This window comes from Mangrovicoccus ximenensis, from assembly GCF_003056725.1.
In the GTDB taxonomy this organism is placed as follows: Bacteria; Pseudomonadota; Alphaproteobacteria; order Rhodobacterales; family Rhodobacteraceae; genus Mangrovicoccus; species Mangrovicoccus ximenensis.
In genome coordinates this window covers 55,992-113,662 of record NZ_QBKZ01000003.1, presented here as the reverse complement: position 1 = coordinate 113,662, position 57,671 = coordinate 55,992, and the positions used below count along the sequence as shown (strand labels likewise).

The window sequence follows — 57,671 nt, the reverse complement described above, 5'->3', positions numbered from 1 at the left end:
CAAAGTATTCGGCCCCCGCGCATACAGGCTCCAATCGGCAAAAATGTGTTACTGCCAAGAATCTGAAAATATCAGAAGAAGAAAACCAAATTTTAGTTTTAAAGAAACAAAATTCTTAATATAAGTTACAAAGAGGAATAATAAGACTTACAGTTCTTAGCTTCTGTTGATCTCTAACAAGAAGTTGAAGAAAATGTTTACATTGAGGGTGTTTCGACCAACATTAAAACTTTGAAAGAGAAGCCAACAATCAAATCTATGCCATCGATTGACGTGGAATTTAATCTGTCGCACGACATTGTAAAACGTCTGAACACGATCGTATCAACGCTGAAACTTCCTTATGTATTTGTTTTAGAAAAGTGAAAATTTACGTTATTGAAAAAATAAAATTCGTAGTTGAATGTTTATAGTCGTTTATTTGTAATAGTTTAAATTAAAAATAATTGAAATGTTTTTTAGTAGGTAAATGTTTAAGTAAGTTTGGATATTTATGTAGCTGTTTTCCTGGGCAAGGTGTAATTGCTGTGGCATTTTCAGGGATCATGTGTGCTCATCGAGTTGCAGCTGATATTGGTAAGTTCAGGTTCCACTAACATCCCCCCTAAAATGAACTGAGTTTGAAGGATTGGAAGCTTTATTTATGTCGTCGCGCCCGCGGATACGCTGGTCGCCGCCCGAGCAGAACGCCCATCCGCCGTCCTTCGGGCTCGGCCCGTTGCCGGTCAGGAGCACCACACCGATCCGCGAATTCGTGCGGGCGTCTTCGAGCGCCGCGTACAGCTCGTCGACCGTGTCTCCGTCGTCCGCGTCGAGATCGAGCACATAATCGCGCGTGACCGCGGACGCGTTCGCCGCCTTGTCGTCGTAGAGTGGGCGGATGCCCGCGTAGCTCCACGTCACATCATCGGCCGAAACCCGCTGCGCGAAATAGCGATTCACGGTGTGATGGAAAGATTTAGGAAATATGACGAGGTTCTTGAACCTGGATGGCCCTGTGCCATGGGATAATTGGAACCTGTGCAGCTGGGCTACTGGTGAGCGCAAGATAAGGCATATGCAGCTATACATACATTGCGAGACAAAGACAAAGGTGTGGTCTAGTGGCGCACGGGTGCGTAACGCGTGGGAATCTGCCCTTTGGTTCGGAATAACAGTTGGAAACGACTGCTAATACCGGATGATGACGTTAAGTCCAAAGATTTATCGCCAGAGGATGAGCCCGCGTAGGATTAGCTAGTTGGTGTGGGATATAATTGAATTGTATGTTTAAAATAGGTGTATTTTATTGTATGATAATAATTTTTATTGATAAAGAGTTTTTGTATAGTAAAATAAATTATTAATAGGGTAAAGAGATAATTTATAGAATGGGAGAAAATTTTTGTAAATTGTGTGTGAAAAGCTATAATGTGCTTTGAAGGAGATTGATCTATTAACCACCCTATCGCTAGATTAAACCAAAATACCCATCCAAACATGCAAAAAAGAAAAATCAAACTTTGTCTTTTCCTACGCTCAAAGAATCTAATCACTGATAACCTTGTTCGAGACCAGCATCATGATATCCTCAACCTGAGCATGGCTTTGCATATTCAGCGCATTCTGTGAATCTGACGCGGCGATCAGTTGCAGACCCCATGCCCGGTAATCGGTATGAACACGGTAAACACGATCGGCGTTGGGATGTTGCTTGTCTGATGCTGGAGTTGTCGTTGTTGAAGAAGGAACTCGGTTTTCCGGGGGGATCTCAGTAAACTCGGAAAGAATTGCCCTGAATTCGTCACCGCCAATAGTTTCTTTCTCGAGAAGCACTTCAACGAGCTTATCCATGGCTTCACGATTGTAGAGAGTAACTCACATTCCTTAATCCTTCTTCTTGTTCAGAGCTCCTCTTGGAATCTTGCTTATGACCTTACGCAATACCTTCTCATCAAGTACTGCATATTGCTTTTTGATCTCCCTCATCGCCTTCTCCCCATAGGCATCTACTTTGTCCTCCTGAAGCTCGTCGACCAGCTCGGACGATAGCGACGCGAAATTGTTCACGAAGTTCAGCGGGTTCTTGATCTCGTGCGCGATGCCCGCCGTGAGCTGTCCCAGGGAGGCGAGCTTCTCGGACTGGATCAGCCGGTTCTGCGCTTTGTTAATGAGATAATGTGTTAGTTTATGAATGGAGTAGGAAGGGCGATTTTTGTTGGGGAAGTTAGGGAAGATTTGTGTAAGGATTTGAAGGATGTAAAGGAGTAAGTTATAAGGGGATAAGGGATTAGGGTGTTTTATTTAGAATAGTTTGTTTTTTTTAGAAGGTGGTTTTAGGTGGATGATTTTTAGTTTGAATTTAGTGTTATTAGGTATGTGTGTGTTTATATATTGTTATTTTAAGTTGTGGATAAATAGAACGGATATTTTTTTATTAAAATAAATATATAAGTAAAATATTTTGTTCATCGCCGGTGTGGAAGAGTGGAGCAACAAGAAGCCTCCCATGCCTATGTTGGTTTATTTTAACGCAGATGATCTAAGGAAACAAGCTGAAGCTTCCACAAAGAGATTTCAGCAAGGTTTTCCCTTCTCTAAAATCATGATATTTTTGTCGATTTTCGTTCGGGATTAAAAAATTATTAAATAATGCATTTCTAGAAATTATATTAAAAGTTAAAGCAATTTAATCAAGTGAATCTATGAGGGAATTAAAAATTTACTTTAAAAATCATGGCTAGAAATATTTTTGTAATATTTTTTGTAGCCATTCTCATTCCTCCTTCTTCCTGCGGCTGAAAGCCGGTTGCCGCAGCAACCGGGTCTGCCTCTCCGGCGAGGAGCGGGATGGGGAGGGAGGAGGAAAATCGATGGCCTGGTGCGGGCAGGCCGCGCTAGCGCGGCCGACGCCCCTTCTGCTACTCTCAGTCAACAGTCAAGATCCAATATCCGGAGATTAATTAGTAAGACTAACCAATCAACACGTGCAATCTTGAGCTGTAAAGTAAAGCCTAGCTAGCTGATTAGGTGCTAATCTCCTGTCCAGATGCCCAGCTATGACCCTTCCGCGCATAATCCTGGCGCTGCGGCGCGCCGACATTGTCGTGCCAGCTGGTCCACATCTCCTTCAGCTTCGCGGGATCGCGCGTCGTGCCCATCGCGGCCTCTATGTCGGAGCCGTTGATCGGCTGGCCGGCGAGCATGCCCTTGCCCTTCAGCGACTCCATGCCGTAGTCGGCCTGCGACACCTGGGTAGCGTTGAAGGTGTTGGTTTCCAGGATGTCGGCGCCGGCATCCAGGTAGGCCTTCTCGATCTCGGCGATGACCTTCGGCTGGGTCAGCAGCAGCAGGTCGTTGTTGCCCTTCACCGTCGCGCCCGCCTTCGTGAACGCGGGGATCGCCTCGGCAAAGGCATGCGCCTCGGCGTTGCAGCCGCCGGTGAACGCCGCCGGGAAGAAATAGAGCACGACCGGCCCCTTCTTCAGCGCCTCGGCGAGGTGGACGGGGATCACCTTTCCGGCATCCATCGCGCCGCAAGTCGAAACGCGCTGCTCTCTGCGGCACGGTGGATGGCGGAACAAGCCCGGCATGACGTTGATAGGTGACGCGTGCGTAACCCCGGCGTATCACATTTCCATGACCCTGCGCCCGTTCCATCTCGCCTTCAAGGGCGAGTACACCGGCCTGCTGTCCAAGGCGATGACGGCCCCGGACGGCAAAATCCGGATTCCGCTCAATGAGGAAGCCAAGGGTGGCGGCCAGATTGAGGAGTTCCTCATGGCCTATAACGGTGAGGGCATCCAGCACATCGCCTTCTTCTCTTGAAAAATGAGAAGCCAGTTGCCTTAAGAGATCATGCATCTTGCATGATTTGTTGTCAACATAAGAACCATCTGGTTGCAGCAAGTTCCGATGGATCAGCTCATAATAATATCTCTCTGCTGTGTCTTCTAGTAATTGGCCTTCAACCCAATCAAATTAACATTCCGTATTAACCATCACAAATCCACCCCTTATCAACTTAATCCCACACACATCTCCTCAAATCATACATAATCTTCAAATAAACACAATAATAAAATCATAATTACACCTAACATAACACAACTATCCTTATGCAACCAAGTGAGCATACCTCAATTGGTTGGATTTATTGTGGTGGAATCTGTTCGCCTGGGTTTAAATTCTTGGTACAGATGCTCGCATTTACAACTAATTATTTTTTCAGTGGTAAGCGATATAACTATCAATAGTGAAATGTCCTTGCTCGCGTCAACGGTGACAAGCGAAACTGGCACCCGATGACCAATTGGGGCGTCTGGCCGATGGATGCCAAGCAGCTGGTTTGGTATCGCGCGGCGATACGACCGGCCACCGATGGCGAGATCATCGCGCAGAAGGCGAGCGTCGAACTTCATTAAATTTGACCAAGTTTTTAGAAAAATATACCAACATACAAAAGTTACATATTGCAAAATATATTTAATGTCAAATTTAATGAAACTAATTTCATATTATAGATTTTACTAATTTTTTCAATAAACTTGATCAAACATAAATAACTTCATCCTGCTCGACTACCGCGCGCGCCGGCCGATCATCTACTTCGACCAGGACCACCTGGCCGACTACCAGCCGGCGACGCTCAAGCTGTACCTCGCCTACGACGAGCTGCGCCAGCCGTTCCTGCTGCTGTCGGGATTCGAGCCCGACTTCCTTATATATTTTGAGACAAAGGGAGCATACATTTCACGCTAACAGCCAGTAGGCCTGCTTGGTTTAGAGATGCGGCTTATACTTTTAATTTTACAAATTAATTTAAAAAATAAATTTATATATCGTTATTCATCACTCAGTCTTGACTTCACTGAACCCCAGGCGCCATTAAATGCTGACAAATACTGACCATCGAATTCTCAGCGTTAAATTGGCTTTCCAATGAGGTGATTTTTTTACTTAGTTGCTCCACAGCTTGCTCATTCGCTGTTTTATTCGAATAGACAAGATAGCTACTTCAGGCGGAGATGGCCCGCTTCGTGGCGACCGTCAGGGCCGCTTAGGGGCCGATGCGGTGATTGGTGCGGACGGCGGGACTCGAACCCGCACGGCCTTTCGGCCGCAAGATTTTAAGTCTCGTGCGTCTACCGGTTCCGCCACGTCCGCTTATACTTCCTTTCTTCTTGAAGCTCATCTCTCTGCTTCCTCAAGTCATTGTAGTCATTGTGTTTCTTTGCTAGTGCAGACTCTAATTTGCTTGATTCACTTTTCCGGGACTCAATGTAGCTATTCAAGTTATTGATTTCATCTTTAAGCTTGACGCCCGGCTTCATCACCGTCTCGTCCTTCAGCGCCCAGGGTAGATTGGTCGGCGCGGCCGGATCCTGCATGAAAGCGTTGGCGTAGGGATCGATCAGGATCGAGCGCGCCTGCCGCGCGATCAGACCGCGAAACAGATCGGCGAGCTTTTATAGGCAGTGGTGGCCTTTTCGTTTCACACCCTGACTAAGGAAACAATTTACGAAACGCTCCTTGGATTTTACTACTACTCTACCTGGAAATGAAATGCAGAAATGGCAGCTCAGTTCGTCCTCACGCGCTATTTTCAATGCTAGCTTTTAACTGATTCATCAGGCACATTATATAATGCTGAAAGAACCCCATTCCTTGCCCGACAATGATAACACCGAAAACTATATTTATGCAATACATCTTAGTCATGGCTGACAGTGTGGCATCCTTCAACAAAGCAATTTGCTTAAATGCTTCAAGAGTTGCTTGACCTTAGTGATATAGTCATTCATGGCTTCTTCCGATGATTTCCCTTCAACAGCCTTCCAAGCATCCCACTTGGCTCTCTCCTTCATGCTGAACATTCCAGGACGACTGGTGTCCACAGGCCCAAACTTGGCTTGCTTTGAAATGGACAAATTCCTTCTCTTAGGAACACATACAAGAAAAAGGATAATGGTAGCCCTCCCATTAACTACTTCATTTTCATTTATGAATTTCATAGTAATAGAAATCCATGTCCTACCGAGACAGAATTTCGAACTTGCTATCCTCTTGGAGCGAGATATTTTAGCGAGGATAGGAGAGCGCCTTATCATATCCTCATCTCTCTCTCTCGCACATCTCTTTCTCCCTCTCCTATCTCTCGCACATGTGCCTGCCTCCTTCTCCCTCTCTGTCTTCCACTCCTCCTCCCCCTTCCTCTTCGCGGCCTTGGCCTCGGCGGCGCGGACGCGTTCGATCTCGGCGAGATAGCGCTTCGAATAGACCTCGTTCTGGTAGTTGGTCAGAAATTCGGCTCGGAAGGCGATGCTCTCCTCGAGCGTCCGCCGGACCGGCGCCGCGCCCGAACTCTTAGGCAATGAGCACAACACCGTTCCAAACCGTGGTTGAGAACTTTTACATGACAAACTCGATCACAAGAGCATCAAAGATCATGGCGCAGTGCAGTGCCGTGCTCTTGAAAAAGTGAGAGCTTTAACTTGGGTTTTCACATTTTCTCTCTTATTGATGAGGCTGGCGCAAGCACCCGTGCCCGCGAGCCTTGATGGCATGGAAGATCGCGTGCTGGCGCGGGTCGCCGCACGTCCAGCGGCGCGCGCCGGCTTAGGCGTTGGGGCAATGACGATCGCTGCGGCGCTCGTCATGGGCATCTTCGGCTAGACGGGTACGGGCATAGTCAAGGGAGTACACAAACAGAAGGGAAGAGGCACCAGCTGCTCCTCCAGATGCCAAGTTACCAGCAAACCACTTCCAGTAACCATCTCTGTCCTTCTTAAAGTTGAAAAGTCTTTTGAAGTAATCTTGGTTGAATGCACACACATGAACATATTGAAGATGACAGTCAACCCCACGACGTCGTCGATCATCGTTGCATGTGCTTCGATCATTCATCCAACATAACTACGTCCTCTACTCTCCTATGTGTGGTCATGCAAGATTCTCTGCAAGATCTTTATATGTGGAGAGAAGCTTTTATTCCATACAAACTTCAATACAACGGCAGTAAAAGAACTTGTCGTATTTGCTCTCCAGAGGAGGAACATCAAGTATTGTGATATTTATGTAACATGGTACAGAAAAGTTCTGAAAGGAGATGAGATCTTACCTCGGCAGCCGCCTCCTCGGCGCGACCACCCAGCGGAGCTGACCGACGTGAACGACCTCATGCAGCTGGCGGCGGACCCGTCCGCCTGGGCGGCGCTCGCCACCCTCGTCGTGATGGAGGTGGTGCTCGGCGTCGACAACCTGATCTTTTTTTTGTTCTACACATTTTTTTCTTGAGCGATTTCTGCTGATGAGTTTGTTTTCAGTTACTTCTGCTAGCGAGTCTGACTGTGACTTTCATTTGTTCTCTCTCGATTTAGGCTGCCAACAGAGGACCAAAGATCAAGCCATCAATTCTTACTCACAGTTTTAGTGGCTAATATGAAGAACTCTGAATATTTCGGATGATAAACAGTTAACTGAAAGCAGAATGCAGAGCAACAAACAGAGTGCCAAAAACAGAGTTTTTTTTTTGGCTGCGAACTAATTGCAGCATTTTCTGTGTTCTTAGGAGGTGGATTATATTGTCTGTCAGCTCTATGGGCAGTATCACCGAACGTTTTCTTACGATTCAAGTGAACAGAAAATGGAAGATCATTCTTCTTTTACTTCCTTTTACCATTGGAGTTCAGTCTACTGTTGCCATCAACATCTTTCTTATCTTATATTTTATAGAAATTCTACTACTACGAAACAAAAAAGAACCTTCAAATTCTTTTTTGAAATTAAACTAAGCGTGCTATTCTCAATCGAACTAAAGTCAAACTTTCTAGTGCTTATAAATTATTATATTTTGGTTTTATCCCATTTGCTTCTAAGATGTATAACAACTCTTGGATATTGTGTGAAATCAATAATATGGGTGTTTCTGTTGCTTCTGACATTTTCAATGATTTTGAATATGAAAACATTTTCAAAGTCGGCAAGAACAACAACACCGGTTCTCAAGAAATAGCATTCCAATATGGTACAGAAGAAGAACCCTCATGCATCCCACAACAACAAGAAAGTCAAGCCTGATGTCAAACCCAAGGCTGCAACCAATTTTAAGAAGAAAGGCAAGGGAAAGGCAAAGGGAGACTGCTTTGTGTGTGGCAAGTCTGGGCATTAGAGTTCGTGAAGACAAAACTGAAGCAGATTCGTATGACAAAATTGTCGAATCTCTGAATGCTGTTGATGACATCATTAAGAATATTTTTGAGAAATAAGATGGTTTGCAGGTGGTGTAATTTTGGTGTATAATACACAATTACATCATTAAGACACGCTGATATTCCCGAACTTAAAGGCGTAACCATAATTCCGGCTTTTAATCCGTCCGGCAATCCGATTTTCACTAAACTAACCGAAAGGAGCACGCTGGGCGAGGGGGATTACGTACTGCTTTGGAAGTCATACATCTTATCATTAGAAGAGTCATCTACAGGTAAAGCAAATACAAGACATGTACTCCTTGATGCCAAAATCCCAGAACCAGGTGCCTGATCTATAAATAAGTTGTTGTGATGAATTTCGGAAGTGGCAGGGCCTCAGAGGTAAAACAATGCTACTATAAAATTGATTTTTGGTTGAGAAAAATAATTGGTATTGTTAATATAATTGATATAGTTATTATATTTTTTATGGATTTATAAAAAAAAATTTAAAAAAGTAAGTAAGATATAATAGAAGTAAAAATAGGAGGTGAATAATTTTTTGTTTTTGGAATTCAATTTAACAACTCCTCAAAATATTAAACATAAAATTACCGCGTTATCAAAAATATATAAACCAAAACAACCCCATCTTAAATAAAAACTAAATAAAATAAACCTAAAACCTACTAAACTACATTCCCAAACAATTAAAACACTCTAATTTAAATTGTGTATTTGATAAAGGTTTAATATTTAGTATTTATAAAAAATTTATATAAATTTATAAGAAAAAAGTAAATTATTTTATTAAAAAGTGGGTAAAGGATATGAACAGATATTTTTTGAGAGACGATATATATGTTATTAATAATTATTTTTTTTTTAAGTTTATATTATTTAGAGGGTAGAATTATGTTATTATTTTTGGTTTTTTATGATAAAATATTTTGGGAGAAGTTATTATATAATATTTTTTTTGTTTTTAAGAAGTATTTTATAAATTAGTTTGATAAGTTAATAATTATTCAGATGAAGAGTTCTTGTTGCATCCAGCAACAGTCAGAAGGAATGACCGATCTGCTCAAAGTGTGGTGGGTATACCTTTTCACCGTTTAATGTGTATTATTCTAACACTGGCATCGACTTCAAATGGCGTGTACAGTGCTTATAATTCTTCGCTAGTGCTGTGGAAGTACTCACTGTCGATTTTGCTGGTTTGGCAACTTTGTCTTTCTCAAGGGATATATCAGATGCAGGATCAACATGCAGCGCCTCAAGAATACGGCCTGGCGATGGTCTGCAGGGAAATAAAATATTATAATTGCAGTATCCAAGCTAAGTCAGGCCTCAGAAATCAGAGCATAGAAAGAGGCTGGGTTGGCTACTAAAATGAAAGGATTTTGCTTCAAAATCCTTGCTAATTTGACAAGGATTGTATTCCTTAATTATTTCTCTATTTTTTATTACTTAATTAGATTGCGACTAATTTGCGAGACAAATCTTTTAAGCATAATTGCTCCGTGATTTGACAATGCGGTGCTACAGTAAATATTTGCTAATGACGGATTAATTAGGCTTAATAAATTCGTCTCGTGGTTAACTGACGGATTCTATAATCAGATTATTTTTTTTTTTTGGTTATAATTTATTTTTTTTTAATATTTAATTATTGTTTTATTATTATAATAGGTATTTTGTTTAAGTCGTGGGTATAGGTAAAATTCAGTAGATAAAAAATAATTATATTGGAATTTATTAAATGTAATGGAGATTAGGAATTCATCATGCTTCAGGAGGTTTTTTTTTTTGTTCTTCCTCAGAATGCAGCAGATACATACATATAGTATTGTTAATTATACAGTTTAATTCTATATGCTTTCGAAACAATGATCGATTTGCGTGTGCGCACTCAGAGAGATGATTGAAGGCAGTGGCGGGAACACCGTTTCTGCAAACATCAAAGCCGCGATACCGAGGTATCCGAGCTGCGCGATCAGGTCTTGGATCCAGCTGTCCATCGTTCACCAATTTAGACCGATGGCGCGGCCAGGGAATGGCCGCAGGATTGTGATTTTCATGCTATCTTGAATCCTCAATGTTATCAGCCAAGCACACTTACTGTTATACAGTAGTACAGAAACCCTAGTCGGTACTGGTTCTGCAACTGGCACCATAATTGCGGCTCTGATGAGTACACTTATTTGTGCCAAATCAGCACATATTTCATCAAGCACAGATCCAGAACGGGCTCCTTTCGCCTAGCAACGCTGGAAGGCGAAGAGTTCGACCACTCCTGGAACGCTGCTTCCCTCAAGCATTTCTATGTCTAAACGGGTGGCACCCAAATCGCCAACTTATAAAAATGTACATATTACAAGAAAGGACGTTTTCATGTCAAATAGACTCATGAACTTGGCTAGATAATTTATTGTGATGTAAAAAGATGTTTTTATAATTTCTTGCGATGTAAAAAATTATGTTTTTATGGAGTGCAATGTAATTTACTTTCATATGTGCAATATTCGGCAACCGAAGACGCGATGGTTTGGGAACCATCGCATCTGTTGCTAGAATCGCCGTGAGGCGAGAAGAGGTGTGGGGCACAACCAACCGTCATGTCCCTGAATTGGTTGCTGCTCTATCCAAATATATGGATGAGATCACCCAAATATTTTTTCATTAAAAAAAAGATCTACTTGTTTGCTAGTACTAGTTGCTACCGAAACATGTTAGGGAGCATTGCTCGACTAGAAAAAGCAGAGAATCCTGTGGAGGTTGATAGAAATACAGTATGTACTGTAGGAAAATTATTGTGAATATATTTAGGTTGATAGTACTTATTCTAAACATTCTACTATCTAGATGTTTATAGACTACTGGTACGAGATACGACACATTCTAACTATAAATCAGGATAGGGAATGTTCCACATCCTATATTAGATTTGTTTTTATGGGACAAAGGAGTAGTATTCTTTGTGTTGATGAGTGACGATTGGTGTGCGAGATTTTATCTGATGCCGACAGATCGAGTAGCTGGAGATGAGTAACCACTTGTAGAGAAGACAATGTTCCCTTGATGATTGTTCTCTGTGTTCTTCTGAATGTTTAGGAGCTCTGTATTGTATTATTTGTATTTTATAAAATAATGGTTTTTTTTTGATGTTTATTTTTTTTATGGGTGGTTTTTAATTAGTTTTAAATAGAATTTAACGTGGTTATGATATTTTATTTGTTAAAATAAGGGTAGTCGAGTGTTCGATTTGTTATTATTTTTTTTTTTTTTTTTTTTTTTTTTTTTTTGTAGAGATGAGGTTTTATTATATTGTTTAGTTTGGTTTTAAATTTTTGGGTTTAAGTAATTTTTTTATTTTAGTTTTTTAAGTGTTGGAATTATAGGTATGAGTTATTGTATTTGGTTATTGGAGGTTGTAGTGAGTCGAGATCGCGTTATTGAATTTTAATATGGGTAAAAGAGCGAGATTTTGTTTTAAATAAAATAAAATATATAATTATTTGAAATTTTTTTTTGATATATGATATTTAATTATTTTTATTTTGTAATATATTTATTAAGAAAAAATGTTTGGTTTTAGTAATTAGGGGATAGGAGAAAGGTATTTATTGAGATGAAGAAAGATTGAGAAAGTGAAAATGTGTGTGTGTGTGTGTTTGTGTTTATTAAGGATTTATTTGAGTGAAGTTTATTTTATTTTATTTTATTATTAAGATGATGTTTATTATAAATTTTGTTTGTTATAGTGAAAAGTACGTAGGTATGGAGTTTTTATTGTTAGGATAAATACGTATTATGTAGTATTGTTGAATTTTATATTGGTGGTTTTTGTGATTTTTATATTTGTGTTTTTTTATTCAGTCCATTGAGGATATATGCGATCAGTTCATCGCTATCCATGGACTTGCCTACTGTTGCTATCTCATCTGCAAACGATTTCATTTTACCAACATAATCAGAAACTGAAAGATTACCCTTCTTCATAGTGATGAGGGCCAGCCGCACGTTTGAGTTGACAAGTAGGAAGGAGTTACTGTCTATTTTCATCTGTAGTTCCTCTGCTGCTCTTTGAACATCCTTGAGAACGTTCCCTGGGCTTAGCTTCTCCATTTTCTCCACCTTTTCTCCAAACAACCTCAAGACTTTGGCTCCTTCGTTAGCGATGTTCCTTGTTATTGAGTTTTGATGGGATGGGGCAGTAGGTTCACCTTTTTCATTGTTTTATACGCATGTTCGAATGTGTTTGCTGAGTTTTGTTTGTGATTAGGTGGTGGACCATCAGATCATGCATGATACCAATCTTTCGTTCCTGGCCCTGTTTGCCGCCGCGCTGCTTGAGAATACGTACCTTGCGGTATTCGCGCATTTGCAGGCGCAGGCCGGCGGGGGCGTGGTTGTCGGCCGCGCCGCTGGCGCGGAACAGGACGGCCAGGGTATCGCTGTCAGCGGCGGCCAGTTAGAAAGTTGATTAGGTCATAAAAGTCAATTTATCATATGCTTCATTTTGAAGAAATTTAGTGCGAATTCGAGTAATTTCTGTAAAGCTCTGGCAAAATTCCTGCGTTTGGAAGTGCAAGAAAGAATATTGTGTGCCTCGCTAATCCAGTTGGGGAAGCCACACGTCCCGGAGAGACCGCGGCGACGCGACAGATGGTGATTCGGACGACCCGCGGGAGCGGTGAGAATTCATGTTTCACTCCTTCTGATGAAGAAGGAGTGGCGACCCACGCGAGCCGTTTCCGGGCGTGCGCCTAAGTTAGGCGGCGAGTTGGGTGAAGTAGTCAGCGTCGGTGGGGGAGGGTGCCCGCCAGGTTTGCTTGCTGGTGACGGATTCGCATGCTCCGAGCACGATGGCGAGGGCGACGTGTTGCGCTTTGGCGGGGGTCTGTTTGATGAGTGCGGCGAGTTAGTTTAATAAGAAATATTTAAAAAGTGTTTGTTTGTATTTTTTGTTTATTTTTTAATGGTGTTGTTTGTTTTTGTTTGTTGAAATTGTTTAAATTTTTTATAAATTTTGGATGTTATATTTTTGTTGGATGTATTAGTGGATGAAGAGTTACATCTATTTCCCATAACATTATTTCATAAAAAGCATATTGGTCATAGTAAGGATAAACAAGTGCGATGAAGTTACACTCAAAACTAAAGATCCATTCGGCGCATTTCATTATATGATTATCCCACACTAATATGATGTATCTCTTAGTTCGCAGTCTTCATGTTGAAAGAGGCAAACCTAGGTATTTTATTGGGAAGCACACCCTCATGACTGGTATTCCTTCCAGGAGCGAAGACACCTGGGTCCTCTATTATTGGAAAGCTGCAGGGAGGCTTTAACTAATTACTCCTTAATTAGTTCTAACGAAAGGCAAGCAAGCGACTAAGTTAGACCCACAAATGCAGGAACAACCAACAAGAGAAAACATCCAAAAGGCGCATCAACAATTAAAAACGTTAACAGCAGACTCACAATGTGATAGCAGCGCACAATGTAAAGTAGTGGCGGTTTCATAATTATAAGAGACCAAATATAGTCTTTCCTTAATTGATTACAGTAGTAAGGTTCTGATATCAATTGTAATTATTAAAACCTGTCTGGCTCTGCTGCAAATTATAATCCAAAACTGATTTTGAATTTTAGAAGTAAACTTAAAGGTTGTTTATGGATGGGAAGATTTAATGTTGTTAAGATGTTAATGTTATTCGTTATAATATGAAAGTTTGTTTTTTTTTAAAATTTGTATGTTGAAATTTAATTTTTAATTTGATGGTATTAAGAGGTGAGGGGTTTTGGGAGTTGATTAGGTTCACCGACCTCGAACTGCGCTATTCGGCGCCGAAGGGCGCACAGTTCGGGCTGGGCGTCAGTAACCTGTTCGACGTCTATCCGCGCGCGATCGTGCCGGCGAACAATTCGACGGGCGTGCTCGGCTACCCGTATTTCTCGCCGTTCGGGTTCACGGTTGGCGGCTACCTGACCGACCTCATGTCCTGGCACTGGCTGTTCCTGGTCAACGTCGTGCCGGGCATCCTCGTGACGGTCTCGACGGCGATCCTCGTCGACTTCGACAAGCCGAACCTCTCCCTCCTCGACAAGTTCGACTGGTTTGAACCTGTTCTACGGTCAGAAGCAGGCGCTGTTCGACGTCAGGATGGACATCCCCAAGCAGCGCGTGACCGCCTTCATCGGCCCGAGCGGCTGCGGCAAGTCGACCCTGCTGCGCACCTTCAACCGCATGAACGACCTGGTCGATGGTTCTTCTTGAGTTGTGTGGGGCATGGTTATGCCGGTGTGTGGCATAACTATGTTGGAGCCTGTCTTATTTTATTTGCTTAAGCAACTTGAACCCTAATGAACAAATTTAATATCAGTAATAAATTCAAGAATCATGGTAGTCGTGGGTGGTTGTTATAGTTAAGAAGAGATTAAAGAGATATGGTGAGTAAGTGTAATGTGGTATTTAATGGTATTTTAGAAAGGAAAAGATATTAGGTAAAAATTATAGAAATTTAAATAATTTGTGGATTTTAGTTAATAATAATGTATTAGTATTGGTTGGGTGAACAGGTGCGCCTGAGCAAAGTGTACCTGGCCACGGCTAATCTGCCTGATTTCATTACTATGACGGTGCTGCACGGCGACCTCAACCGAGCTTTGAGCCGCCCGGGCCTGCTGGCCATCAGTCGCAGCGAGGCAACTCGCCTGTTAGTTGTTGGATCCATGAAATGGCCACTATCAAAATTGCTAATTTATGGCTCCTTGAGCTCTGATGGTGAAAGCCATAGAGGCACTAAAAAAAATTCGAATGGGACATATAAAGGAGGGATTGGTGGTGGTTCTGGAGGGACAATCCTGTTAGCGCGTGAAGTAGCCGCGCCAGACCTTCAGCGGCTGGCGCCACTTGGGGTTGCTGGCCATGATGCCGCCCTTGCAGTAGGCGTAGCCGCAGGCGGCCAGGCCGTTGCTGACGAACTGCGCCAGTTCGGCGAAGTAGGCGTCGTGCTGTTTTTTTTATTTGGTTAAGAGAATTTTTTGTTATGGTTTTTATATTTAGGGTTAGTAATAATTTTGTTTAGGAAGTTAATTTTTAATATACGAGTGATATTAGAAGTTAATTTTTTGTTTTTTTTTTGATATTGAATGTATATAAAAGTGTTATCTACAAGATACTGAAGAAACACAATCCAATAGTTTCTAGTGTATAATAGACTATGGAAATGGTTCTCCTTATATATGACCTGAGTAACTAACAAGCAAGCCTAGTGTAGTTTCATCAGAATCTCACAGACTCATACTACTTAAGTGTTGCTAGGATTATTATTTTCATTAATATCGTTAAGAAATACCAATACTCAACTCGGGGAATGTTCTTGAGATGGAGGTCTGTCATAAATCGATTATCAAACTAACTTCATAGCAATATATAAAATCATATATTCTAAGTTTTAGATCTTGTTGGTTGGTGTTTAGATATTTGAGATGATGTTTTTTGAGGAATATATTTAAAAGATTGAATGGTAATATGTTTTTCGTGAGTAATATTTTATGTTATAGTGATGTTAATATAATATTTATTTAGAATTTTGGGTATTTTAGAGTATATTGTTGTACGGTTATCTCAAAACAACTCGGCCTCCTTCCAAACAACAATCTCAAAATAGCTTCGAAAAGTTGCACTACCGTTCGTGATCATTGATCGAAAATCGAGCATTGTGCTCCTTTCACACCAACCAGCCTTTATACAAAGATAATTTGTTATTTGTGCTGCATGATTTTTTTAACGTACTGACGGCTTGATGTATTCGTTTATAAAAGGTTTCAGAATGTTCATAGACAGCTTGGAGTTTCTTTTTCTCATGGGCAATGAATTGCTGAAATTCTTCTTTAAGCTGTTCTTTTCGTTTGTTATTGCCCCTTCCAAATCCACCACCACCACTGCTATCTCCTCTCGGTCTAGGCTCATCGACTACAAGATAGAATCCTCCTCCCATATCACTTCCATTTAGTTCCAACGCCTTCTCTTTGCCTTCTGAAAACTCAAGGTAAGCAATTCCTTTGGGCTATCCTTCGGCCAATCGTCGGGCGCGACCAACAGCAGCTTCTCGGCGCGGCACCGTTATACGGGCGCCGGGACTACGGCGACCGCCTCCTGGTTCATTGGCGCCGCCTTCGCGCCCCTGGCTGCCCTCCTGCTCGCGAGCAACTTTTCAATATTCCTTATTTCTTTAATTGCAAATTTCAGTTATATTTAAATTGTATACCTACTTGGACTCTTCTTTTTTTTTCTAATTTTAGAATTTTGATTAATTTCGTATTGGGTTCCTATGCGGACTTCTTCTTTCAATATTGCTTACTTTCTTTCTCCTCGCTTCATAAAAGTGAATTAATTTCATTGGCGAGGGGGTTATAAATCAACTGATGGATTACTTCACTAACATTATTAACAAACAAAATTAACAAACAAAACGAATAAATAGAGGGATTCTGACCATCAGAGCAAAGGCTTTGCATGCATCTATCAACAACAGGAGCAGCACACCGCATGCATGCATGCATGTAAATAAAGTGAAGGGGGGGAAATAAAGGGCCTGTGGATTGCCACTCAAACGCATGCACATAAAAGCTACATGGAGCTTACCAATGAAGGTACTCTCTTTGCTCAACATTATCTTATCTCTAAACAACTATGATGCACAAACACTTCAGAAAAGTTGAGCATTGGTGTCTAATGACATGTGCAGCTCTGATACGCTTAGGATGCTTATCGACCAAATGTCGGATGATTATACAGAAAAAATAACTTCTTTCAGTGTGTGTGTGTATATGAAGATGAATTATTTCTTTGTGGGCACACTGATCTCACTTTCTGAGATGATCATGATATTGGCCACATATTTAAGTTGTAATTCACTAGAATCATCATTTTTGTCCCACGAACCATGTAGGAGTTTTTCTTTTGTGGTTGAGCTGTTGGCTGTGCAAACCGAACTTTCTAGGACAAGACATGGGTTCCACTTGTTAAAGAAGTTGGATGTTGACAGGTAATTCGTCTCTCTGTTGTTTAGCATGCTATGCATTTTTTTCTCATATTAGTCAACTTACCATTTATCGACAACAGCCGCAAGCTGATCGCCGAGGCACTCGCGAAGGCGGCCTGACCTGTTCCCCTCCCGCCTGCGGGAAGGAAACCGGGGAACCGCCACTCTCCGCCCACGTTGGCTTGCTGCATCGCAGCAAAGCCAGCCAGGGCAACATTTGTGAGGGGGAAAAGAGCAAGACTGAGTACTACCCACGGTACTCAGCAAGTCATACCGGAAGAGGAGGTATGATGCAAGATATATCCAAGGGAGGCTAAAGGTTCTTTTGCATAAAGCCGGCATTTCAAAGCAGTAGTTGAAAGCAGTAAAATATAAAAAACCATATTTATATATTTCTTATCGCAATTAATTTCAAATACCTATAAAACAATTTTTTAAAAACATAAATAAATAAACTACAACATTATATACACCTATATATACCTATATAAATTCTCCCTTATAACAAAAACTAAATTTCTTGGAGCAGATCATTGAATTCATTTTGGTGCTTGTATGTACAATTAATACCGGTGTAACAGAGTCAGTAGGGGGTTTCTTGTAGTGACCTCACTGTCAATACCCAAATTTAGCTTCTAAAGTAAGAAATAGGTAACCATAGATAAATTTTTGGTTATATGGATAAGTTTTTTAGTGGTGATTTTTGAGATTTTGGTGTATTTGTTATTTAAGTAGTGTATTTTGTATTTAATATATGGTTTTTTATATTTTATTTTTTTTTATTTTTTTTATTTTTTAAGTTTTAGATGGTTATAATTTTATCGATCGATCGAGATGGATCTCCACTTCCCCTGCAATAACAAATTAATTAAGTTTTATTCAAGATGGCCATGGATGAACCGGCGTGTTAATCCAAATGCCTATCGTTGAGAAGAAAAAGAAACAAAAACTGCAAGAAATAATTAATTTTCTTCCGCAACTTGGTCATTATATATGTCCATACATACCTCCCCAATGTGTGCCATACATAGTTTGGCATAAGCTGATTATAAGCCATAATGGCTTATGAACGACAAAAAAATTACGAGTAAAACTTTTTATATGTGTCCTTAGCTATTTATAAACTATTAGCATAGTACTCTCTTATCATATCTTCCTTTGGGATTAAACAAATACGATATCTTGGAATACTTCCGGGTGAAATGCTACAATGGTATATCCGTGCGCTTGCGGATCACATCTGTAACCATAAATATACTATGAATATTTAGATGTTTTTGCCAGTATTTTGGTACGTCATCCATATTTGAGTTGATTTTTAAGTTTGTTCGTTTTTGGAAATACTAATCCGTTTTTAATCGGATTTTAAGTTTGATTGTTTTTGGAAATACAAAATGAGTCGTATAATAAATCTTATTTATGGTAGAACGAAGCGGCGTCGAAGCCTGTAAAGCGGCGGTGCACAATCTTCTCGCGCAACGCGTCAGTGGGCTGATCATTAACTATCCGCTGGATGACCAGGATGCCATTGCTGTGGAAGCTGCCTGCACTAATGTTCCGGCGTTATTTTACTATATTATTTTCCCTATGTCCTTAATCTCTCTAAAAAAATCCACAAGTGCTTATATTTGTGGATGTACCTTTTGTAAAATCAAAGGTATTTTTGATTATTATTTTGTGATAAACAATTGGGCATTGGAGATTATTGGTTTGTTATTTAACCCCTAACCTANGATCATCGGCCAGGCGACGGCGCCGATCTTCGACGCCGGCACCCTGTTGCCGTTCAGCTTGCGCCGCTGCTGGCGGGGAGGTCGCGCCGGTCCGCGAAGCGGCGAACCGTCCGGGGGACGGGTCGAGGCGAGGCCGGGCGGCGCCCCATGCAGGCCGGCACGCGGACCCTGAAGAAACCGGCAGCCCCGCCGTGTTCATCCGCCCGCGCCGGGCCGAGCCGCCGGTTGCCAAGACGCCGATGCCGCGCTTCGAGGACGTCGCGGACGAGATGGACGTTCGGCGCCAGCTGGCCCGCTTTCGACCTGCCCAAGGCGCGCCTGCTGATGGCCGACCGCGACTTCGCCGGGCAGGAACGGATGGCGTTCCTGAAGGACGAGGGCATCCCCTTCGGGCGGACGGCGTCTACCTGCAGGCCCGGATGGAGCCCGTGGCCGAATGCATGCTGGTCGTGATCGGGGCAACGCCTGAGGGCCGGAAGGAACTGGTGGGTTTCCAGGTCGGGGGGCCGGATCGCACCAGCGGCAACAGCGCAGAACGCCGAACCGAAGATGGCTGGCCCTGGCAGCCGCCCGGGCCGGAGCGGAGCTGCCCCCTGCCGCCCGAGCCATGTCCGCCAGTGCGCATCTGTGCGGAGGATGCCGCCGCCGATTTCCGTCCGGCTATCGGCGAGGTGCTCCTGGTGGAAGAGCCGCAGGGCGCGGGCGTTCGGGTCGATAGCGGCATTCTGGAAGGAGACACGTGGCTGCCGGGATGGTCGATGGCCGTCTGGCCTGCCCGCTCGCGGAACTCGGGCGGACACGGTTGCGCCGGATGTTTCTTCCTGTCCATGGAGGGCTGTCCTTTGATTCAGGAGCGCGCCCTCCTCCACCGGCTTCGCCAGGAAGGCGTCGTGAGCCGCGCCCGCCTCGCGCACCGCGCCGACCTGCGCGTCCTGGGCATTGGCCGAGACCATCAGGATGCGCCAGCTGTCCCTCGCTTGCCCCGCTCGAGGAGGCCGGCTTCCGGCCCGCCGGGACGCCAGCCGGTGATCCGCGCCGGCGTCCCGGCAAAGCTGGTCTGCCAGGAGCGGCCATCGCCAGCTGTCCCTCGCTTGCCCCGCTCGAGGAGGACGGCTTCCGGCCCGTCGGGACGCCAGCCGGTGATCCGCGCTGCCGTCCCGGCAAAGCTGGTCTGCCAGGAGCGGCCATTAGATAATAGTTGGATTTGGTATATGGGTTGTAGTTTGTTAATTTTTGATTTGATCGGGGTAAATTGAATGTAGGGAAAATTGAATTTAAAATAATAAAATATAATAAGAAAATCCGTGGCCTGTCAGTAAAGGAGTAAAGTCATGCGTACCCTCATCATCGCCGCCGTGGCTGCCGGTACGACGCTGTGCGCGATACCCGCCGCCGCCCAGACCACCGGCGCGCCGTGTCATTGGTCACACCACTTAACCAGACCCGTTCGTCTCCTTTCCTTAAGCCATTACCTCTGAAACCATCCAAGGCTTTGGTTGCAACTGGAGGCAGAGCACAGAGGCTTCAAGTGTAAAAATAATAGTATTAAGAAGAAGTATTATGTTATATAATTTTGATTATATTAAAGGTAATATTTTTTATTATATTAAATTAAAAGGACGAAAGATATTTATTTGAAATTTTGGGAAGACCATGCCAAGCGGCTCTTCGGCCTGCCCGATGCCGAGGCGGTGACGGTCACCGACCCGGCCCGCGGCATCGCCCGGGTGGCGCTGATGCAGGACGGCCGGGTCACCGTGCCTGGTCGAAGAACTCGACGACGTGGTCATCGAACAGCCGGTAGGTGATGGAGCGTCCGTCACGGTCGCCGATGACGAGCTTTGCCTGGCGGAGGATGCGCAGGTGGTTCGCAATCCGCTGCCGGTGCCGCCATCGACCAGCTGGTGCAGCTCCATCCCGCGACGGGCGCAGCCGCTGCACAGGCCGGGGCGGCCGGAAAAAGCCTGCCGCACTGGCTGGCCGGGCCGGCGAATCCGCGCTGGATGCCCCAGCCGATTTCCGTTCCCGGCCAGCCCTCGGGCTGATGCGGGCCGACGCGGCCGACCCAGTCGCCGCTGTCGCGCTCGATCACCGCGCGGCAAATACAATGCATGAAAATCGGGTTCATCTTTGTTTTGTACAATATCATTGTATCGCACTTCAATCACTTTATCAAGAAATTGTGACGGGTTTTCACGAAGTTCGTCAGGGATTTTATAAATAGAGTGTTTTAAAATTGTTTTACGGAAAGGTATGTTTAATTTTGTGAGTTTATTGTAAATATTTTAAAGAAGTTTTTGAGAATGTTGTTGTTTATTTTAGTGGGGCTGGTGCTGACCCCGCTCGGCGCCGCGAGCTTCGACAGCCAGGCGGCGGCGGGGCGGATCGGCCGCGCCTTCGGCGTCGACAGCCCGGATGCCTTCGGCAGCTTCGGGCTTAGTTTCGTCTTTAGAAATTTAGAGTCTAGAGTAAATGTAATTTAGGGTTAAATTTTAAAAACTACATGTATAATCCTTACTTCATTCTATGTCGAATAAAAAATCAAGGGGCGGACCGCTTCGCCCGGGCGTCCTTCTACGTCAATGCGATCCCGCAGGACACCGATCCCGACCGCGCGCTGGCCAGTGTCTTCGGCGTGATCCGCAACGTCTCGGTGCCGCTCTCGTCGATGCGCTCTGCGCCGTCGCCCCCGAGCCGGCCTGAAGCTCTGCCTCAGTCGGCCAGCCTCCATCTGCCGTCCGCCTGCTCCGCCGCGCGTCCCTCGGCGCGCAGCTTCAATTCCATTCAATAATAATTCCATTCAAATCCATTCAATAATAATTCCATTAAATTCCATTCAATAATACCATTCGATTCCGTTCGATAATTACATTCGATTCCATTTAATGTAGCAACTACATGCTGCTCTGGTATTTACACATCAAAGGGTGGAGACGGAGCAGAGGTTAACAGATATTCAGGATGACAGAATAAACTAAGTGTTCAACACTGATATGAAGTTGGACGTCAGGGACCTGGCGCGCGTACGCATCTGTTGTCGCCGGCGATGGCCGCGGCGGCGGCGGTGACCGGCAAGCTGGCTGACGTTCGCGATCTGATGGGAGGCAAAGTGTTGGGCAATTACCTTTGGGAAGGTAATTGAGATGCGGCATGTGGAGACATGAGCGCCACATTGCCATGATGTTGATGACATGATTTGTGAAAGGAGAAATAAAATTAAACAATTGTCTCTAGCATATCTTCAAATTGTTTTCCTCACATCTCTAACTAACCCTAGAACAAAGATGGAGAACGACGGAGACGCGCAGTTTGTCGCCGATGCGCAACAGTTCCCTGTTTTTTATTAAATAAAATTTAATGTTTTTGTAGAATATATTTAAATTTTTAAAAATTTGTGTTTTTAGTAATTTTATTGAAGTATAATTTTTATATTATAAAATTTATTTTTTTTTGAGCTGCCGATGCCCATCGCCTCGCGGTATTTCGCCACCGTGCGGCGGGCGATGTCGAAGCCCTTGGCCTGAAGCAGTTCGACGAGCGTGTCGTCGGACAGGATCTTTGCTCGGACGCCGCCGCACCCGTTCAGGCGTACAGGTAGCGGTCGGCGACCTCCGGAGCGGCGCGCAGATCGGCGGTGCTGTCGCTCCAGACCGTGCGGCCCTTCTCGATCACCACAGCCTCCCAATCAGGTGAACTGCCTCCAGCCGGATATCAACACGGTCGCTCTAAGCAAGCAGAAAATACACGATCAAGGCTAATACACATGTAAAAGGATATCAAAGGAGACATTTGATGCAGCAAGTCAGGGAAAAAGCTTCTTAATTGTTGGTACCAAAAAAAGAGCAGCGGATTTAGTAGCATCAGCTGCAATAAGGGCTCGTTGTCATTATGTTAATAAAAGTGTTCGACTTTGGCTCCGAGCCCTTCATCCGCTTGCGCGAAGCCTTCTGGCTCCAGACCTTCGCCGAGGCGGCCCGCGCCGGGCGCTCGCTCATCTTCACCTTCGCGCCCGCGTGCGCAGGACGAGGCGGCGAACGCGCGCCGCGACGACGATCGCAGCAACGACGACGCGCATGGTTCGAACGACACCAAACAAGGCGCTGATGCCGACGCGGAAGACGGCGGCGAGACTAGAGATTTGTAAACCACGGTTTCTCCCTTCTCGTTGGTCAGGGTGACTGTGCGATTCGCACAATCGATGACTCCCTTAAACTTGGTCAGCCAATCCATCCCAAGCGGCGCTCGGAGGACGGACACCGGTCGAGGCCCACGAGGGCCCCGGCATGAAGGCGGCGGCATGATCAACAGGCAAGCTTAGCGCCGCCGCAAAACTGTCCGGGAAACGGGGGACGCGCCCGGCCAGCCCGGCCGAGCGGCAGGTCGCGCGCTTCGAGGCGCTGATCGCGGCGCATATGGCCGAGGGCTGGAAACTGGCGGATTACGCCTCGGCGCTTTCGGTGTTTAGTCCCGGTTGTTCTCACCAACCGGGAGTAAAGATCTTTTCCCGCTATTTCCAAATTCTTTTTAAACCCGGTTAGGGTTAGGAACTGGGACTAAAGATAATAGCAGTTGTCACGGTTTAGGCTGCTCCCATTTCGCTCGCCGCTACTACGGGAATCGCTTTTGCTTTCTTTTCCTCTGGCTACTAAGATGTTTCAGTTCGCCAGGTTGTCTCTTGCCTGCTGTGATAGTGGCGAGGCCAAGGGTGGCGACCACGCCGCGCCCGCCTCAGCCGAACAGCATCGCTAGTTCATAGGGCGGGGGCGGGCAACCGCCCCTACTTTTCGCCAAGCTCTTCCAATTACATATTCAACGAATAATTATTAAATATCTATAATACCCTAAATACCGAAAACAAAATAATAAACTAAAAAAACGATAACTTAATTAAAACTACTCTAACAAAATTGGGGGATAAAGTTTTGAGGTTTACACAAAAGCAAAGGGAAATTAACCGGTGAAGCTTGGTGGCTTGTAGGCAATGAAACTGATGCACTGGACTTGACGGGTGTTGTCGAATTTGGTGGTTAAGTTTTGTGTTTTGTTTGAGAATAGATAGAGGTTTAGGGATATTGGGATGATATTTGGTATGAAGGGTTTTTTATTTGGATTGTATTAAGTTAATCGTGTGTCAGTTGATCGGCGCGAGATTTAATCGCCGCGACAATTTGCGACGGCGCGTGCAGGGCCAGACTGGAGGTGGCAACGCCAATCAGCAACGACTGTTTGCCCGCCAGTTGTTGTGCCCGTGCGTCTTGAGCAGGGCATAGCGGCGCGCCGACTTGTAGTCGGACTCGACCATCTCCTTGCACATCTCCTGCGCCGTGATCTCCGGAACCCAGCCCAGCTTCTGCTGCGGGAGTCCGTGTCCGGCGCGCGCCGCAGGGCGCCGTCTTTCCGGAAGCGTCCGCTCCTGCGGATCGGGAGGCTTGGGACGGCTTCACCGTCGCTCATGGCCTTGCGGCAGACCGGCCTTGCCGAGGTTCTGGTTCTGGTTGTCCGGGTTGGACACCGCACCGACCGTCGCCATGCAGTCGCCATGGATGTAGCGCTGCTCGCCCGAGTTCAGGCGGACGATATAATCCCAACACTTTAAAAAACCGAAAAAAACGAATCACAAAATCAAAAAATCCAAACCATCCTAACCAACATAATAAAACCCCCTCTCTACTAAAAATACAAAAATTATATTCTCTTAAATATTTATTAAATGCTGTTTTCTGCAAATGAGCTATATTATGCCATCCTTTGTTATCCTGTGCATTTGCATATTTGCTGTGTGGCTTGTTGAGTATGTTAGCACCACGCTGGTCGGGCTGACCCGCGACAGCCTGCTCGGCTCTGCCCCGGCGCCGGGATCGGCGCTGCCGGATGCCCTGTTCTACATCTGCGGGGCGCTGATCGGCGCGGGTCGCGGGCCGTTCGTCGCCGCCGCCCTGGCTGGCCTCGGCGATTTCCATGGCCCGCATGTCGGCAAGCCGCGACCGGCAGATGCTCTGCATGTAGAGACCCAGGGTTTCGTCGCTGAGTTCGCCTATCGTCATCCCATTGCCCGGACGAAAAGCGAATTAGCGGCACGAACGGGTCGCGCCCACGTGGCGCGACCGGTTCAGCAATCATCGAACGGCGCAGTTTTTTTTTTGAGTTTAGGCGAGGTTAGGTTTTTTGTTTTTTTTTGTAGGTAGATGGGTGGGTTTTTAAAGATGTTTGGTTTTAGAAGTCGGTGGTATTTTGTTTAATTGGTGGCCGTCAAGGGTCCCGGAAAGCGCCGCGCGCCGGCCACGAAGCCCTCGTCCTGCGCCGTCGCCAGGCTGACTTCGCAGCGCACGCGCGGCTTCCCCTTCGAGATGCAATCAGATCGAACTTGGCGATCACCTCTTTCGACAGCGAGCCGCGCACGCCCTCGGAGAGGAAGACATACTTGCCCAGCAGCTCCATGCCGGGCTCGTAGGCCGGACCCGGCGTCGGACTTCCAAAAACCCAAGGTGGATATGATTCTATATGGGTAGTTGTGGATCGATTAACCAAGGTAGCTCGATTTATTCCTGTGAAGACCACCTATGGAGGGAACAAACTTCTGGTGGCGCGCGCCCGGGCCGGGCGGCTGCGCTCTTCGGAGATGGCGGGGGGCACGATCACCGTCTCCGCCCTGGGCGAGCGCGGCGCCGAGACGATGGCCGGGATCATCCTTTTATTTCAACTTAAAAAACTACCTTATAAAACAAATACAATAATAATAAACTCCCTTAAAATTTTTTTAATAAAAATCTAAAAAAAACCTTATCATCTCTTTTTCATACGTTTCCTGGTCCATGGTAAACTTGGAATATTTGTTTGTTCGACATATCTGTCAACGAAATAACTAGATCATATTACTCTTTCATGCAATAAACATCTACAACGTAATATTGTAGTATGAATATATTTTATTTTATTTAAATATTTTTTATTTTTAAGTATTTAGGTTATTTTTATTTTTTTTTTAATTATAAATAGGATTTTATATATTTTTGTTTATATCGATAAAATGTAATGGATCAAGTTCACCACCGCATGTCGGTACGCTCCAGGCGTCCTTGGCTCGGATTTAGGCCAACCGCGTGCGGTAACACACGGGAGACCAGCTTCCGTTCAGCACCCATTTCAGGTAGCGGCGCCACGCCGGCACGGGCTTCACGCCCAGGAATTCGTCGGTCGTCTGCATTGCCGTGTCCTGGGCCATCAGCGGGTCTCTGTTCCGGTTTTTTTTGAATTTTATTTGATGATAATTTTATTTAATATTAATTGATGATGGTTATTTTTGATTTTATTTGATGATGATTATATTCGATTTTATTTGATTATAATTTTATTAACGTTTCTCCCAAATCGTAGTTATCACAACTCACCGAAAGATCGGGCCAACAACAGCCTTGAGTGTCGAGAGGAACTCAGGGTTCATCAGGTGGTATCAGAGCTTTCGTTAATTGGTTAGGGATGTATATGAATAATATAGATTTTTGGATATTATTTTAGAATTATTTGTTTAAGATTTTTGTTTAGAAGAATTAAGAAGATGTAGTTGAGTATTTTTTTTGGGCCGCCGGGCTCGACCCGCTGGAATTCCGGCTCAGGAACTATGCCGAGACCGATCCGGCGACCGGGCGGGCGTTCTCCTCGAAGGAGCTGCGCGAATGCTACCGGCAGACAGAATTGGGGGGTTCCTATCTAGCAATTTCTGTTGAACTGAACGGAAACGAAGAAAACAAAATTCCTTTGGTTGAGTATAGACAAACGGGTTTGATTAAAAACATCAGTAATTATATTTGTAGGAAATTATTTTATGAAAATAAATATAAATAATTTTTTTGTATTAGTATAATAGTGAAAAATTAAGAGTAATATAAAAATTTAATATTAAATAAATGCATCGCGCCGGATTTGATGTGGTCTCGCGCTTTGGCAATGGTCGGGGCGGCCTGCATCATGGCGCTTACCATATTGCGCGCGCCCTGATCGGTGCTCTCCACCATGCGTTACACCAAGTTCGATCCGCTGAACGCGAGCTTTGCGGGCTTCAACCCCGCGACCGGCCGCGCGGACGTGACGACGACCTTCATCGGCACCGCCGAGACGAAGGGCATGGTCACGGCCGTGCGAATCATCAAACCAGGCAAATAAAAAGGGAGAAACAAAGAATCTCAATTTCCGAAATAAGTAGCGTTGCAGATCACCATTCCTTATGCTTACTAGCCTCTGAGAACACCGGAAACACTGCAATCCTGAATCTGCTTCCTCTCCTTCAGGGAAACGTTGGTTTGATCTTTACCAAAGGTGACCTCAAGGAAGTGAGCGAGGAGGTTGCTTGTATTAGTAGCGTAAGATAAATTAAGTAGATTAAAGTAGTATTATAAAGGTTTTGAATGTTAAGTTATTTTTATAATTATAGTTTATAAAAGTAGTTTGTGTGTTAAATTCATGACAGTGCCGCCCGCAGGAGTTTCAGCTTGTCCCCAAGCTGGAGCATCTGGAAAGCGAGTCTTCACAACATGATAGTCCTCCCAAGTAGCATGATCTGCTGGTAATCGCACCGTCGTCGCCAGCGCCTCCGCCACACCTGCGGCGCGGTCGCGGCCGGGTATGGCGATGCTCCGCGTGTTTCCGGGCGCACCCTGCGTCGTTGCCGACACCGCGATTAAAGAAGGCGGAATTTTATTATGTTGATTAGGTTGGTGTCGAATTTTTGGTTTTAAATGATTTTTTTATTTCAGTTTTTTTAAGTGTTGGGATTATAGGTGTTAGTTATTGTAGGTAGTTGTTATTTTTTTATAAATATTTTTATTGTATTTATATTTAATAGTTTTTAGTTTTTTAGGAAATAATAGAATTTTGTTTTTTTTGGTTTTTTTAGAGTTTATGCACGGCGGGCAACAGACGGCGGCGGCCGGATCTTGTCTGCCCAGCTCGACCGGACCGCGAGTGGGAAGGAGCGGCCGCCGTCTTCACCATGGGCCTGCACTGCCGCGGCGCTACCATAACCGTAATGTTCGGTCACGAGCCTTCATTGTTGGAGATATGGTTCTACGCAAGATTCAAACTACAAAAGATCGCCACAAGCTATCTCCACTATGGGAGCGGGGATCGAGGACGAGAACGTCATCCCCGTCTTCAGCCCCATGTAGATGTTGGCGGCCATGAATGCGACGGTGATCACCGCGCCGAGGACGAGACCCCGTACGGTGATATTTATTATTTAGTATGGTTGTTTTTTGTGTATATGTGTGTGTATATTAAGAATGTTTAAAATTTATTTTTTTGGTTATTTTTTTGTATAATAAATTTTTATAATTTATCCGGAAGTCACAGCACTCGCCGCCGACCTCGACGCGCGGCTGACCGGTCGTGTCATCGACCGGCTGAGCGTCGTCGCGTTCGCGGCCCTCAAGACGTTCGATCCTCCGGTGCAGCTCGCGATGATCGTCGTGGGCGTCTGGCTCGTGCTCCTCGCCGAGGACGACGACTCGACCCTGCTGCTGCTCGCGCTCTGGTGCACCATCGGAACCCTGTACGGGTGTCGATATTCTTGGCACCCCAGGGATAGGCGGTGCCGCTGACGATCGTGACGGGTTGCAAGGATGGTCCGATCAGCGTTGCGTCTTGACGGGGACGGGGGTGCGCGTGATCTTTGGAAAGATCGAACACAAGATGCTCCTATTTCTTTATTTCGGCATGAATCGTATGCTTACGACAATAACGACAAAATTTTCTTAATTCTAATTGTCCGGGTGGTGCCAGCCACTGCACGCTGTGTTCTGCAGCATGCGCCCAAAGCTTGAGACCTCTCTAATGATGGCGCGAGCTGAGCTGACGGATCGAGCACTGATTGGTGTTTGTGTGTTCCAATTTTTAAAATATGAGTAAAGGATCTATGGATGAAGATACAAAAAAATTTATTTCCAATCGTAACTAAATCTTCTTTTGTTAAAAAAGGAAATGGAAGCCAAATGAAAGACATCGAGCCCACCATTTTGTACTCCTGGAAATATAGAGTATTGACAAATGTTGTTATCATGAACATTAGAAAATATCTCCTATTCGGAAGTTAGGAGTTCTATGTGTGCAAATTTCTCTAATTCCACAATATTCTAAAATATTACGGATAGATACACATTAATAGGAAAGGTTAGGGTTTTTAATATTGAATTTATTAAAATACTAAAATATTATTTGAAATTTTAATAGGACAATGAATTTTTTTTATAGGGAGCATTCATAAAAAAAATATTGTGAGCATTGGTAGTCCTATTTTTTATGAATGCCCCTCGTTTTTTATTACCCTCCCCTGTATTCCCAAGCCGTAGTGACATTCATAGAACCGTAGCCTTATCTCAAAACTTGAGGCATGCGGTAGAGACACATTGCGCACCATAAACGCTCTACTTCTCGAATCCGACACTTGTTCGCAGAACAAGACACGCACATTGCTTTGGCCGATGGCCAAACGTCGGATTCGAGAATCCGACCTACGCGGATGATGCTGCCGAACTGCTTTTTGGTGATTTTATTTGATTTTATTTGATGATGATTTTTTTTAAGTTTATTAGATGATTTTATTTGATTTTATTTGATGATGATTTTATTTGAGTTTATTTAGTGATTTGTTACATCTTCCGCGCAGGACGACTCGATCAGTGAGCTATTACGCTTTCTTTAAAGGGTGGCTGCTTCTAAGCCAACCTCCTGACTGTTTTAGCCTTCCCACTTCGTTTCCGCGGGAGCCTCCACCTCTCCCGTTGTACCTCTTTCCATCAGCCGGCTTCAAGAACTCATTAATGCTCAACGACTTTTTGGCCTTCTCAGTAGCATCTTTGCGTTTTTGATCTTCATATCGATCTATTATCCACCTCTGCATCTATTCTTTCTTAGCTAAACGGGTGGAAGATCCATCCAATTTGGTTATATCATGGACTCAAAAAACGGATCTGATCTTGGCCTCGGTGAGCAGCACCCGGTCCTGCGGGCGCTTCGGGCCGGCGAGGGAAGGCTGCACCGTGCCCATGTCGAGTTCGAGGGTGTCGGTGAAGACCGGGTCCGGCTGGCCGGAAAGCTCGACCAGCAAGATGCCGGGCAGGCCGCCCGCGGCCGCCGCGCCTCCGACCGCGGATCGTACAGCCGCTTCGCCAAGGCCGTCGCCGAGGCCGATTTATTAGTTTTCACTAACCCTAGATTCTTTCCCTTGATAAAAAATAAATTCTGTCCTCTCGAGCTCCATCGTGTACTATTTACTTAGCTTACTTACAAACAACCCAGTCCACGTGCGGAAACCGGAGCGATCCTTCGCCGGACCCACGATCCGCTTGTATTTTGCCACAGTGACGTGTTGTGTGCCCCGCGCCGGGGTCGGTTGAGCCCCGCAAGCTAAAATTTATTTAAGCATTTTAGGCTTTTAGGAAATATACAAAAATCCTCCAAGCCTCATTTGACTTTTATCTTTGCACATTTTAATTGTTGGAGGCTTTCACATGATTAGTAAAGGTTTTTTTATGGTAGAAGGGTAAAAGGTAAAAGTAAGAAGGTAAGATAGAGAGATGAAAGTGGGTTAAATTTATTTTTATAATAGGTTTTATAGTAATTGGTCGTCGCCCGGCGCCTCGGCGAGCTGGCCCGCGCGGAACAGGCCCTCGTCCTCGTCGGCGCCGACCACCGCGCGGTCCGGGCCGCCCTCGGCGAAGAGCCTGCGCGTGCCGCTGCAATAATCCTTGGCCGGGTCGTCAGTCGGCATATCGGCGGAATCGGCCACCGCACGCCCGGTATAGCCGCAGCCGTCACCGCGATACAACCAGCAGCATTATTAGTTATCTGGTTATAACAATGGTGCTAGCTCCGTCACTGATCATAGTTATGGCAAGATTTTATTCTAATAATTAGATTCTTATTTTAATTAAATATTTTTAAGCTGGCCGGCGCGGCGCTGATCGTTCTGTTCCTCCTGGCCGAGCGGAAGAGCGGCAACCCGATCCTGCGCATCGACCTGTTCCGCCGGCCCGATTTCTCCGGCGCGATTCATTGCATGGCCAAAATGCGCCAGACGCGGCGCCGCGCACCGTCGCGCGCGGTTGTGCAGATATCGGAAAAAAAAAAAAAAAGAAGCGCGGTGACCCAGGGAGGAGAGCCATAGTAATTGCACCTATTAAAGAAACTAGAAGAATTATGGAAATGAGTTCAAATGGAAGATAAAAATCGGTTGCTAAATGAATCCCAATTTGTTGAACGTTATTGTCTCGGCTAAGGCTTGGGCTGCGCAAACTACCCGAGATTCGCGAGAAACGGCCCAAGTAATTACGGCTAAGGCGCGCACGGGGGCGCGGCTCCTGGAAAGCTCGGGGATAATATATGAAAAGGAAAATTTAGGATAGTAATTGGTTTTTAGGAAAAGTTTAGTAAATAATAGTAAAGATTTGGAATTAATTTAAAGGTTTAATAATAATAGCTCGCGGCAGGCGGTCTCCGCGGTCCATTCCGGGGCCGGAGGCGGCCATCGGATGGTCCCTGGAACTCCGGTGCGGCGGGTGGGGCGGCCCCGGTTTGCCTGTCCTGCCGAGCAGGACCTTGAGGGTCAGGCAGGCCTGGATGGCCGCGTCACTGTACGACTGCTGACGGCCGCGCCGCCCCGATGGGATGGCCTCCCATTGCATCGAGGGATCCGCCTCGACCGGCGCCTCGCCCGAAACCGCGATCACCGTCTCCATGTCGAGATGGGTGAGCCGGGTCAGCCCCTCGCCATCGGCGAGCAGCAGATAGGCGCGCGCCTCGGATCCCCCGCCTCGGGCGCTGCGGCCGGAACGGCGTCGAAGAGCATCGCGTCTTCGCCGAAGCCGCCGTCGTCCTCGAGCTCGGGGCCGGCTTCGGCCAGCTCCTTTGATAATTCCCTGCATCATACCCCTATTCCGGTATGACTTGCTGAGTACAGTGGGTAGTACTCAGTCTTGCTCTCTTTTCCCCCACACCAGAGTTGAAGTTCTTCTGAGGGTATTTCAAGGAATGGCTTCAGGTTCTTTTGCATAAAGCTAATTTTACAATTCTTTTCACAAGCCTAAAACCTAGCATAGACTGATCAAATTTTAGTACCAGTGCCGATCACCGCGCCGAACATCGCCGAGATCACCGCCAGGCCGGAATAGCGGATCGTCTCCATCACCCGGTACCAGTTGCGGCTGTGGCGCATGGTGCCTTCGGCATGCTCCTCGTAGGTCTCGGCATCGAAGACCCGCACCAGGTTGTCGTCGCTGGCGCAGACATAGACCTTGGTGCCGTCGGGGCTGATGGTGATGCCGCGCGGGCGGTTGTGTATGGAGAGCTATCTCTCGAGCACAGGTTGAGGTTCGTCCTCAATGGGAAAATGGAGCACCTAACAACGCATCTTCACAGACCAAGAACTACGAGATCACCCTTTAATTTTTGAAAGAAAATTAAGTGTAATATATTGTTTAAATGTTTTATATTTGAAAGATATATTTTTTTTAAAAAAGATTTATTAATTTTATACGTTTTAATTTATTTGCGGCGGCGAAGCGGCGGCGGGGCTGCCTGCCCATGTGGGGTCCCTCTCTTTTGAAGCAAGATAATTCCCAGTCCGGGATCCGGGGGCATGTATGAACTGCCTTCCGGTGCTGGCCACGAATGTAGACGGCGTCGGAAACAACACCGTAAAGGGGCTTGGCGACCATGGGGAGGTTGGCGGAATTCTGGAGGAGCTGGAGAGTGGAGGAATCTCTCTTCGGCCAGGGCCGAGAGCCCGGCCATCGGGATGGCATGGTCGAGCGGCGCGCCGCCGGCCGGCATCCAGTCGCAATCGAGATAGACCCCGCCCTCTGCGTATATTTATTCGATAATTATTTATTGAGTATTTATTTTGTATTAGGTATGTTTAGGTATTAGGGATATAATAATAAATAATGGTGTTGTTTTTAGGTATTTTAATGTATGTGGAGATTATGGGTACCCCATACCCACACGGCATGGTTATCCGACTAGTTATAGGGGATAACTTATATATATATAATATGTAACAGATCATGACTTGGGTATTACGGTGTGCCGGTCGCCATGCGGCGGTGGCGATCCGTCCGGTCCCACGCATGGAACGGGACGACGCAAGCGCCGCGCAGCAAGAGCGGCCGCAACATCTGGCCGCCGTCAGGTCGATGGCGTCCTTGCGGGCCTGCTGCGATGCAGTCTTGCACGCGATACGGCCGATCAATGCCGCGACGCCGCGGCGGCGGCGTTCGTTGCGCTCGCGCAGTCCTCGGGTTGTGGCGTGCGCAGCAGCAGGCGCTGGGTTGCGATTCGCGGCTCATCCATTTTGCCACCTCGTCAGGACTGTTCAGGCCGGCACGGGGCCGATGGGGCCAGCTTTTGCGTCGTCGCGGCGGTGACCGGCGCGGACACCCACTGGCCGCCGCGGTTCACCTCGCGCAGCGCGGCGACGCGGACCGCATCGGCACGCAGATCCTGGGAGCGGTGGGAATGGTCAGGGGTGTCGGATCCCCGCGGTGAGCACTCGGGCCCAGGCGTCCGGGATGTCGTCGAGGCCGGCCGTCACGATGAGGTGGCAGAGCTGTTACCTGTTTTACCATTTATCTTTCTTTTCCTAAATAAAATCATTCCACATCCATAACTTTCCATAACAAAAATTCCCACAAATATTTCACCACCACATCTACCCTCAGGGTTGAACGGGCACTCTTCGATGTACACATTGGCAACATATTGGGATCGTGCTTTCATTGATTTGTAATACTTGCTGTAGATGGACTCATCATCTTTGTCCATTAGTGTTAACGAGTGTAAATAGATGTTATTTGTTGATTTAGATGAAGTTTAGTTTTTATTGTTGGGTTTTTGTTATTTTATTTTTTTTAGATTTGTTTTATGTTGTATTAGTAGATAGTTAGGATTTGTGAGTAATTTGTTAACGTATAGAATAACGACGTATTAATTAATTATTTTTATATAATATTTTATTTTTATTTTTTTTTTTTTGTATTTTGTATTTTAAGATGGTTGTTAGAGTTTTAGTTATTATATTTATATTTTTAGAAGTAAAAAAAATGAGGACGTATAAAGTATGGTAGATAGGAAGAAATTTTTGGCGGAACCGGAGCGGCTACCGCCGCCGCAGCCGGGCGGAGATATGAGCCGGACCGGGAAAAGGTCCGGGGGTGAACTGATGCGGTGGATGCCCCATCCAACGGCGGACCCCGAAACCCGCTTGACCAAGACGGATACTCTCATGAACCGCTTCAACGCCCCCGGCACTGCCGAGATCGAGCGCGTTGCCTGGCCTTAGCTGGCGAATGGCCATGGCAGTCATGCCCTCACTTCCGCCCCGCCGCGACGTCGGCCGGAATGCCCGCCCGCTTGCCGCTGCCGGCTTCCGCCTTCTTGACCCGCTGGTTCAGCGTGCGAACTGGTCCCCCGGACCATTTTCGGATCCTCGCGGCGCCAAGGGTGGTTCATCTCCGCGAGCCGGTAACGGATGGCATACCCTTCGCGGACCCTGCCGGAAATGGTGCCGGGCGCATGGCTGTCCGCCGGAGGCTCTGCCTCCAGCGAATCGAACCCGGCCGCGAGGATGCACCATCTCCCGGCTTTCGCCTCCGGATTGCCGCCGGCTGGAAATACGGCTTCAAGTCGATCAAGTCGATCGCGCGGATTCACGTTCGAATAGAACCCGTATTCGCGCGACTTGGAACATCGTCAATCCGCGCGAATACGGGGTCACGGTCTCGGATCCGGACTTCACCGATGCGGCGCTGGCGGCGGGCTTCGGCGTTGACGATGCCGCCGGCGACATGGACGGCTACCAGATCATGGTCGCGGGCCACTTGCCGTCCGAGGTCACCCGCGCGCCGACCGGCTGCAGCCATTCCGGCTGCACGCCCGGCACCGCGAAGCCGATCTTGTGGACCAGTTCCGGCGCGCCGTGCGGCCCGGGGGCCTGGCTGTCGTCGGGCAGAGCGCCGCCGGGCCCCCGGAAGGGGTGGCAGGGGAGCTGCGGGGTCGGGAGGGGCGCCCCCGGGCGGGGCGGCCTTCCATGACGAAGCCAGAACCCGCCCGCTACCCCCTCGTGCAGGGTTGTTGTCACCGTTCTTCAATCTGAAACTATGCAGCGAGGCGGGCAGGACAGGACGAACCTGCTCAAGCGGAATTTCCGGGCCTCGGAGGCCGACCGGATCTGGCTTGCCGACATCAGCGGCGCCAATGGTTGCTCGAACCAGTGGCGCAACCTTGGAGGACCCCAGGAACAGGAGGACCGCGTCGCACGATTCCAGTTCCCGGCCAAGGTCCTCGATCCAGTAGGCGCCGACGGCGTTGCGTGACGGGGCGAAATAGGCGGCGATGCATTCGCTGGTCGGCCTGGCGGCGGGCTTCGTCGGCTACAACGCGCATTTCACCAGCGGCCTGGCGGCCGGCGCGCATGAGGCGGCGGGCGGCCATCGGGCCAGCGTCTGCGGATGCAGGCCGAGCGCCGCGCCCCTACGGCCATCGCCCCGCCGGCGACCTCCGCGAGTTTCCGGCGATCGGGAGCAGAGGTGCTGTCCGGGGCGCAGAGGCGGTTGAAGACCATGACCCTGACCAGCGCCTCGACATCCGTCTTGTGCCGCCCGTCGCGCAGGCTGCGCTGCAGCGCCCTGAGCCCCTGAGTGCCGGACGGGCGGAGCCCTGCCCGTCGAATGCCATCCAGGCCTGCCTGACCCTCAGAAGACCAGCGCGTCGAAGGCGCCGTTCGGATCGTGGCGGTCCAAATCGGGTGGTTACCCAAGACTGGAAGAATCCGCTTCAGAGGGGGGATTCCTTCAGCCGGCGCTGTTGCGCAAATCAGCTGACGACCGCATTGATCGTGTGCCATTGCTTGGTGTAGGAGGCCGCGCGCGGAGTCTTTGGCGTAGCGCCGCGCTCGGAGCCTTCGGCGTAGCGCAGCGCGCGGCCGGGGGGGTGTGGGATCCCTTGTTCCTGAGAGTACTGTAACTCACAGTCCGGGATCCGGGGGCAAGCTCACTGCTTCAGCGCCTCGCTCGCCGCTGCGCTCGGACCGGTGGCGCGCACCGGCTCGCTACGCGGGCCAATTGGTGGTCTTATAGGTCGGCTTCGGCGGTCTGCTCATGCGAGCCCGCTACTACATTGGGTTCACAAAGTGAATCCTGGAGCATCTTTGTGCAACAAGGCCCTGCTTACCGAACAATGAACTCCGCATGTAGAGCTCCAGCCGCCTTAATCGTTTTCAAGATATCGATCATATCCCGAGGACTCACACCAAGGGAATTCAAGCCAGAGACAATTTCTGACAAACTAGAACCTCCATTGACTTCGGCCAAACCAGTTCCAGGATCCTGCTGAATATCTACATTTGTACGAGGAACAATTACGGTTTCCCCCTCAGAAAATGGATTAGGCTGGACAACCAACGGTTCCTCTTGAACACGCAATGTTAAATTTCCTTGCGCGACAGCAACCCTAGAAATACGAACATTGTCACCAATGACAATTGTCCCGGATCTTTGATCAACAACAACTTTTGCCCTCTGCTCCGGAGAAACCCTTATATTCTCGATTTCAGCCAAAATACGCACCGGACTTTTCTCATCAATTGCTGCCAAGGATAACGAAACAGTCCCCGGGTCGATAGCATTTGCAGCGCGCTGACCCAAATACTGATTAACGGCGATCTCTATTGAAATAGCCGTACTAAAATCCGGCTCTCGCAGTGCCAGTCTCAAATCGGAAAGCGAAATAAACTGAAAATCCACCTCTCGCTCCACACGAGCCCCTGCAGGGATAACCCCAGTAGTCGGAACTCCTTGAACGACCTCAGCAGCATCTCCTTGTATACCAACGCCACCTGCAATAACTGCACCTTGAGCAACTGCGTAAATCTGGCCATCAGCCGCAGTTAACGGTGTCATTATCAGGGTTCCACCCAATAAGCCACTTGCATCGCCGATAGCTGAAACAGTGACATCTATCTGACCGCCGACCCGAGAGAATGGGGGCAAAGTTGCCGTTACAAATACTGCTGCCACATTTTTTGGGCGGAACTGCTCTCCGGAAACATTGACACCAAGCCTCTCCAATATGTTGGACATAATCTCTTCAGTAAATGGAGCATTCCTGATCCCATCTCCCGTACCATTCAAACCGACGACCAATCCGTAGCCGATCAAATCATTACCTCGAACTCCGTCAAATTCGACCAAATCCTTCAATCGAACCTCTAAAGAGGATGAAGAACTTGGCGCAAAAACCATGCAAGAAAGAGCGATAACAAAAAATCTCATAGAAACTTCGCAAGAGACAGCCCAGAAACTCTGGAAGTGACCATGTAAAGCGCCTCAAGTTGACCTTGCACTTGATTCAGCTCCACAACAGCCTCTGCGACATCCTTTCCCAGCATATCCTTTCGATACTCTCGAAGAGCATACATTTCGGAAGAGTTCTCAGCCAAAACCTCGTCAATGCGAGCTTGAAGAGAACCCATCTCAGCTTCTCTGGATATTAAATCACGATCCAGATTCAAAAGATCCTGGCCGATCTCAGCCATCAAATTTGACTTTTCTTGCTCCGGAAGAGGGGGCTGACCATCCGCCATCAAAGCCGAGACAGCATATAACTTCAAAAGATTTCGAACCTCGTAATCATACCCAGTCATTTCGACTCGAACAACCTCTCCATCCGCAACTCTGAAACCATCAAGCGCCTCATCAGACCCAAAATATGCGAGCATTTCATAGTCGCCACCAATTCCAAACCATACATCTGCAGCGGCTCGCACTTCCGCGGCGGTAGAAGCCGAACCCAATGCAGAGAGGAACGATGAAAGTATCTGCTCCGATGTGCTAAAAGCTGCTGACTGAGTCATAATTCCGGAAAAAATGCTCCGCCCCGAAACTTGAGAGTTTAGGGCAGATAAAGCAGCGTCGAACGATACTTTTGCGTCATGCAGAACCGCCGATCTCTTGTTCTCATCGACACTATTGGCTGTATCAACAAGAGCAACACCGACACTATGAACTCTGGATCTCGCCTTGGAAAAGGCTGTTTGTTGCGCATCCGCCAAAGTTCTTGCCGAATTAATCACAGAACGAAAACCTTCACCAACTTTCAGGCCATGTTCAATGAATGAAATATCCGAAAAGTTCCCAAACAAATGCGCTGACGGATTAGAAACCTCACCAGTGCCAACCTCGGTCACTTTATCCCTAAGTTCCAATCGGAGAGAGTGAACCTGACTTCTCAGAAGAAAAAAATTCGACAGATCACCAAGGGACGAATTCATATCAAATCCTCATCAACCATTCAAGCATTTCGTCAACCACTTGAACCACCCGAGCATTTGCCGCATAACTTTGCTCAATGATCAGCAATCTCTGCATCTCTGCGTCAGAATCGACGCCCTGTGCGAGTTCAAGTTGCTTCAATGCATGCAATTTTCCGCTTGAAAACGCCAGTTCACCTTCAGACACCTCAATGCTTTGGCCGATAAATGACGTTACATCCGCGGCAAGGCCCGCAGAGTTACGATTTGCCACGCCGAAAGTGGTGGAACTTGGCATGGAATATTTTGAAAGGGCGTCTGACAGCCGAAGCAATAGTGCTCCTTTTCCTTCCGGCCCCGGCGCAACAGCTCCCAGTCCATCCCGGACTCTCCAGACCTCCCCGCCCTGATCCACAAGGACATTCAACTGCAATCTTTGGGCGAGCCCTACTTCATTTGCGGCATCAAATCTTGTCCCCCCATCGCTTAGAAGCCCCGGATCAGCGGTGGACAAGGTCAAGTCAACGCTAGGGTCATCAAGACGTTCGACCAAGTCACGCGCAAAACCGTCAAGCTTAGCTTGGAAGTCGACCGCACTGTGATCCCTGATTTTGAAAAGCCCCTGCATTGCCCCCCCTGCTATCGGGCTGTCTGCACCTTCAGTCTCTACTTCTTCTCCATTGATCTTGAGGGGTGACAGAGCGCCTGGAAAAGTCATGTTTGGGGTCATGACCGCAGCTGGGGAAAACTCTAAGATGGCAGCCTTCCCATCGAGCAGCAACTGTCCGCCCGGAGACATGAGGGCAATCGATCCATTCGACCGTGGAAGTTCAGTTACTGGAATGATCTTCCCTACTTGATCGACGAGAGCTTGCCGCTGATCGAGCATGGCAGAAACATCATGGTTCAGTACGAGATTTCGCTGGATGGAAGCATTGACCGCTTGAAGCTGCTTCAAGGCTGCGTTGACTTGGGCGACCTGGGCGGCGATGTCCCTATCGGCCCGCAGTCTTTCAGTTTGCACCGACTCTCCCAGCCCGTTGAGGTGCTGCACGATCCCCGATAGCCTGTCTGTCACCGTCAGCAAGTGTGGTTCGCTTTCCGGAGCGCTGGTCGCTTGTGCCAAGGCCACCTCAAGCTTGGAAATTCGGTCGGTCAGTGAGCCGGCCTCCATCGGCAGCCCCAGTTGCCGCTGCATCCGGCTAAAGAACATCTCCGCAGTGGAGGCATGCGCCAGTCCTGACTCGGCGCTGCGCCGGTCGGCAACAAGCACCTGGTCAACCAGCCGCGTCACGCCAACGACACGGACGCCGCCGGTGTCACCGCCCGCCCGCGGCGCCAGAACGGCTTCTCGGACCCCGTATCCTTCGGTCATTACATTGGCAATGTTGGACGCGGCAACCTCAGCGAGCCGGGAACTGGCCGTCAGCCCAGAGAGAGCATTTGATAGCGCACCTGAAATACTCATGATCTATCGGCCTCTCCGCTCAAAAAATTCAGCGCTTGATGTTCGTTGTTTCCTGCAGCATCTCGTCCACCGTCTGAATGACCTTCGCATTCGAGGTGTAGGCGCGCTGCGTCTGGATAAGGTCCGTCAGCTCCTTGGCGACGTCCGTCGAGGACTGTTCCCGGGAATAGCCGACGATTTCGCCGGTCGGACCATCGGCAGCATCCCAAAGATAATAGGTCCCGCTTTCCTTGGTCACCTGGTAGGTCTGGTAATCCTGCGCCTCCAAACCGTTGCGGTTGGAGACGGCAACCAGGGGAATCTGGTATAGGGTCCGCGACGTTCCGGTGTCATACCGCCCGTAGACGTAGCCGTTCTCGTCGACCTCGATGAGGATCATCGTTCCCGTCCCCGAGCCATTCTTGGATATGTTCGTCGGGCGGAACGAGTTTCCGAACTGGCTCAGCCCGTTCGTGGTGTCGAGTTCGCCGATCGAGATACGGATGGGTCCACTGGCCGTGGTGACCTCCACCATGCCGGTTCCAGGGTCATAGGCGCCGCCGGTCACCGTCGTGACGGATGCCAGCGATCCCCCCGCGGTTTGGGTATCGTTGAATGTGACGGTGTATTCGCCGATGACGGTCGAGGACGGAATGGTCGCGGAGTCCGTCATGACCAGCGTCCATTCATTGGACGCAACGCCAGCCACAGCCGGCGAGGGTCGGAATTCGATCGTGATGTCCTGGGTGCTTCCAAGGTTGTTGTAATACTCGATCTTCTGGCGTTCGTAATCCGTGGACGGGTCGATCACCGCCTGCTCCGTAACCGTGGCCGGAAGGTTGATCCCCAACTTGATCTCGGTCGTCGGTTCGCTGCTGATCGCGCTGAGATTGACTTGGATCGGTTCCAGGTTTGCCACCGAGTCGCGGGCAAAGGCCGGGATGGAGCCATCCGGGTTGGCCGGCACGCCGAGCAGCACCAGACCGGTTTCGGTCTTGAGGAAGCCCTCCGCATCCGTCCGGAAAGACCCCGTGGTCGTCAGCATCATGGAAAGATCGCCGTTGTCGACGGTCACTTCGGGCTTCGTGGTTACCGGAAGGAAACCATTGCCCCTCACCGCCAGATCCGTGGAATTGTTCGAGCCGATCAGGGAACCGGATTGGTCGATCATCCGCTGTGTCGAAACGCGCACGCCTCCCGCGGAATAGGTCGATCCGTTCGAGGACGTCACAAGCGAGTGGAAGTCCGTCTCGACCCGCTTGTAGCCGAAGGTGTTCGAGTTCGCGATGTTGTCGGAAATCGTCGAGAGCCTAGCTGCGTTTGCATTAAGCCCCATAACCCCGGCATTCAGGGAGGAGGAAATCGTCATCGACTGCGCCTTTCTGCTTCAGCAAGTCCGTCTCCCGGACCCTAGCAATGTCGTGCTTAATGGGCGGCTAACGGCTAAAATTGATCCGAGAATTGAGTTCAGACGCCTTCGCGGAGGAAGGTGACCATGATCCGGTTGTTGCGGATCGACATGGGGTTCCGCACGGCGGGCTTGCGGTCGGCAAAGCCGATGACTTTCTGGATTCTTCCCGTGGGGAATCCGGCCCGCTCGACAATCTGCCGCGCGATCTGGGCGCGCTCGGTCGAGATGTCCCAAACCGGATTGACGGCAACCACCAGCGGCCGTGCTGCAAGATGGGCCGAGATGGATATCTCGTTGGCAACCAGCCGCGCGCTGTCGGAAATATAGCGCAGCGCCGTCCGCAGATCCGGGGTGGGCTCGTTGGTCCCCGGCCAGAACAGGGCAATTTCAGGCGTCTCGAAAACCTCGAAGACAAGGCCTTCCTCGCTGAGGCGGGATATGACGTGCCGCATCCTCTGCAGTTCGGCCATGCTTTCGCCACCCCGCGCCTGCAGCTGTTCCAGCAGGTTCTCCGCCTCGCGGATCCGCGCCTCGGGTGCCGTCTCGATCACTTCCTGCGGGGAGGTATCGACGCCAAGCGCACCGCGGGCCTGATTCTCCGATGTCGGACGCTCCATCGACGCTCCCGTCCCGCTCTGCGGAAGGACATCTTCGGAGAACACGCTGTCCCCCCAGAACTGCCCGTCGCCGCCGCCCGACACCTTGTTGACCGGAATCGTCGGAGAGAAGTAGTCGGCCAGCCCCTTGCGCTGCTTTTCCGTGGTCGCATTGAGCAGCCACATCAGCAGGAAGAACGCCATCATCGCGGTCACGAAATCCGCATAGGCGACCTTCCAGGCACCGCCGTGATGGCCATGGCCGCCGACGATCTTCTTCTTCTTGACGATGATCGGTGCGAGATTTTCTGTCGACATGGGGATGGAACCTGACGCTTCCGCTTGGCTGCCTGACTAGCAGCGAGCAATAAACACAGGCTTAACCAACCCGGGCCGACACCGGGCCAGCGGCATGGATGCGGTCGCGCAGGACGGAAAAAGCCGGACCCGTTTCCGGATCCGGCTCGCGATTTCAATCCGGCTGGACTGGATCAGTCAGCGGTCGTGGTGCTCGAGGAGGAGCCGCCCGAACCACCGAGGCCGATCAGGGTTGCGACGACGGCAACGCCTGCGGTCGCCAGACCGGCTTTCGCTTCGCCGCTCAGCGGCGCGTTCGGGTTCTGCGAAACGGCAACCGATGCGGCTGCACCGTTTGCGGATTGTGCCTGTGCAACACAGGGTGCGGCGAGGGTCAGTGCGCAGAGAACAGCCCAAAACTTCGACATGTCGTACTCCAATGAAAAGGTCCTGTTTGAGAGCAATCTAACACAAAAGTAAGATGAGTAAACCGAAGCTTGCGGCGGGGAACGGCCAAATCCGGCATTTGGGGCGCGCCTGTTGCCGCAGGGTCCTCATGACAGCCCGTACCGCGCGCCGAGCTGGTCCAGCCGGTTCGGTCTGCCCAAGTTTTGGCGCTTTTGAGCCATGATTTCGGCAAATGCGAGACGATCTTCCTCGGGAAGGCAGGCTCCGACCCCGGCCATGCACGATTCGCCAAGCGCCGCGCGGTCTTCGAGGTCGAGCTTGACCAGCGGCACCCCCAGCTCGAGCAGCGCAGCCGGCGCCCGGTGCGTCACGTTGCCCGCGACGCACCAATCCGCCGCGGCCTCTCCGCCTGCCGCCCGCCCCGGAAGCGCCGCCAGGCCGGGCTCCTTCAGCACCGCCTGGCGCACGACCTCGCGGCTGGCGACCGTCTCGCGGCTGAACCCCGCCCGTTCCATGTGGCGCGACAGGCCGATCTCGCCCAGGAGCACGGTCGCCGGGCGGAGGTCGGTGGGAATGTAGCGGTCCCAGAACCGGCGGAAACTCGGATGCCGGAAGCAGCGGCCGGAAAAGGAGAGGCAAAACGACGTCAGATGGGGCCGCAGCTCCGTGCTTTCGGTGGCGCTGCAGATGTCGCGCCCGCTCCCGAGCAGGCGGCCGATGAAGCCGTCGAGACCGGAGGACACCCAGAAGACGCTGTCATTGAGCAAGAGCAGGCGGTCGAGACCGGGGGCGATTTTCCGCACCAGCCGGACGCCGCAGCGGTAGCTGCCGAAATCGCGACCGAAATTGCGCCGCTCCACGTAGCAGTCCGCCGGAAGCCGGACGCCGCCGGACGCGAGCGCCCCGGCGTTCACCGCCACGACATAGACGCCGCGGCGCCGCAGCGCCAGCATCAGCGCGAGCATGTCCGGGCGCGGGCGGCCATTCTGGTAGAGCGCCACCATCGCGACCGGTCCGCCGCGATAGGGCTCCTGCCACAGCGGCACGGCCGACTGCCCGGCGCCCCGCATGCGGCGCCCGAGGTCGCGCAGCAGGAAGGCCGGCAAGAGAAGCAGCCGCATGACCCAACGACGCAAATCGACCCCCAATCCAAGTTAACGGACTATTAACACGCGCCGGGGCACCGATCCAGTTCCCCGGCGCCGCACGCGGCGGACCGGATGCGTCCATTTTGCCGTGGGCCGGGCTCCGCAATATCTGCTACCGCTGTTGCGAACTTTCTGATGAGGAGCCGTCGTGCAGGTAGAAGAAACCGAGCTTCCGGGCGTCATGCAAATCGTGCCGAAGCGCTTCGGCGACAGCCGGGGCTTCTTTTCCGAGGTCTACAGCAAAGTGGCCGCAGCGGAAGCCGGGATCACCGTCGAATTCGTGCAGGACAACCATTCGCTGTCGCGCGACGTGGGAGTCGTGCGCGGCCTGCATTTCCAGGCCCCGCCCCATGCCCAGGACAAGCTGGTGCGCGTCGGCGCAGGCCGCGTGCTCGACGTCGCGGTCGACATCCGCAAGGGCAGCCCGCATTTCGGCAAATGGGTCGCGGTCGAGCTCTCGGCCGAGCTCGGCAACCAGCTCTTCATTCCCAAGGGCTTCCTGCACGGCTTCGCCACGCTCGAGCCGAATTCCGAGCTGCTCTACAAGTGTTCGGACGTCTATGCCCCGGATTGCGACGGGGCGGTGCGCTTCGACGATCCCGATATCGGAATCGATTGGGGGTTCGACACCTCCGCGGCGGTCCTCTCCGAGAAGGACGCCAAGGCGCCGTTCCTGAAGGACTTCGACAGTCCGTTTGTCTACGAGGATTGATGCAATGAAACTTTTGGTCACCGGCGGAGCCGGATTCATCGGATCCGCGGTTGTCCGGCTTGCCGTGTCGCGCGGCCATTCGGTGGTGAATGTCGATGCGCTGACCTATGCCGCCTGCCTCGACAACGTCGCCTCGGTCGCCGGCAGCCCGCTCTATGCCTTCGAACATGCGGATATCTGCGATGCGGCCGCGCTGAAGCGCATCTTCGACGCCCACAAGCCCGATGCGGTGATGCACTTGGCAGCCGAATCCCATGTCGACCGCTCGATCGACGGCCCCCGCGCCTTCATCGAGACCAACATCATGGGCACCTACGAGATGCTGCAGGCCGCCCGCGCCTACTGGACCGGGCAGGGCAAGCCGGAGAGCTTCCGCTTCCACCACATCTCTACCGACGAGGTCTTCGGCTCGCTGCCGAACGACCCGTCGGTGAAGTTCACCGAAGACACTCCCTACGACCCGCGCTCGCCCTATTCCTCGTCCAAGGCCTCCTCGGACCACCTGGTCCGCGCCTGGCACGAGACCTACGGCCTGCCGGTCGTGCTGACCAACTGCTCGAACAATTACGGCCCCTTCCACTTCCCCGAGAAGCTGGTGCCGGTCATCATCCTGAACGCGCTGGCCGGAAAGCCGCTGCCGATCTACGGCGACGGCTCGAACGTGCGCGACTGGCTCTTCGTCGAGGACCACGCCGACGCGCTGCTGCTGGTCGTCGAGAAGGGCGAGCTCGGCCGCAGCTACAATATCGGCGGCGAGAACGAGAAGACCAACCTGGAGCTCGTCCGGACGCTCTGCGCGATCCTCGACCAAAAGCGGCCGAAGGCCTCGGGCTCGTATGCCGACCAGATCACCTTCGTCACCGACCGCCCCGGCCATGACGCCCGCTATGCGATCGACCCGGCGCGCATCCGCGCCGAGCTGGACTGGCGCCCCTCGGTAACCGTCGAGGAAGGGCTGGAGAAGACCGTGCAGTGGTATCTCGACAATGAAACCTGGTGGCGCGCGCTGCAGGACCGCCACGGCGTCGGCGAACGCCTCGGCAAGGCCAGCTAAGGACACCCCATGAAGATCCTCGTTTTCGGCCGGACCGGCCAGCTCGCGACCGAGGTCCAGCGCCGTGCAGGCCCGCACGAGCTGGACATCCGCGGCAGCCAGGACGCCGATTTCACCGACCCGGAGGCCTGCGCGGCGATCATCGCCGCCACGGATGCCGATGCGGTGATCAACACCTCGGCCTACACCGCCGTCGACAAGGCCGAGAGCGACGGGGACACTGCGCGCCTCGTCAATGCGGCCACGCCGGCCCGGCTGGCCGAGGCGGCGGCGGCGAAGGGCATTCCCTTCGTCCATGTCTCGACCGACTACGTCTTCGACGGCTCGGGCGACCGGCCCTTCGCGCCGGACCACCCGACCGCGCCGCTCGGCGCCTATGGCCGCACCAAGCTCGAAGGCGAAGAGGCCATCCGCGCGGCGGGCGGGACGCATGCGATCCTGCGCACCTCCTGGGTGGTCTCGGCGCATGGCAACAACTTCGTCAAGACGATGCTGCGGCTCGGACGCGAGCGCGACCGGCTGACCATCGTGGCCGACCAGATCGGCGGCCCGACCCCGGCGGCGGCGCTGGCCGATGCCTGCCTCGCCGCAGCGGAACAGCTGGCTGCCGACCCGTCGAAATCGGGCACCTACCATGTCTCGGGCGGCCCGGATGTCAGCTGGGCCGATTTCGCCCGCGAGATCTTCGCCCAGGCCGGGATCTCCTGCGAGGTGGCGGACATTCCCAGCTCGGACTACCCGACGCCGGCGAAACGGCCGCTGAACTCGCGCATGGACAACAGCGCGACCGAAGCCGCCTTCGGGTTCCCCCGTCCGGACTGGAAAGCCGGGCTCGCCGACATCCTCGCCGACCTGGCGGAAGACAAGGCCTGACAGCCGGTGTCCCGGAGCCTGCGATATGCCGCCGGGACATTCCGTCCGCTCGCCGAGAACCTGGCGCATGGCTTCGCCGCCGAGCACGCGCTGGAATTCTACGCCGCGCAGGCGGTCTACAGCTTCATCCCGAAGAACGCCTGCTCGACCCTGCGCTTCGCCCTGGCGCGGGCCAACGGCGCGGTGTCCTCGCCGGTGGAGATCGACTGGATCCACCACAACAACTACGCGTTCCGGGCGGACCAGCGGTCGCTGCAGCAGGCCGGATTCACCTTCGTCGTGCTGCGCTGCCCGTTCCGGCGGCTGGTCTCGGTCTTCCTCGACAAGATCGTCAACCGCTACCACAATTTCTGGGCCGCCTTCCCGCAGGAGGACGGCCCGGTCATCCCCGGCGACGTGACCTTCCGCATATTCGTCGACCGGCTGGCGCGCAGCAAGCTGAGCGCCGACATCCACTGGCGCCCGCAGGTCGATTTCCTCGTCTACGAAGACTACGATCTGTGGATGCCGCTGGAGCAATTCCGGCGCACCTGCCCGGGCTCTCCGAGCGGCTCGGCCTCGAAATCCTCGACACCCGCGCGCTGCTGCGCCACGACACCAGCCGCTTCGCGCCGGCGCCGGAGGGCAACTATGCCGACACTCCGATCCGCGAGATCGAGGCGATGCAGGCCCGGGGCATGTCGCCCCGCGGCGAACAGCTTTTCGACGAGGCCCTCGCCGGTCTCGCAGCCCATCTCTATCACGCCGACCTGACCCTCTATGCGGGGAAATTCGGGACGGACAGCATTCTCTTTCCACGGTTCGCAGCAACCGGCCAAGACCAGTAGGAGTATTTTCCGTGACCCAGCGCAAAGGCATCATTCTCGCCGGCGGCTCCGGCACCAGGCTCTATCCGATCACCCGCGGGGTGTCGAAGCAGCTGCTGCCGATCTACGACAAGCCGATGATCTATTTCCCGATTTCCGTCCTGATGCTGGCCGGCATCCGCGAGATTGCGATGATCACCACGCCGCAGGACCAAGACCAGTTCAAGCGCACCCTGGGCGACGGCAGCCAATGGGGCATCAAGCTCGAATACATCGTCCAGCCCTCCCCCGACGGGCTGGCGCAGGCCTATATCCTGGCCGAGGACTTCCTCGACGGCGCGCCCTCGGCGATGTGCCTCGGCGACAACATCTTCTTCGGCCACGGCCTGCCCGAACTCCTGGCCTCGGCCGGCTCGAAGGAAACCGGCGGAACGGTCTTCGGCTACCGCGTGGCCGATCCCGAGCGCTACGGCGTGGTCAAGTTCGACGCCGAGGGCAAGGCCGAGCAGATCATCGAGAAGCCCGAGGTGCCGCCGTCCAACTACGCGGTGACCGGCCTCTACTTCCTCGACGGCTCCGCGCCCGCGCGCGCCCGCAAGGTGGAGCCTTCCGCCCGCGGCGAGCTGGAGATCACCACGCTGCTGGAAATGTACCTCAACGAAGGTTCGCTGAGCGTGGAGACCATGGGCCGCGGCTATGCCTGGCTCGACACCGGCACCCATGCCTCGCTGCTCGATGCGGGCAATTTCGTCCGCACACTGACCGAGCGCCAGGGCCAGCAGGTCGGCTGCCTCGAGGAAATCGCCTTCGAGCAGGGCTGGATCAGCGCCGCGGAGCTGCGCGAGGCCGGCACGACCTACAAGAAGAACGACTACGGCAAGTATCTGCTCGCCCTCGCGAAGGAGTGAGTCCGGCCCTTGCCCCCCGCTGCGGGGGGCCCCATCTTCCGGGCGGGCGCCTTCCGCCCGGGAGATGAGAGACATGAAACACCTGATCTGGCTGGCCGCGCTGGCCGCTGCACCGATGGCCATGGCCCAGACCGCCCCCGAAGCCGATCCCGGAACCGAGTACCGCCTGGCCGAGCTGGACGGCGCGCCCTACGAGGGCGACGCAACGCTGGTCTTCCCCGAAGAGGGCCGGGTCGCGGGCAAGGGCCCCTGCAACAACTTCATGGGCCGCGCCGACTGGGGCGAAGACGGCAGCGTCTCCTTCGGACCGCTCGCCGCCACGATGATGGCCTGCCCCGATCTCGACGGCGAGAAGACGATCCTCGACCTGCTCGGCGCCGTGTCGCAGATCGAGACCACCGAGGACGGCTTCCTGCTGTCGACGCCCGAGGGCGCCACGCTGCTCTACCGCGTCTCCGCCCCGGCAGAGTGAGGCCCGCGCTTCAGCAGGTCGACCAGCCGTGACCGGGAGGCCGGGAAGGGCTGGCCGCTCCATTGCGGCGGGACGTGCTTCTTCAGGAAATGGCCGGTGGTCGAGAGCGCCAGCGCGATCTCGCCATCCGGTGCGGGCCCCTGCCCCTTCAGGCAATCCGGCAGCGGCAGCAGACGGTCGGCCCACTCCCCCGCCGCCTGGCGGCTGACCGCGCGCCCGGTCCGCGGAGAGACGAAGCACAGCTCCTCGTTGGTGCCGCGCACCGCGCAGCGGTCAAGCTCCAGCCCGTAGCCGAGCGCCTCGAGAAGCGCGAGTTCCCAGCGCAGATAGGCCAGCGTCCAGGCGGGCGTCAGCGGCATCACGTCGAGCAGCTCGGCGGTGCGCTCGTAGATTCCCGGCAGGTGCATCCGCTCGGGCAGCGCATAGGCCAGGAGCCCGGTCACCGCCGCCAGCCCCGCCAGCGTGCGGCGGTCGTTCATCAGCCGACCGGCGCGGTCGCGCTCCAGCTCCGCGGTGAAGGCGCCCATGTGGTGGTCGAGCCGCGCCCGCCAGCTCAGCGCCAAGAGATTGCCGGGCTGCAGGACCGGCGACATCCGGCGGCTCTGCCCGCCGCGCAGGAGACCCGCGTGGCGGCCGTGCCCAGGGGTCAGCACCTCGAGGATCGCCGCATGTTCGCCATGCGGACGGCACGCGATGAGGATGCCCTGTCCCTGCCATTCCATCCGCTGAAGATAGGTCCGCCGCGCCGCCGGGAAAAGCGCTCAGCGCTTCTTGGCCATGATCTGCGCCAGCCCGGCATTGCCGCGCGCCGCCAGCCCGTCGATGGCGCCCTGCAGATCGGCCGCGTCGCGGTTCTGGCTCAGCTTCGATTTCGCCAGCACGCGGGTCACCTCGATCTGCAGCGCCACGATGTTACCCAGCATCCCCTCGAGGTAATCGGCAGGCGCATCGGCCATCTTCCAGGCGGCATCGCCATTGGCGCGGCGCTCGTGCAGCCGGGTCAGCAGCGCCACCGCCCGGCGCTTGGCCTGCATGTCATGGGAAAAGGAAATCCGGCCGTGCACATGCACCGCCTGGTAGTTCCAGGTCGGCACCGCGCGGTGATGCTTCGCCTTGCCGGGATAGTCATTGGGCGAGACATAGCCGTCGGCGCCGCGGAAGATCGCCAGAACCTCCTGTCCTTCCCCGATTTCGCGATGCATGCCGTTGGCCAGAGCGCAGTGGCCGATCAGGCTGCCATCCGGCGCGGCCAGCAGCGGCAAGTGGTTGGCAACGAGGCCTTCCGCGGTCTGCGCCACGACGCAGGCCAGCGGCGCGCCCTCCATGATCGCGGAAACCGCCGCCGGGTCGCGTTCCTCGAAATGCCGGGGAATGTACATGGGCGCCCCTCAGGCCAGCGACGGATCGTCGAGCAGCGAGCGGCCGTCGCGGCTTTCCAGCTCGATCACCCAGAGGTCGCGGTCGCGCCCGGTTTCGCGGCGGATGCGCTCGTCGATCTCGAACTCGGCCTCGGCCATGGTGCGGACCCAATGCCGGACATCCGCCATCAGGTCGTATTGCCGTTCCCACAGTTCCGCCGTGCCGTCGAGCCGCGCGACCTTGACCCAGACCGCGCCCGCGGTGGCGTCGCCCTTCTGGACGACATAGGCGGGGATGTTTTCCAGCCCCAGCCTCGTCATGTAGGCCCCGACCCAGATGCCGGTGGCGAGGCGGCTCACAGGTCGCCGTCGCGGAAATCGAGCCCCATCTCGCCGTAGCGCTCGGCCTCTTCCAGCCAGTTCGGGCGGACCTTGACCTGGCAGAACAGGTGGACTCGGCGTTCGAGGAATTCCTCCAGCTCCAGCCGCGACGCCTGGCTGATCGCCTTGATCGTCTCGCCGCCCTTGCCGAGGATGATCCCCTTGTGGCCGTCGCGGGCGACATAGATGATCTGGTCGATCCGGGTCGAGCCGTCCTCGCGGTCCTCCCAGGCCTCGGTCTCCACGGTCAGCTGGTAGGGCAGTTCCTGGTGCAGGCGCAGCGTCAGCTTCTCGCGGGTGATCTCGGCGGCGATCATGCGCATCGGCAGGTCGGCGATCTGGTCCTCGGGATAGAGCCACGGGCCCGCCGGCAGCTCGTTCGCCAGCCATTCGCGCAGATCGTCGACGCCATAGCCCTTCTCGGCCGAGATCATGAAGGTCTTGGCGAAGGCGAAGCGGCTGTTGAGCTTCTCGGTCAGCGCCAGCAGGGTCTTGGCCTCGACGCGGTCGATCTTGTTGATCGCCAGCGCGACCGGCTGGCCGGTGCCGCGCTCGGCCAGCGCCTCGATGATCCGCTCCACGCCTTCGGTGATGCCGCGATGGGCCTCGACCAGCAGCACGACCAGGTCGGCATCCGCCGCCCCGCCCCAGGCCGCGGCGACCATCGCGCGGTCGAGTCGGCGGCGCGGGCGGAACAGGCCGGGCGTGTCGACGAAGACGATCTGGCTGTCGCCCTCGATCGCAACGCCGCGGATGCGGGCGCGCGTGGTCTGCACCTTGTGGGTGACGATCGAGACCTTGGCCCCGACCATCCGGTTCAGGAGCGTCGATTTCCCGGCATTCGGCTCGCCGATCAGGGCAACGAATCCGGCTTTCTGGCTGGTCATGTCTTAGGTCCTTTCAGCCGGGACAGCAGGTCCCGTGCGGCGGCCTGCTCGGCCTGCCGCTTCGAGCCCGCCGTGGCGGTCGCGGTCTCGCCGGAATCGAGACGAACGCAGATCCGGAATTGCGGCGCGTGGTCGGGACCTTCGCGGCCGGTGATCTCGTAATGCGGCGGGGTCTGGCCGCGCGCCTGCGCCCATTCCTGCAGCGCGGTCTTCGGGTCGCGGGCATCGGCCTTGACGCTGCCGATCCGGCTGCCCCAGAGCCGCAGCACCAGCTCGTGCGCGGCGCGGAAACCAGCATCCAGATAGACCGCGGCGATCACCGCCTCCAGCGCATCGGCCAGCAGGGCCTCCTTGCGCCGCCCGCCCGAAAGCATCTCGGAGCGGCCGAGCCGGAGCACCTTGCCCAGCTCGATCTCGCGGGCGACATCGGCACAGGTTTCCTTGCGCACAAGCGCGTTGAAGCGCGGCGCCAGAACCCCCTCGGCCGCCTTGTCGTCGGCGCCGAGCAGCGCCTCGGCCATGACGAGCCCGAGGACCCGGTCACCGAGGAATTCCAGCCGCTCGTTGTTCGGCTGGCTCGTCGACGAGACCGAGGCATGGGTCAGCGCCTCCTTCAGGAGGGCCTGGTTGGAGAACTGGTGTCCGAGCCGCGCCGTGAAGGCCTTGATATCCGGAGACTGGGTCAATCGAGCGCCTTGAAGAAGCGGTCCTTGCGCCAGGTCCAGAAGAAGAAGATGGACCGGCCCGCGGAGGAGAACATCACCCGGTCGGCGCGGCCGATCAGGTTTTCGAAGGGAACGAAGCCGACGCCATGCGCGGTCTGCGGCACGCGGCTGTCATTGGAGTTGTCGCGGTTGTCGCCCATGAAGAAGAACTGCCCCTCCGGCACGGTGTAGACGCCGGTATTGTCCAGCCGAGTCTCGCGCGTGTCCAGAATGGAATGGCTGCGGCCGCCCGGAAGCGTCTCGGTCAGCCGGGTCTTCTCGCAATCGGCGCCAAGTCCGACCATGCCGTTCGAGCAGATCGGCACGCCGCCCATCGGGCCCTGCGGCTCGAAGGTCTCGACGAAGGTGCCCGCGGGCTCGGTCGGGACTTCCTCGCCGTTCAGCCATAGGCGGCCGCCGCGGACCTGGACCTTGTCGCCCGGCAGGCCGATCAGCCGCTTGATGAAGTCCTGGCCGGTCACCGGATGGCGGAACACGACGATGTCGCCGCGCTCGGGCTCGTCGCCCATGATGCGGCCGTCGATGAAGGAGCACATCGAGGCGAAGGGGCAGGAATACTGCGAATAGCCATAGGCCATCTTGTTGACGAAAAGGAAATCCCCGATCAGCAGCGTGTCCTTCATCGACCCCGAGGGGATCCAGAAGGGCTGGAAGAACAGCGTGCGGAACACGCCCGCGATCAGAAGGGCATAGACGATCGTCTTGACGGTCTCGACCAGCCCGCTCTCTTTACCTGCCTTCGCGGCCATGCAGTGTCCTTTCAGTCCTGATGCGGCGTTTCTTGGGGGGAGGCCGGGGCGGTGTCAAGCGCGCCGCCCCCGGCCAGGGGACGGGCCTCGATCACCACGAAGGCCTGGGCCCAGGGATGGTCGTCGGTCAGCGTGACATGCACCACCGCCTCGTGCCCGGGCGGCGTCATCTCGGCCAGCCGCTCGGCGGCCCAGCCGGTCAGTTCCATCACCGGCTGGCCGGTGGCGATGTTGCGCACCGCCATGTCCTTCCACGAGATGCCCATGGCCAGCCCGGTGCCGAGCGCCTTGGAACAGGCCTCCTTGGCCGCCCACCGCTTGGCATAGGTGCCCGCCACATCGGCGCGGCGCTCGGCCTTGGCGCGCTCGGTCTCGGTGAAGACCCGCGTCTTGAACCGGTCGCCGAAGCGCTCCAGCGTGCCCGCGATCCGCTCGATATTGGCCAGGTCCGAGCCGATGCCGAGGATCATGCGCGATCGGCCGCGACGCGGCGCGCGACCGCGCCGAACAGGAGATAGCCGACGATCAGCAGCGTCGCGGCATAGATCGCCACGGTCGCCAGGATCGACATCCACAGCCCCGGCGGCAGTGCCGCCAGATCGCCGCCCGCCGCCACGACCGCGAAGACGCCGAGCATCAGGAAGGTCGCCGTGCCCCAGAGCGCCATCGACAGCGCGGTGCGGCGCAGCAGCGCCTCGGAGGGCTCCGGACAAGGTGGCGCCCGGTTCCGGCCCCGATTGACCAGCCGCGCCCGGCGCAGGGGTGAAAGATCGAGCGGCTCTTCCGGCTTGATCGCGGCGAAGGGCGTCGCCGATGCGTCGCGGCTTCGGAGATCGTCCCGGCGTCCCGGCCGTCCGGCCGCGGGGGATGCCATCTGCCGGATGGAACCGCGATCCGTCCCGCCGTGAATCTTCGGACAAGGCCGGATGTCGCGGCGGCATCAGCCGAGGCGCGTGCCCTTTCCCGGGACGGAAGCGCCCGATGCGATGCGCGCTGCCGCAAGCCTGCATCGCAACTACGCAGCGCGGAGGCCCGGCCGGAACTTCGGGCAGGCGATGCCGCGGGAGAGGCTTGCGGAACACGGCTGCCCCGGCTCCGTCCAGCCCCGCGAGGCTGCAGCTTGCCCGGACCGGCACCCCATGTGTCCCTCAGATGCCCCTCTCTCCGCCCATGCCCGCGAGGATGGCCGAAGGTCAGCGGGAAGGCAGGTCATCCCGGTAGCTCATCTGCACGGCCCTCAGCTTGCCGGCCCGAGCGGACCCGGTCCGATGACCTCCTGGATCGGCGGATCGGCCGGCCGCTCGATGCGGCCCAGCAGGGCCTCGACCAGTTTCCTGCCCGCAAGCGCCATATCGACGCGATGTGCCAGGACCGGCAGCGCAAGGTAGCCGGAAAGCCGGGTATTGTCGCGCGAGATTAAGGCCACATCCTCGCCGGGGACGAGCCCGCGCTGGCGCAATGCGGCGATCGCGCCAAGGAGACCCAGCTCGCTGGCGCAGATCAGCGCGCTTGGCGGATCCGGCCGGTCGAGCATCCGTGCGAAGGAAATCTGGCTGGCCTCCAGGCTGAAATCGTCCTGCCCGACCAGCGCCGGATCCGGCGCGATCCCGGCAGCCGCCAGGGCGGCGTCATATCCGGCCAGGCGGTCGCCGCTGCTGACATCCGCGCCGGCCAGCAGCTGCAGCGCGATGCGGCGGTGCCCGGCCCGGAGAAGATGCGCCGCGGCCTCCCGCGCGATCCGGAAATTGTCGATATCGACATAGGCATGCCGGCTCTCGCCCGCGGACCGCCCGAAGCTGGCAAAGGGGACGCCGTTCTGTTCCAGCCAGGCGACGCGGCGGTCGTCCCGGGTCATGCGGGTGATGATGACCCCGTCAGACGCGCCCAGATGGACGATCTTGCGCAGCGCCTCGAGCGTGTCCTCCTCGGGCAGCGGCGACTGGATCGCCAGCGTGTAGCCGCGCGCCCGGGCGGCGACGGTCATGCCCTCGATCAGCGGCAGCCGCGCGATGTCCGAGAGGTAGGCGCGCGCTTCCAGCGGCAGCACCGCGGTGATCCCGTGCGTCCGGCCGGTGCGCAGCGCCAGGCCGCGCAGGTTGGGCACATAGCCCGCTGCCTCGGCTGCGGCCTTGACCCGCGCAACGGTCTTCGGGTGGACCTCGGGCCCGTCCTTCAGCGCGCGCGACACGGTGGTCACCGAGAGCCCGAGGCTGTCGGCGATCTGGCGGAGATTGGGGCGGGCAGAGGTCATGTCGTCTCCGGAAGGCGGGGGTCATCCGCCAGATTGCCCGCGCCTTGCGGGGAAGGAAAGATGCCCCTTGGGCAGATTGCAAGCGGTTGCGCAAAATTAAGGCAGACGCGGCGGGTTTGACTGGAAAGATCGATTGCAGGCTAACGAATAACTTCCCGACATCGCGTTTTTTCGGAATCGTAACGTTACGATTCGAAGAAAGGCGGCAGACTCGCCGCGCTTAGAGACAACACCAGACCTGACAGGGGTGCCCGATGAACCTTTCCCGCTGCCTGCCCTCCGCGGCGCTTGCCATGGCCCTGGCAAGCCCGCTGGCCGCCCAGACGCTGACCATCACCACCTCGGGCGGCGATTACGGCGCCGCGCTGCGTGACGCCCTCTGGGCTCCGGCGGCGGCCGAACTGGGCTTCGAGATGCGCGAGGACAGCCAGAGCGACAGCCTCGCCGCGCTGCGCATGCAGGTGATGTCGGGCGCAGTCTCCACCGACGTGATCCAGATGGGCTCGCTCGAGGCTGCGCAGGCCGCGACCATGGACCTTCTGGAACCGCTCGACCCGGAGATCGTCGATATCGACGGCCTGCCCGAAGGCGCGCGGAACGATTACTGCCATCCGTTCGACAGCTACGGCACGGTGATGGCCTGGAACACGGAGACCTTCGGCGACGCCCCGCCGCGGAGCTGGGCGGATTTCTGGGACACCGAGACCTTCCCGGGCCGCCGGGCGCTGCGCGCCAATGCCCAGGACCTGCTGGAAATCGCGCTCCTGTCCGAGGGCGTCGCGCCGGACGAAGTCTATGACGTGCTGGAAAGCGGGGACGGGCTGGCGCGCGCCATCGCGCGGCTCGAGGAGCTGAAGCCCGATGTCGCCGTCTGGTGGAGCTCGGGCGCGCAGTCGACGCAGCTTCTGAAGGATGGCGAGGCCGATCTGGTGGTGACCTGGAACGGCCGCGCGGCCAATGCCGCCGCCGATGGGGGGGCGGCCGGCTACACCTTCGCGGGATCGGTGATCGGCACCGACTGCCTCGCGGTTCCGGCCGGGGCGCCGCATCCCGAAGAGGCGATGAAGCTGATCGCCGCGATGACCACGGCCGAGCGCGAGGCGCGGCTGACCGACCATATCCTCTACGGCCCGGTCAACCCGGCGGCCTACGAGACCGGCCTGATCCCGGAAGACCGGCTGGAGCTCCTCGCCACCGCACCCGCCAATGCCGGAAGCTCGGTCTATTCCGATCCCGCCTGGTGGGTCGCGCATGGCCAGGAGGCGCAGATCGCCTTCGACGAGATGATGAACCGCTGAGCCGGGGGAGAACCATGGCACCGCTTCCGATCACGCTCGACGCGCTGCGCAAGACCTACGGGGACTATGTCGCGCTCGACGATGTCTCGCTGGCGATCCGCCCGGGCGAGTTCCTGACGCTGCTGGGGCCCTCGGGCTCCGGCAAGACCACGCTCCTGATGGCGCTGGCGGGCTTCGTGCGCCCCGAGGCCGGGCGCATCCTGATCGGCGACCGCGACGTCACGCGGCTGGCGCCGAACCGCCGCGACATCGGCATCGTCTTCCAGAACTACGCGCTCTTCCCGCACATGGATGTCCTGGCGAATGTCGAATACCCGCTCAGGCTGCGCAGGGTGTCCCGCCGGGAGGCGCGCGAGCGGGCCATGTCCGCGCTCGAGCGGGTCAAGCTCGGCGCCTTCGCCGGGCGGGACATCTCGCAGCTGTCGGGCGGCCAGCGCCAACGCGTGGCGCTGGCCCGCGCCATCGTCTTCGAACCGCGGATCATGCTGATGGACGAGCCGCTTTCCGCGCTCGACAAGAACCTGCGCGAGCACATGCAGCTGGAGATCCGCCGCCTGCATGACGACCTGGGCATCACCACGATCTATGTCACCCACGACCAGCGCGAGGCGCTGACCATGTCCGACCGGATCGCCGTCATGAAGGACGGGCGCATCCGCCAGATCGACGCGCCGCAGGACATCTATTGCCGCCCCGGCTCGGGATTCGTCGCCGAATTCATGGGCGAGGCCAACATCCTGGCGGGCGGCGACTGCCGCGCGGCCGACGGCGGCACGCTGTCTTCCGCAGCGACGCTGATGGTACGGGCCGAAAACCTGCATCTCGATCCGGCGGATTGCGGTCCGGACGGCATCCGGCTCGACGGCCGTCTCGCGGGCAAGGCCTATCGCGGCGAGAACTGGCTCCTGCAGGTGGAACTGCCGTCGGGCCGCGAGCTGATGATGTCGATCCCCTCGGCACGCTCGGAAGGCTGCGAGGAACTGTCGCCCGGCGATCCGGTGGCCGCCTTCGCCGCGCGCCGCCATGCCCATCCGATCCCGGCCCCGGAGCCGGAGGCGGCATGACCGGAACTGCCGCGATGACCGCCCCCGCAACCCCGGACCGGGACACCCGCGCCGGACTGCGCCGCGATGCCAGGCGCGAGCGCGCCTTCTTCCTGTCGCTGTCGCTGCCGGCGCTGCTGCTGGTCGGGCTCTGCGCCATGCTGCCGATCTTCTGGATCCTGCGCCAGAGCGTCATGACGCTGCGCGGAGAGTTCACCCTCGCCAACTGGGAGAAGCTGCTGTCGAGCGCCCTGACCTGGAAATCCGTCTGGACCACGGTCGAGCTTTCGGGCGCGACGCTGGTGCTGTGCATGGCGCTCGGCATCCCGCTGGCGCTGGCGCTGGCCTCGGCGCCGCCGAAGATCGCGAACCGCCTGCTGATCCTCGTCATGCTGCCGCTCTGGACCTCGATCCTCGTGCGCACCTATGGCTGGCTGGTGCTGCTGCGCCGCGACGGGCTGGTGAACCAGGCGCTGACCGGAACCGGCATTGCCTCCGAGCCGCTGGCGCTGGTCTACAACTTCACCGGCACGCTGATCGGCATGGTGCATTTCATGCTGCCGCTCTTCGTGCTGCCGGTCTATGCCGCGAT

The 57,671-nt window shown here is 53.4% G+C and carries 58 protein-coding genes, 1 tRNA gene, 6 pseudogenes and 2 other annotated features (1 of these 67 only partly in view); of the genes and pseudogenes, 24 read left to right on the top strand and 41 right to left on the bottom strand.

Going from position 1 to position 57,671, the window contains the following annotated elements; all coding sequences use genetic code 11:
• Positions 1–582: 582 nt before the first annotated feature.
• The 4 genes from C7T91_RS33430 to C7T91_RS33425 form a co-directional block, all read right to left on the bottom strand.
• Positions 583–942, bottom strand: a complete 360-nt coding sequence (locus C7T91_RS33430; protein WP_201742036.1) for a hypothetical protein — start codon at positions 940–942, stop codon at positions 583–585.
• A 181-nt stretch (positions 943–1,123) separates the two neighbouring features.
• Positions 1,124–1,228, top strand: a sequence feature (16S ribosomal RNA rRNA prediction is too short).
• A gap of 299 nt (positions 1,229–1,527) precedes the next feature.
• The gene (locus C7T91_RS09000) at positions 1,528–1,833 is read right to left on the bottom strand and encodes a hypothetical protein (protein WP_108258946.1); all 306 of its coding nucleotides are present in this window, start codon (positions 1,831–1,833) and stop codon (positions 1,528–1,530) included.
• Positions 1,834–1,866: 33 nt separating this feature from the next.
• The gene (locus tag C7T91_RS37805) at positions 1,867–2,103 is read right to left on the bottom strand and encodes a histidine kinase dimerization/phospho-acceptor domain-containing protein (RefSeq protein WP_330848833.1); all 237 of its coding nucleotides are present in this window, start codon (positions 2,101–2,103) and stop codon (positions 1,867–1,869) included.
• 902 nt (positions 2,104–3,005) lie between these two features.
• Positions 3,006–3,494 carry a M2 family metallopeptidase gene (locus C7T91_RS33425; RefSeq protein ID WP_236638124.1) on the bottom strand — a complete coding sequence of 163 codons (489 nt, stop codon included), beginning with the start codon at positions 3,492–3,494 and terminating at the stop codon, positions 3,006–3,008.
• A 124-nt stretch (positions 3,495–3,618) separates the two neighbouring features.
• On the opposite strand from C7T91_RS33425, the gene C7T91_RS08985 reads away from it, so the two are divergent.
• Together C7T91_RS08985 and C7T91_RS39290 are read left to right on the top strand one after the other, a co-directional pair.
• A complete protein-coding gene (locus tag C7T91_RS08985; protein WP_456237839.1) occupies positions 3,619–3,807 on the top strand; it encodes a hypothetical protein in 189 nt (62 codons plus the stop codon).
• Positions 3,808–4,536: 729 nt separating this feature from the next.
• Positions 4,537–4,740: a PAC2 family protein gene (locus tag C7T91_RS39290; RefSeq protein WP_407943282.1), complete on the top strand. Its 204-nt coding sequence runs from the start codon at positions 4,537–4,539 to the stop codon at positions 4,738–4,740.
• A 318-nt stretch (positions 4,741–5,058) separates the two neighbouring features.
• Here C7T91_RS39290 and C7T91_RS08975 read toward each other — a convergent pair.
• The 3 genes from C7T91_RS08975 to C7T91_RS08965 form a co-directional block, all read right to left on the bottom strand.
• Positions 5,059–5,145, bottom strand: a tRNA-Leu gene (locus tag C7T91_RS08975).
• Positions 5,124–5,435, bottom strand: coding sequence for a glycoside hydrolase family 125 protein (locus C7T91_RS39285; RefSeq protein WP_201742043.1), 312 nt, complete (start codon positions 5,433–5,435; stop codon positions 5,124–5,126). The genes C7T91_RS08975 and C7T91_RS39285 overlap by 22 nt, the downstream gene beginning before the upstream one ends.
• Before the next feature lie 285 nt (positions 5,436–5,720).
• A complete protein-coding gene (locus C7T91_RS08965; protein ID WP_108258945.1) occupies positions 5,721–6,353 on the bottom strand; it encodes an acyl-CoA-binding protein in 633 nt (210 codons plus the stop codon).
• Between C7T91_RS08965 and C7T91_RS39280 the strand changes: the two genes are divergently transcribed.
• The 3 genes from C7T91_RS39280 to C7T91_RS31485 all read left to right on the top strand — a co-directional run bounded on the left by C7T91_RS39280 (position 6,353) and on the right by C7T91_RS31485 (position 8,058).
• Positions 6,353–6,463, top strand: a complete 111-nt coding sequence (locus C7T91_RS39280) for a hypothetical protein (protein WP_108258944.1) — start codon at positions 6,353–6,355, stop codon at positions 6,461–6,463. The two genes, C7T91_RS08965 and C7T91_RS39280, sit on opposite strands and share 1 nt — an antisense overlap.
• 683 nt (positions 6,464–7,146) lie before the next feature.
• Entirely contained in the window at positions 7,147–7,275 is a 129-nt protein-coding gene (locus tag C7T91_RS37800; protein ID WP_269100792.1) for a hypothetical protein, read from the top strand.
• Positions 7,276–7,857: 582 nt separating this feature from the next.
• Positions 7,858–8,058, top strand: a complete 201-nt coding sequence (locus tag C7T91_RS31485; protein ID WP_145962819.1) for a hypothetical protein — start codon at positions 7,858–7,860, stop codon at positions 8,056–8,058.
• Positions 8,059–12,026: 3,968 nt separating this feature from the next.
• Here C7T91_RS31485 and C7T91_RS08950 read toward each other — a convergent pair.
• A complete protein-coding gene (locus C7T91_RS08950) occupies positions 12,027–12,365 on the bottom strand; it encodes a gag-polypeptide of LTR copia-type domain-containing protein (RefSeq protein ID WP_108258942.1) in 339 nt (112 codons plus the stop codon).
• A gap of 94 nt (positions 12,366–12,459) precedes the next feature.
• On the opposite strand from C7T91_RS08950, the gene C7T91_RS32390 reads away from it, so the two are divergent.
• Both C7T91_RS32390 and C7T91_RS40355 read left to right on the top strand, forming a co-directional pair.
• Positions 12,460–12,657, top strand: coding sequence for a hypothetical protein (locus C7T91_RS32390; protein WP_161555815.1), 198 nt, complete (start codon positions 12,460–12,462; stop codon positions 12,655–12,657).
• Between the two features lie 1,329 nt (positions 12,658–13,986).
• On the top strand, positions 13,987–14,526 hold the full coding sequence (locus C7T91_RS40355) for a hypothetical protein (protein ID WP_330848831.1): 540 nt from the start codon (positions 13,987–13,989) through the stop codon (positions 14,524–14,526).
• Positions 14,527–15,054: 528 nt separating this feature from the next.
• Here the strand turns inward: C7T91_RS40355 and C7T91_RS08935 are convergent.
• Both C7T91_RS08935 and C7T91_RS33415 read right to left on the bottom strand, forming a co-directional pair.
• A pseudogene (locus tag C7T91_RS08935) lies at positions 15,055–15,189 on the bottom strand (DUF294 nucleotidyltransferase-like domain-containing protein); the annotation flags it as partial.
• 722 nt (positions 15,190–15,911) lie between these two features.
• Complete coding sequence (locus tag C7T91_RS33415; RefSeq protein WP_201742034.1) at positions 15,912–16,202, bottom strand: EAL-associated domain-containing protein; 291 nt, start codon at positions 16,200–16,202, stop codon at positions 15,912–15,914.
• A 2,445-nt stretch (positions 16,203–18,647) separates the two neighbouring features.
• Here C7T91_RS33415 and C7T91_RS39270 point away from each other — a divergent pair.
• From C7T91_RS39270 to C7T91_RS32380, 4 genes and pseudogenes are all read left to right on the top strand, one after another.
• Complete coding sequence (locus C7T91_RS39270) at positions 18,648–18,956, top strand: hypothetical protein (protein WP_407943278.1); 309 nt, start codon at positions 18,648–18,650, stop codon at positions 18,954–18,956.
• Positions 18,957–19,353: 397 nt separating this feature from the next.
• Positions 19,354–19,692, top strand: a pseudogene (locus C7T91_RS39265) (hypothetical protein); the annotation flags it as partial.
• 903 nt (positions 19,693–20,595) lie between these two features.
• On the top strand, positions 20,596–20,769 hold the full coding sequence (locus C7T91_RS32385) for a hypothetical protein (protein ID WP_161555814.1): 174 nt from the start codon (positions 20,596–20,598) through the stop codon (positions 20,767–20,769).
• Positions 20,770–21,270: 501 nt separating this feature from the next.
• Entirely contained in the window at positions 21,271–21,444 is a 174-nt protein-coding gene (locus C7T91_RS32380; RefSeq protein ID WP_161555813.1) for a hypothetical protein, read from the top strand.
• 926 nt (positions 21,445–22,370) lie between these two features.
• Here C7T91_RS32380 and C7T91_RS35210 read toward each other — a convergent pair.
• Positions 22,371–22,514, bottom strand: a complete 144-nt coding sequence (locus C7T91_RS35210) for an RNA polymerase factor sigma-54 (RefSeq protein WP_269100799.1) — start codon at positions 22,512–22,514, stop codon at positions 22,371–22,373.
• A gap of 220 nt (positions 22,515–22,734) precedes the next feature.
• Between C7T91_RS35210 and C7T91_RS39260 the strand changes: the two are divergent.
• Positions 22,735–22,806: pseudogene (locus tag C7T91_RS39260) on the top strand (hypothetical protein); the annotation flags it as partial.
• A gap of 46 nt (positions 22,807–22,852) precedes the next feature.
• Here C7T91_RS39260 and C7T91_RS32375 read toward each other — a convergent pair.
• Positions 22,853–23,191 (bottom strand): hypothetical protein, encoded by a 339-nt coding sequence (locus tag C7T91_RS32375; protein ID WP_161555812.1) that lies wholly within the window; start codon positions 23,189–23,191, stop codon positions 22,853–22,855.
• Between the two features lie 1,237 nt (positions 23,192–24,428).
• Positions 24,429–24,536, bottom strand: a pseudogene (gene rplB, locus C7T91_RS08870) (50S ribosomal protein L2); the annotation flags it as partial.
• A 151-nt stretch (positions 24,537–24,687) separates the two neighbouring features.
• Between rplB and C7T91_RS31480 the strand changes: the two are divergent.
• Positions 24,688–25,146: a hypothetical protein gene (locus C7T91_RS31480; RefSeq protein ID WP_145962818.1), complete on the top strand. Its 459-nt coding sequence runs from the start codon at positions 24,688–24,690 to the stop codon at positions 25,144–25,146.
• A 64-nt stretch (positions 25,147–25,210) separates the two neighbouring features.
• Here the strand turns inward: C7T91_RS31480 and C7T91_RS35205 are convergent, their stop codons facing one another.
• On the bottom strand, positions 25,211–25,399 hold the full coding sequence (locus tag C7T91_RS35205) for a hypothetical protein (protein ID WP_236638129.1): 189 nt from the start codon (positions 25,397–25,399) through the stop codon (positions 25,211–25,213).
• Between the two features lie 109 nt (positions 25,400–25,508).
• Between C7T91_RS35205 and C7T91_RS08860 the strand changes: the two genes are divergently transcribed.
• Entirely contained in the window at positions 25,509–25,733 is a 225-nt protein-coding gene (locus tag C7T91_RS08860; RefSeq protein WP_236638122.1) for a 2-oxo acid dehydrogenase subunit E2, read from the top strand.
• Positions 25,734–26,048: 315 nt separating this feature from the next.
• On the opposite strand, the gene C7T91_RS37795 is transcribed toward C7T91_RS08860, so the two are convergent.
• Both C7T91_RS37795 and C7T91_RS32370 read right to left on the bottom strand, forming a co-directional pair.
• Positions 26,049–26,183 carry a hypothetical protein gene (locus C7T91_RS37795; protein WP_269100786.1) on the bottom strand — a complete coding sequence of 45 codons (135 nt, stop codon included), beginning with the start codon at positions 26,181–26,183 and terminating at the stop codon, positions 26,049–26,051.
• A gap of 649 nt (positions 26,184–26,832) precedes the next feature.
• Positions 26,833–26,973, bottom strand: a complete 141-nt coding sequence (locus C7T91_RS32370) for a hypothetical protein (RefSeq protein ID WP_161555811.1) — start codon at positions 26,971–26,973, stop codon at positions 26,833–26,835.
• Here C7T91_RS32370 and C7T91_RS32365 point away from each other — a divergent pair.
• Positions 26,972–27,121: a hypothetical protein gene (locus C7T91_RS32365; RefSeq protein WP_161555810.1), complete on the top strand. Its 150-nt coding sequence runs from the start codon at positions 26,972–26,974 to the stop codon at positions 27,119–27,121. The two genes, C7T91_RS32370 and C7T91_RS32365, sit on opposite strands and share 2 nt — an antisense overlap.
• A gap of 916 nt (positions 27,122–28,037) precedes the next feature.
• Here the strand turns inward: C7T91_RS32365 and C7T91_RS39255 are convergent.
• The 16 genes and pseudogenes from C7T91_RS39255 to C7T91_RS08755 form a co-directional block, all read right to left on the bottom strand.
• On the bottom strand, positions 28,038–28,184 hold the full coding sequence (locus tag C7T91_RS39255) for an OPT/YSL family transporter (RefSeq protein WP_407943281.1): 147 nt from the start codon (positions 28,182–28,184) through the stop codon (positions 28,038–28,040).
• Positions 28,185–28,651: 467 nt separating this feature from the next.
• On the bottom strand, positions 28,652–28,744 hold the full coding sequence (gene rpmG, locus C7T91_RS39250; protein ID WP_108258936.1) for a 50S ribosomal protein L33: 93 nt from the start codon (positions 28,742–28,744) through the stop codon (positions 28,652–28,654).
• Between the two features lie 847 nt (positions 28,745–29,591).
• Positions 29,592–29,711: a sequence feature (23S ribosomal RNA rRNA prediction is too short), on the bottom strand.
• A 198-nt stretch (positions 29,712–29,909) separates the two neighbouring features.
• Positions 29,910–30,059, bottom strand: coding sequence for an aconitase family protein (locus C7T91_RS35200; protein WP_236638121.1), 150 nt, complete (start codon positions 30,057–30,059; stop codon positions 29,910–29,912).
• A gap of 507 nt (positions 30,060–30,566) precedes the next feature.
• A pseudogene (locus C7T91_RS39245) lies at positions 30,567–30,779 on the bottom strand (hypothetical protein); the annotation flags it as partial.
• A 112-nt stretch (positions 30,780–30,891) separates the two neighbouring features.
• Positions 30,892–31,245: an NADH-quinone oxidoreductase subunit J gene (locus C7T91_RS39240; protein WP_407943280.1), complete on the bottom strand. Its 354-nt coding sequence runs from the start codon at positions 31,243–31,245 to the stop codon at positions 30,892–30,894.
• Between the two features lie 291 nt (positions 31,246–31,536).
• Positions 31,537–31,644: pseudogene (locus C7T91_RS08820) on the bottom strand (transposase); the annotation flags it as partial.
• Between the two features lie 410 nt (positions 31,645–32,054).
• Complete coding sequence (locus C7T91_RS08815; protein WP_201742031.1) at positions 32,055–32,213, bottom strand: hypothetical protein; 159 nt, start codon at positions 32,211–32,213, stop codon at positions 32,055–32,057.
• 247 nt (positions 32,214–32,460) lie between these two features.
• Complete coding sequence (locus C7T91_RS39235) at positions 32,461–32,754, bottom strand: hypothetical protein (protein WP_108258932.1); 294 nt, start codon at positions 32,752–32,754, stop codon at positions 32,461–32,463.
• 2,048 nt (positions 32,755–34,802) lie between these two features.
• Positions 34,803–35,087: a hypothetical protein gene (locus tag C7T91_RS08795; RefSeq protein WP_108258931.1), complete on the bottom strand. Its 285-nt coding sequence runs from the start codon at positions 35,085–35,087 to the stop codon at positions 34,803–34,805.
• Positions 35,088–36,174: 1,087 nt separating this feature from the next.
• Entirely contained in the window at positions 36,175–37,248 is a 1,074-nt protein-coding gene (locus tag C7T91_RS08780; protein WP_236638126.1) for a flagellar basal body P-ring protein FlgI, read from the bottom strand.
• Positions 37,249–37,274: 26 nt separating this feature from the next.
• Positions 37,275–38,192: a flagellin gene (locus C7T91_RS08775; RefSeq protein WP_161555808.1), complete on the bottom strand. Its 918-nt coding sequence runs from the start codon at positions 38,190–38,192 to the stop codon at positions 37,275–37,277.
• Positions 38,193–38,277: 85 nt separating this feature from the next.
• Positions 38,278–39,723 (bottom strand): flagellar hook-associated protein FlgK, encoded by a 1,446-nt coding sequence (gene flgK / locus C7T91_RS08770; protein ID WP_108258926.1) that lies wholly within the window; start codon positions 39,721–39,723, stop codon positions 38,278–38,280.
• A 28-nt stretch (positions 39,724–39,751) separates the two neighbouring features.
• Complete coding sequence (locus tag C7T91_RS08765; RefSeq protein WP_108258925.1) at positions 39,752–41,071, bottom strand: flagellar hook protein FlgE; 1,320 nt, start codon at positions 41,069–41,071, stop codon at positions 39,752–39,754.
• A 98-nt stretch (positions 41,072–41,169) separates the two neighbouring features.
• A complete protein-coding gene (locus C7T91_RS08760) occupies positions 41,170–42,027 on the bottom strand; it encodes a flagellar motor protein MotB (protein WP_108258924.1) in 858 nt (285 codons plus the stop codon).
• A 173-nt stretch (positions 42,028–42,200) separates the two neighbouring features.
• A complete protein-coding gene (locus C7T91_RS31470) occupies positions 42,201–42,434 on the bottom strand; it encodes a hypothetical protein (protein ID WP_236638120.1) in 234 nt (77 codons plus the stop codon).
• A 126-nt stretch (positions 42,435–42,560) separates the two neighbouring features.
• Entirely contained in the window at positions 42,561–43,535 is a 975-nt protein-coding gene (locus tag C7T91_RS08755) for a hypothetical protein (protein WP_108258923.1), read from the bottom strand.
• A 175-nt stretch (positions 43,536–43,710) separates the two neighbouring features.
• Here C7T91_RS08755 and rfbC point away from each other — a divergent pair, with 175 nt between their 5' ends.
• The 6 genes from rfbC (at position 43,711) to C7T91_RS08725 (ending at position 48,387) form a co-directional block, all read left to right on the top strand.
• On the top strand, positions 43,711–44,274 hold the full coding sequence (gene rfbC / locus C7T91_RS08750; protein ID WP_108258922.1) for a dTDP-4-dehydrorhamnose 3,5-epimerase: 564 nt from the start codon (positions 43,711–43,713) through the stop codon (positions 44,272–44,274).
• A 4-nt stretch (positions 44,275–44,278) separates the two neighbouring features.
• Positions 44,279–45,328: a dTDP-glucose 4,6-dehydratase gene (gene rfbB, locus C7T91_RS08745; RefSeq protein WP_108258921.1), complete on the top strand. Its 1,050-nt coding sequence runs from the start codon at positions 44,279–44,281 to the stop codon at positions 45,326–45,328.
• Positions 45,329–45,337: 9 nt separating this feature from the next.
• Positions 45,338–46,201 carry a dTDP-4-dehydrorhamnose reductase gene (rfbD, locus tag C7T91_RS08740; protein ID WP_108258920.1) on the top strand — a complete coding sequence of 288 codons (864 nt, stop codon included), beginning with the start codon at positions 45,338–45,340 and terminating at the stop codon, positions 46,199–46,201.
• A gap of 6 nt (positions 46,202–46,207) precedes the next feature.
• On the top strand, positions 46,208–46,954 hold the full coding sequence (locus tag C7T91_RS08735) for a sulfotransferase family 2 domain-containing protein (RefSeq protein WP_108258919.1): 747 nt from the start codon (positions 46,208–46,210) through the stop codon (positions 46,952–46,954).
• 85 nt (positions 46,955–47,039) lie between these two features.
• Positions 47,040–47,915, top strand: coding sequence for a glucose-1-phosphate thymidylyltransferase RfbA (rfbA, locus tag C7T91_RS08730; RefSeq protein ID WP_108258918.1), 876 nt, complete (start codon positions 47,040–47,042; stop codon positions 47,913–47,915).
• Positions 47,916–47,988: 73 nt separating this feature from the next.
• Entirely contained in the window at positions 47,989–48,387 is a 399-nt protein-coding gene (locus C7T91_RS08725) for an META domain-containing protein (protein WP_161555807.1), read from the top strand.
• Here the strand turns inward: C7T91_RS08725 and recO are convergent.
• The 9 genes from recO to C7T91_RS08680 all read right to left on the bottom strand — a co-directional run bounded on the left by recO (position 48,360) and on the right by C7T91_RS08680 (position 54,738).
• Positions 48,360–49,109 (bottom strand): DNA repair protein RecO, encoded by a 750-nt coding sequence (gene recO, locus C7T91_RS08720; protein ID WP_108258916.1) that lies wholly within the window; start codon positions 49,107–49,109, stop codon positions 48,360–48,362. The genes C7T91_RS08725 and recO overlap by 28 nt on opposite strands.
• 39 nt (positions 49,110–49,148) lie before the next feature.
• On the bottom strand, positions 49,149–49,766 hold the full coding sequence (locus C7T91_RS08715; protein ID WP_108258915.1) for an FMN-binding negative transcriptional regulator: 618 nt from the start codon (positions 49,764–49,766) through the stop codon (positions 49,149–49,151).
• Between the two features lie 9 nt (positions 49,767–49,775).
• Positions 49,776–50,105: a DUF1491 family protein gene (locus C7T91_RS08710; protein WP_108258914.1), complete on the bottom strand. Its 330-nt coding sequence runs from the start codon at positions 50,103–50,105 to the stop codon at positions 49,776–49,778.
• Positions 50,102–51,013 (bottom strand): GTPase Era, encoded by a 912-nt coding sequence (gene era, locus C7T91_RS08705; RefSeq protein ID WP_108258913.1) that lies wholly within the window; start codon positions 51,011–51,013, stop codon positions 50,102–50,104. Before era ends, C7T91_RS08710 begins: the two co-directional genes overlap by 4 nt.
• Positions 51,010–51,699, bottom strand: a complete 690-nt coding sequence (gene rnc, locus C7T91_RS08700; RefSeq protein WP_108258912.1) for a ribonuclease III — start codon at positions 51,697–51,699, stop codon at positions 51,010–51,012. Before rnc ends, era begins: the two co-directional genes overlap by 4 nt.
• Positions 51,696–52,487 (bottom strand): signal peptidase I, encoded by a 792-nt coding sequence (gene lepB / locus C7T91_RS08695; RefSeq protein ID WP_108258911.1) that lies wholly within the window; start codon positions 52,485–52,487, stop codon positions 51,696–51,698. The genes rnc and lepB overlap by 4 nt, the downstream gene beginning before the upstream one ends.
• Positions 52,488–52,498: 11 nt before the next feature.
• Positions 52,499–52,957, bottom strand: coding sequence for a holo-ACP synthase (acpS, locus tag C7T91_RS08690; RefSeq protein WP_108258910.1), 459 nt, complete (start codon positions 52,955–52,957; stop codon positions 52,499–52,501).
• The gene (locus C7T91_RS08685) at positions 52,954–53,361 is read right to left on the bottom strand and encodes a hypothetical protein (RefSeq protein WP_108258909.1); all 408 of its coding nucleotides are present in this window, start codon (positions 53,359–53,361) and stop codon (positions 52,954–52,956) included. Before C7T91_RS08685 ends, acpS begins: the two co-directional genes overlap by 4 nt.
• 363 nt (positions 53,362–53,724) lie before the next feature.
• Positions 53,725–54,738: a LacI family DNA-binding transcriptional regulator gene (locus C7T91_RS08680; RefSeq protein WP_108258908.1), complete on the bottom strand. Its 1,014-nt coding sequence runs from the start codon at positions 54,736–54,738 to the stop codon at positions 53,725–53,727.
• Between the two features lie 254 nt (positions 54,739–54,992).
• On the opposite strand from C7T91_RS08680, the gene C7T91_RS08675 reads away from it, so the two are divergent.
• The 3 genes in view from C7T91_RS08675 to C7T91_RS08665 are tightly spaced (at most 14 nt apart) and all read left to right on the top strand, a layout consistent with a single transcriptional unit that may run on beyond the window.
• Complete coding sequence (locus C7T91_RS08675; RefSeq protein ID WP_108258907.1) at positions 54,993–56,036, top strand: ABC transporter substrate-binding protein; 1,044 nt, start codon at positions 54,993–54,995, stop codon at positions 56,034–56,036.
• Between the two features lie 14 nt (positions 56,037–56,050).
• Positions 56,051–57,100, top strand: coding sequence for an ABC transporter ATP-binding protein (locus tag C7T91_RS08670; RefSeq protein WP_108258906.1), 1,050 nt, complete (start codon positions 56,051–56,053; stop codon positions 57,098–57,100).
• Positions 57,097–57,671, top strand: partial view of an ABC transporter permease gene (locus C7T91_RS08665; RefSeq protein ID WP_201742030.1) — the 5' portion only. The gene runs 343 nt beyond the window's last position; 575 of the gene's 918 nt are visible here — the first part of the coding sequence; the start codon lies at positions 57,097–57,099; the stop codon falls past the right edge of the window. The genes C7T91_RS08670 and C7T91_RS08665 overlap by 4 nt, the downstream gene beginning before the upstream one ends.

Bases quoted from the DNA above. Each gene is read 5' to 3' on its own strand.
- C7T91_RS08670 (WP_108258906.1), top strand. From the start codon at position 56,051: ATGGCACCGCTTCCGATCACGCTCGACGCGCTGCGCAAGACCTACGGG.
- C7T91_RS32365 (WP_161555810.1), top strand. From the start codon at position 26,972: ATGCGTTACACCAAGTTCGATCCGCTGAACGCGAGCTTTGCGGGCTTC.
- C7T91_RS39270 (WP_407943278.1), top strand. From the start codon at position 18,648: ATGGTAGAACGAAGCGGCGTCGAAGCCTGTAAAGCGGCGGTGCACAAT.
- C7T91_RS39235 (WP_108258932.1), bottom strand. From the start codon at position 32,754: ATGCCATCCCGATGGCCGGGCTCTCGGCCCTGGCCGAAGAGAGATTCC.
- C7T91_RS32375 (WP_161555812.1), bottom strand. From the start codon at position 23,191: ATGGATTGGCTGACCAAGTTTAAGGGAGTCATCGATTGTGCGAATCGC.
- rfbB (WP_108258921.1), top strand. From the start codon at position 44,279: ATGAAACTTTTGGTCACCGGCGGAGCCGGATTCATCGGATCCGCGGTT.
- C7T91_RS08715 (WP_108258915.1), bottom strand. From the start codon at position 49,766: ATGTACATTCCCCGGCATTTCGAGGAACGCGACCCGGCGGCGGTTTCC.
- lepB (WP_108258911.1), bottom strand. From the start codon at position 52,487: ATGGCCGCGAAGGCAGGTAAAGAGAGCGGGCTGGTCGAGACCGTCAAG.
- C7T91_RS08680 (WP_108258908.1), bottom strand. From the start codon at position 54,738: ATGACCTCTGCCCGCCCCAATCTCCGCCAGATCGCCGACAGCCTCGGG.
- C7T91_RS35205 (WP_236638129.1), bottom strand. From the start codon at position 25,399: ATGGAGCTGCTGGGCAAGTATGTCTTCCTCTCCGAGGGCGTGCGCGGC.
- C7T91_RS08685 (WP_108258909.1), bottom strand. From the start codon at position 53,361: ATGGCATCCCCCGCGGCCGGACGGCCGGGACGCCGGGACGATCTCCGA.
- C7T91_RS32370 (WP_161555811.1), bottom strand. From the start codon at position 26,973: ATGGTGGAGAGCACCGATCAGGGCGCGCGCAATATGGTAAGCGCCATG.
- C7T91_RS08725 (WP_161555807.1), top strand. From the start codon at position 47,989: ATGAAACACCTGATCTGGCTGGCCGCGCTGGCCGCTGCACCGATGGCC.
- flgK (WP_108258926.1), bottom strand. From the start codon at position 39,723: ATGAGTATTTCAGGTGCGCTATCAAATGCTCTCTCTGGGCTGACGGCC.
- recO (WP_108258916.1), bottom strand. From the start codon at position 49,109: ATGGAATGGCAGGGACAGGGCATCCTCATCGCGTGCCGTCCGCATGGC.
- rfbD (WP_108258920.1), top strand. From the start codon at position 45,338: ATGAAGATCCTCGTTTTCGGCCGGACCGGCCAGCTCGCGACCGAGGTC.
- C7T91_RS08780 (WP_236638126.1), bottom strand. From the start codon at position 37,248: ATGGTTTTTGCGCCAAGTTCTTCATCCTCTTTAGAGGTTCGATTGAAG.
- C7T91_RS09000 (WP_108258946.1), bottom strand. From the start codon at position 1,833: ATGGATAAGCTCGTTGAAGTGCTTCTCGAGAAAGAAACTATTGGCGGT.
- C7T91_RS08765 (WP_108258925.1), bottom strand. From the start codon at position 41,071: ATGACGATTTCCTCCTCCCTGAATGCCGGGGTTATGGGGCTTAATGCA.
- C7T91_RS39280 (WP_108258944.1), top strand. From the start codon at position 6,353: ATGAGCACAACACCGTTCCAAACCGTGGTTGAGAACTTTTACATGACA.
- C7T91_RS08675 (WP_108258907.1), top strand. From the start codon at position 54,993: ATGAACCTTTCCCGCTGCCTGCCCTCCGCGGCGCTTGCCATGGCCCTG.
- C7T91_RS31470 (WP_236638120.1), bottom strand. From the start codon at position 42,434: ATGTCGAAGTTTTGGGCTGTTCTCTGCGCACTGACCCTCGCCGCACCC.
- C7T91_RS31480 (WP_145962818.1), top strand. From the start codon at position 24,688: ATGAGCTATATTATGCCATCCTTTGTTATCCTGTGCATTTGCATATTT.
- C7T91_RS08755 (WP_108258923.1), bottom strand. From the start codon at position 43,535: ATGCGGCTGCTTCTCTTGCCGGCCTTCCTGCTGCGCGACCTCGGGCGC.
- C7T91_RS31485 (WP_145962819.1), top strand. From the start codon at position 7,858: ATGTATAACAACTCTTGGATATTGTGTGAAATCAATAATATGGGTGTT.
- acpS (WP_108258910.1), bottom strand. From the start codon at position 52,957: ATGATCCTCGGCATCGGCTCGGACCTGGCCAATATCGAGCGGATCGCG.
- C7T91_RS37795 (WP_269100786.1), bottom strand. From the start codon at position 26,183: ATGGCCCAGGACACGGCAATGCAGACGACCGACGAATTCCTGGGCGTG.
- era (WP_108258913.1), bottom strand. From the start codon at position 51,013: ATGACCAGCCAGAAAGCCGGATTCGTTGCCCTGATCGGCGAGCCGAAT.
- C7T91_RS08760 (WP_108258924.1), bottom strand. From the start codon at position 42,027: ATGTCGACAGAAAATCTCGCACCGATCATCGTCAAGAAGAAGAAGATC.
- C7T91_RS08985 (WP_456237839.1), top strand. From the start codon at position 3,619: ATGACCCTGCGCCCGTTCCATCTCGCCTTCAAGGGCGAGTACACCGGC.